The sequence below is a fragment of the Desulfuromonas versatilis genome (assembly GCF_019704135.1).
Taxonomy (GTDB): domain Bacteria; phylum Desulfobacterota; class Desulfuromonadia; order Desulfuromonadales; family NIT-T3; genus Desulfuromonas_A; species Desulfuromonas_A versatilis.
In genome coordinates, this window is the sequence record NZ_AP024355.1 from 2,220,274 (window position 1) to 2,277,371 (window position 57,098).

At 62.5% G+C, this 57,098-nt stretch carries 52 protein-coding genes and 1 tRNA gene (2 of these 53 only partly in view); 23 read left to right on the forward strand and 30 right to left on the reverse strand.

Features of this window, described 5'->3' with window-relative positions:
- Window positions 1-14, reverse strand: partial view of an HD domain-containing protein gene (locus DESUT3_RS09940; RefSeq protein WP_225911667.1) — the start only. The gene continues 601 nt to the left of window position 1, outside the view; 14 of the gene's 615 nt are visible here — the first part of the coding sequence; it begins with the start codon at window positions 12-14; its stop codon lies off the left edge, out of view.
- 104 nt (window positions 15-118) lie between these two features.
- Window positions 119-976, reverse strand: a complete 858-nt coding sequence (locus DESUT3_RS09945; protein ID WP_221252324.1) for a helix-turn-helix transcriptional regulator — start codon at window positions 974-976, stop codon at window positions 119-121.
- A 1,140-nt stretch (window positions 977-2,116) separates the two neighbouring features.
- Between DESUT3_RS09945 and rnk (DESUT3_RS09950) the strand changes: the two genes are divergently transcribed.
- From rnk (DESUT3_RS09950) to DESUT3_RS09980, 7 genes are all read left to right on the forward strand, one after another.
- Entirely contained in the window at window positions 2,117-2,533 is a 417-nt protein-coding gene (gene rnk / locus DESUT3_RS09950) for a nucleoside diphosphate kinase regulator (protein WP_221252325.1), read from the forward strand.
- 48 nt (window positions 2,534-2,581) lie between these two features.
- Window positions 2,582-2,845, forward strand: a complete 264-nt coding sequence (locus DESUT3_RS09955; RefSeq protein WP_221252326.1) for a DUF1127 domain-containing protein — start codon at window positions 2,582-2,584, stop codon at window positions 2,843-2,845.
- 22 nt (window positions 2,846-2,867) lie between these two features.
- Entirely contained in the window at window positions 2,868-3,425 is a 558-nt protein-coding gene (locus DESUT3_RS09960; RefSeq protein WP_221252327.1) for a DUF2179 domain-containing protein, read from the forward strand.
- A 152-nt stretch (window positions 3,426-3,577) separates the two neighbouring features.
- Window positions 3,578-3,994, forward strand: a complete 417-nt coding sequence (rnk, locus tag DESUT3_RS09965) for a nucleoside diphosphate kinase regulator (RefSeq protein WP_221252328.1) — start codon at window positions 3,578-3,580, stop codon at window positions 3,992-3,994.
- A 109-nt stretch (window positions 3,995-4,103) separates the two neighbouring features.
- Window positions 4,104-5,015 (forward strand): rod shape-determining protein, encoded by a 912-nt coding sequence (locus DESUT3_RS09970; protein ID WP_221252329.1) that lies wholly within the window; start codon window positions 4,104-4,106, stop codon window positions 5,013-5,015.
- A gap of 64 nt (window positions 5,016-5,079) precedes the next feature.
- Window positions 5,080-5,913 (forward strand): uroporphyrinogen-III synthase, encoded by an 834-nt coding sequence (locus tag DESUT3_RS09975; protein WP_221252330.1) that lies wholly within the window; start codon window positions 5,080-5,082, stop codon window positions 5,911-5,913.
- A gap of 208 nt (window positions 5,914-6,121) precedes the next feature.
- Window positions 6,122-6,859: an SDR family oxidoreductase gene (locus tag DESUT3_RS09980; protein ID WP_221252331.1), complete on the forward strand. Its 738-nt coding sequence runs from the start codon at window positions 6,122-6,124 to the stop codon at window positions 6,857-6,859.
- Between the two features lie 109 nt (window positions 6,860-6,968).
- Here the strand turns inward: DESUT3_RS09980 and DESUT3_RS09985 are convergent, their stop codons facing one another.
- From DESUT3_RS09985 to DESUT3_RS21315, 5 genes are all read right to left on the reverse strand, one after another.
- Window positions 6,969-10,076 carry an efflux RND transporter permease subunit gene (locus DESUT3_RS09985; protein WP_221252332.1) on the reverse strand — a complete coding sequence of 1,036 codons (3,108 nt, stop codon included), beginning with the start codon at window positions 10,074-10,076 and terminating at the stop codon, window positions 6,969-6,971.
- A gap of 9 nt (window positions 10,077-10,085) precedes the next feature.
- Window positions 10,086-11,474 (reverse strand): efflux RND transporter periplasmic adaptor subunit, encoded by a 1,389-nt coding sequence (locus DESUT3_RS09990; protein WP_221252333.1) that lies wholly within the window; start codon window positions 11,472-11,474, stop codon window positions 10,086-10,088.
- Window positions 11,475-11,780: a hypothetical protein gene (locus DESUT3_RS09995; protein ID WP_221252334.1), complete on the reverse strand. Its 306-nt coding sequence runs from the start codon at window positions 11,778-11,780 to the stop codon at window positions 11,475-11,477.
- Window positions 11,781-11,802: 22 nt separating this feature from the next.
- The gene (locus DESUT3_RS10000) at window positions 11,803-13,002 is read right to left on the reverse strand and encodes a TolC family protein (RefSeq protein ID WP_225911668.1); all 1,200 of its coding nucleotides are present in this window, start codon (window positions 13,000-13,002) and stop codon (window positions 11,803-11,805) included.
- Window positions 13,003-13,886: 884 nt separating this feature from the next.
- The gene (locus DESUT3_RS21315) at window positions 13,887-14,312 is read right to left on the reverse strand and encodes a hypothetical protein (protein ID WP_404827044.1); all 426 of its coding nucleotides are present in this window, start codon (window positions 14,310-14,312) and stop codon (window positions 13,887-13,889) included.
- On the opposite strand from DESUT3_RS21315, the gene DESUT3_RS21135 reads away from it, so the two are divergent.
- From DESUT3_RS21135 to gltX, 14 genes are all read left to right on the forward strand, one after another.
- Window positions 14,196-14,624: a hypothetical protein gene (locus DESUT3_RS21135; RefSeq protein WP_264082197.1), complete on the forward strand. Its 429-nt coding sequence runs from the start codon at window positions 14,196-14,198 to the stop codon at window positions 14,622-14,624. The two genes, DESUT3_RS21315 and DESUT3_RS21135, sit on opposite strands and share 117 nt — an antisense overlap.
- Before the next feature lie 78 nt (window positions 14,625-14,702).
- Window positions 14,703-16,058 carry an FAD-dependent oxidoreductase gene (locus DESUT3_RS10010; protein ID WP_221252337.1) on the forward strand — a complete coding sequence of 452 codons (1,356 nt, stop codon included), beginning with the start codon at window positions 14,703-14,705 and terminating at the stop codon, window positions 16,056-16,058.
- A 38-nt stretch (window positions 16,059-16,096) separates the two neighbouring features.
- The gene (locus DESUT3_RS10015) at window positions 16,097-16,273 is read left to right on the forward strand and encodes a PLDc N-terminal domain-containing protein (protein WP_221252338.1); all 177 of its coding nucleotides are present in this window, start codon (window positions 16,097-16,099) and stop codon (window positions 16,271-16,273) included.
- Between the two features lie 412 nt (window positions 16,274-16,685).
- A complete protein-coding gene (locus tag DESUT3_RS10020; RefSeq protein ID WP_221252339.1) occupies window positions 16,686-17,405 on the forward strand; it encodes a FadR/GntR family transcriptional regulator in 720 nt (239 codons plus the stop codon).
- A 267-nt stretch (window positions 17,406-17,672) separates the two neighbouring features.
- Window positions 17,673-19,004: a GntP family permease gene (locus DESUT3_RS10025; RefSeq protein ID WP_221252340.1), complete on the forward strand. Its 1,332-nt coding sequence runs from the start codon at window positions 17,673-17,675 to the stop codon at window positions 19,002-19,004.
- 111 nt (window positions 19,005-19,115) lie between these two features.
- Window positions 19,116-19,766, forward strand: coding sequence for a tetratricopeptide repeat protein (locus DESUT3_RS10030; protein ID WP_221252341.1), 651 nt, complete (start codon window positions 19,116-19,118; stop codon window positions 19,764-19,766).
- 23 nt (window positions 19,767-19,789) lie between these two features.
- Window positions 19,790-21,154 carry a glycerate kinase type-2 family protein gene (locus DESUT3_RS10035; protein WP_221252342.1) on the forward strand — a complete coding sequence of 455 codons (1,365 nt, stop codon included), beginning with the start codon at window positions 19,790-19,792 and terminating at the stop codon, window positions 21,152-21,154.
- Between the two features lie 117 nt (window positions 21,155-21,271).
- Window positions 21,272-22,726 carry a pyruvate kinase gene (gene pyk, locus DESUT3_RS10040; protein WP_221252343.1) on the forward strand — a complete coding sequence of 485 codons (1,455 nt, stop codon included), beginning with the start codon at window positions 21,272-21,274 and terminating at the stop codon, window positions 22,724-22,726.
- Window positions 22,727-22,949: 223 nt separating this feature from the next.
- Complete coding sequence (locus tag DESUT3_RS10045) at window positions 22,950-23,255, forward strand: MTH1187 family thiamine-binding protein (protein WP_221252344.1); 306 nt, start codon at window positions 22,950-22,952, stop codon at window positions 23,253-23,255.
- A 19-nt stretch (window positions 23,256-23,274) separates the two neighbouring features.
- Window positions 23,275-23,625: a YajD family HNH nuclease gene (locus tag DESUT3_RS10050; protein WP_221252345.1), complete on the forward strand. Its 351-nt coding sequence runs from the start codon at window positions 23,275-23,277 to the stop codon at window positions 23,623-23,625.
- A 79-nt stretch (window positions 23,626-23,704) separates the two neighbouring features.
- A tRNA-Cys gene (locus DESUT3_RS10055) sits at window positions 23,705-23,778 on the forward strand.
- A 55-nt stretch (window positions 23,779-23,833) separates the two neighbouring features.
- A complete protein-coding gene (locus DESUT3_RS10060; RefSeq protein ID WP_221252346.1) occupies window positions 23,834-24,658 on the forward strand; it encodes a sulfite exporter TauE/SafE family protein in 825 nt (274 codons plus the stop codon).
- Window positions 24,659-24,693: 35 nt separating this feature from the next.
- Window positions 24,694-25,494, forward strand: a complete 801-nt coding sequence (gene amrB / locus DESUT3_RS10065; protein ID WP_221252347.1) for an AmmeMemoRadiSam system protein B — start codon at window positions 24,694-24,696, stop codon at window positions 25,492-25,494.
- 156 nt (window positions 25,495-25,650) lie between these two features.
- On the forward strand, window positions 25,651-27,051 hold the full coding sequence (gene gltX / locus DESUT3_RS10070; RefSeq protein ID WP_221252348.1) for a glutamate--tRNA ligase: 1,401 nt from the start codon (window positions 25,651-25,653) through the stop codon (window positions 27,049-27,051).
- A 15-nt stretch (window positions 27,052-27,066) separates the two neighbouring features.
- On the opposite strand, the gene DESUT3_RS10075 is transcribed toward gltX, so the two are convergent.
- A complete protein-coding gene (locus tag DESUT3_RS10075) occupies window positions 27,067-28,272 on the reverse strand; it encodes an NTP/NDP exchange transporter (RefSeq protein ID WP_221252349.1) in 1,206 nt (401 codons plus the stop codon).
- A gap of 218 nt (window positions 28,273-28,490) precedes the next feature.
- Here DESUT3_RS10075 and DESUT3_RS10080 point away from each other — a divergent pair, with 218 nt between their 5' ends.
- Complete coding sequence (locus tag DESUT3_RS10080) at window positions 28,491-29,402, forward strand: serine hydrolase (protein ID WP_221252350.1); 912 nt, start codon at window positions 28,491-28,493, stop codon at window positions 29,400-29,402.
- Here the strand turns inward: DESUT3_RS10080 and DESUT3_RS10085 are convergent.
- Together DESUT3_RS10085 and DESUT3_RS10090 are read right to left on the reverse strand one after the other, a co-directional pair.
- Window positions 29,362-30,639 (reverse strand): serine hydrolase, encoded by a 1,278-nt coding sequence (locus DESUT3_RS10085; RefSeq protein WP_221252351.1) that lies wholly within the window; start codon window positions 30,637-30,639, stop codon window positions 29,362-29,364. The genes DESUT3_RS10080 and DESUT3_RS10085 overlap by 41 nt on opposite strands.
- A complete protein-coding gene (locus tag DESUT3_RS10090) occupies window positions 30,636-33,626 on the reverse strand; it encodes a PEP/pyruvate-binding domain-containing protein (protein ID WP_221252352.1) in 2,991 nt (996 codons plus the stop codon). Before DESUT3_RS10090 ends, DESUT3_RS10085 begins: the two co-directional genes overlap by 4 nt.
- 222 nt (window positions 33,627-33,848) lie before the next feature.
- Here DESUT3_RS10090 and DESUT3_RS10095 point away from each other — a divergent pair, with 222 nt between their 5' ends.
- Complete coding sequence (locus DESUT3_RS10095) at window positions 33,849-34,010, forward strand: hypothetical protein (RefSeq protein WP_221252353.1); 162 nt, start codon at window positions 33,849-33,851, stop codon at window positions 34,008-34,010.
- Between the two features lie 77 nt (window positions 34,011-34,087).
- Here DESUT3_RS10095 and DESUT3_RS10100 read toward each other — a convergent pair whose 3' ends face one another.
- From DESUT3_RS10100 to DESUT3_RS10195, 20 genes are all read right to left on the reverse strand, one after another.
- A complete protein-coding gene (locus DESUT3_RS10100; protein WP_221252354.1) occupies window positions 34,088-35,650 on the reverse strand; it encodes an AMP-binding protein in 1,563 nt (520 codons plus the stop codon).
- A gap of 127 nt (window positions 35,651-35,777) precedes the next feature.
- Window positions 35,778-36,677, reverse strand: coding sequence for a hydroxymethylglutaryl-CoA lyase (locus DESUT3_RS10105; protein ID WP_221252355.1), 900 nt, complete (start codon window positions 36,675-36,677; stop codon window positions 35,778-35,780).
- A gap of 1 nt (window position 36,678) precedes the next feature.
- Window positions 36,679-38,685, reverse strand: coding sequence for an acetyl/propionyl/methylcrotonyl-CoA carboxylase subunit alpha (locus DESUT3_RS10110; RefSeq protein ID WP_221252356.1), 2,007 nt, complete (start codon window positions 38,683-38,685; stop codon window positions 36,679-36,681).
- A 6-nt stretch (window positions 38,686-38,691) separates the two neighbouring features.
- Window positions 38,692-39,486 carry an enoyl-CoA hydratase-related protein gene (locus tag DESUT3_RS10115; protein WP_221252357.1) on the reverse strand — a complete coding sequence of 265 codons (795 nt, stop codon included), beginning with the start codon at window positions 39,484-39,486 and terminating at the stop codon, window positions 38,692-38,694.
- A 4-nt stretch (window positions 39,487-39,490) separates the two neighbouring features.
- Window positions 39,491-41,098: a carboxyl transferase domain-containing protein gene (locus DESUT3_RS10120; protein WP_221252358.1), complete on the reverse strand. Its 1,608-nt coding sequence runs from the start codon at window positions 41,096-41,098 to the stop codon at window positions 39,491-39,493.
- 48 nt (window positions 41,099-41,146) lie between these two features.
- Window positions 41,147-41,578, reverse strand: a complete 432-nt coding sequence (locus tag DESUT3_RS10125; RefSeq protein ID WP_221252359.1) for a PaaI family thioesterase — start codon at window positions 41,576-41,578, stop codon at window positions 41,147-41,149.
- Window positions 41,579-41,599: 21 nt separating this feature from the next.
- Entirely contained in the window at window positions 41,600-42,775 is a 1,176-nt protein-coding gene (locus DESUT3_RS10130) for an isovaleryl-CoA dehydrogenase (protein WP_221252360.1), read from the reverse strand.
- A 322-nt stretch (window positions 42,776-43,097) separates the two neighbouring features.
- Entirely contained in the window at window positions 43,098-43,634 is a 537-nt protein-coding gene (locus tag DESUT3_RS10135) for a DUF6125 family protein (protein ID WP_221252361.1), read from the reverse strand.
- Window positions 43,635-43,809: 175 nt separating this feature from the next.
- A complete protein-coding gene (locus tag DESUT3_RS10140) occupies window positions 43,810-44,958 on the reverse strand; it encodes an acyl-CoA dehydrogenase (RefSeq protein WP_221252362.1) in 1,149 nt (382 codons plus the stop codon).
- A gap of 27 nt (window positions 44,959-44,985) precedes the next feature.
- Window positions 44,986-46,125, reverse strand: coding sequence for an acyl-CoA dehydrogenase (locus DESUT3_RS10145; protein WP_221252363.1), 1,140 nt, complete (start codon window positions 46,123-46,125; stop codon window positions 44,986-44,988).
- A gap of 81 nt (window positions 46,126-46,206) precedes the next feature.
- Window positions 46,207-46,989 (reverse strand): enoyl-CoA hydratase-related protein, encoded by a 783-nt coding sequence (locus DESUT3_RS10150; RefSeq protein WP_221252364.1) that lies wholly within the window; start codon window positions 46,987-46,989, stop codon window positions 46,207-46,209.
- A gap of 167 nt (window positions 46,990-47,156) precedes the next feature.
- On the reverse strand, window positions 47,157-48,008 hold the full coding sequence (locus tag DESUT3_RS10155) for a 3-hydroxybutyryl-CoA dehydrogenase (RefSeq protein WP_221252365.1): 852 nt from the start codon (window positions 48,006-48,008) through the stop codon (window positions 47,157-47,159).
- 259 nt (window positions 48,009-48,267) lie between these two features.
- On the reverse strand, window positions 48,268-49,194 hold the full coding sequence (locus DESUT3_RS10160) for an electron transfer flavoprotein subunit alpha/FixB family protein (RefSeq protein ID WP_221252366.1): 927 nt from the start codon (window positions 49,192-49,194) through the stop codon (window positions 48,268-48,270).
- An 89-nt stretch (window positions 49,195-49,283) separates the two neighbouring features.
- A complete protein-coding gene (locus DESUT3_RS10165; RefSeq protein ID WP_221252367.1) occupies window positions 49,284-50,057 on the reverse strand; it encodes an electron transfer flavoprotein subunit beta/FixA family protein in 774 nt (257 codons plus the stop codon).
- Window positions 50,058-50,133: 76 nt separating this feature from the next.
- Complete coding sequence (locus tag DESUT3_RS10170) at window positions 50,134-52,122, reverse strand: (Fe-S)-binding protein (RefSeq protein ID WP_221252368.1); 1,989 nt, start codon at window positions 52,120-52,122, stop codon at window positions 50,134-50,136.
- 460 nt (window positions 52,123-52,582) lie between these two features.
- Window positions 52,583-53,404 (reverse strand): ABC transporter ATP-binding protein, encoded by an 822-nt coding sequence (locus DESUT3_RS10175; RefSeq protein ID WP_221252369.1) that lies wholly within the window; start codon window positions 53,402-53,404, stop codon window positions 52,583-52,585.
- A 117-nt stretch (window positions 53,405-53,521) separates the two neighbouring features.
- Window positions 53,522-54,766 (reverse strand): ABC transporter substrate-binding protein, encoded by a 1,245-nt coding sequence (locus tag DESUT3_RS10180; protein ID WP_221252370.1) that lies wholly within the window; start codon window positions 54,764-54,766, stop codon window positions 53,522-53,524.
- Window positions 54,767-54,964: 198 nt separating this feature from the next.
- Complete coding sequence (locus tag DESUT3_RS10185) at window positions 54,965-56,029, reverse strand: branched-chain amino acid ABC transporter permease (protein WP_221252371.1); 1,065 nt, start codon at window positions 56,027-56,029, stop codon at window positions 54,965-54,967.
- Window positions 56,030-56,032: 3 nt separating this feature from the next.
- Window positions 56,033-56,926, reverse strand: a complete 894-nt coding sequence (locus tag DESUT3_RS10190) for a branched-chain amino acid ABC transporter permease (RefSeq protein ID WP_221252372.1) — start codon at window positions 56,924-56,926, stop codon at window positions 56,033-56,035.
- A gap of 18 nt (window positions 56,927-56,944) precedes the next feature.
- Window positions 56,945-57,098, reverse strand: the 3' portion of a protein-coding gene (locus tag DESUT3_RS10195) for a long-chain fatty acid--CoA ligase (protein ID WP_221252373.1). Its footprint extends 1,823 nt past the window's final position; only the last 154 of its 1,977 coding nucleotides appear in the window; its start codon lies off the right edge, out of view — the gene reads right to left on this strand; it ends in the stop codon at window positions 56,945-56,947.

Below are 57,098 nucleotides of genomic sequence, written 5' to 3' on the forward strand. Positions count from 1 at the left end.
ATATCAATGTTCATCTACCATATCTCCTGCAGGAAAGCGTCGCCCCCCAATTTTTCGGTTTTGTCCAATCCCGTGAGTGACTCATTCTTTCGCCGAAAGTTTAATTGTATTGATTTTTTTACTCTTCCACTCTGCCGTTGAGGTAAGAAACCAGGTTTATCTTCCGGTTGGTAAGACCAAGTTTATTCCGGATGCTTTCCCGGTGGCGATTAACCGTAGCGGGTGAGATGGCCCGGAGGTTGGCAATCTCCTTGGAGGACAATCCGTGTTTGATCATATTGGAAATCAATAATTCGACCGGACTGAGTTTGTTGAGTACGTCTTGGTTCCCTTCGACAAAAGGAGAGATGATGTCGGCAAAGTTTTTCTTGAGGAGATCTAAATATTTCAACTGCCTAGGGTCCATTTCAGCTTGTAGGGCATAAAAAATTGGCGTGATGATCTTTTCGATCTTGGCCTGTATTGAGAGGCCGATCATTTTTTTCTCTCTCTGGCTTTGGGCCAGGGAATCATGAAGAGCCGCGTTAGCATCCTGCAGAGCTTGCCGTTCCACTTGCAACTGACGTTGGGTCTTGATCCGTTCAACGGCTTTGGCAATGTGATCACTGACGGCATCAATCAATAGTCGCTCTTCCTTAAGGAATGGCCCCTCATCGAGCTGTTGCATTTTCTTAAGGTAGTGAACTTCCACCAGACCCTCTTGCCGACCAGCGATAACAATGGCGGCTTTCTGATTCCATTGGGTCGACTTGAAATTGCTCGACTGAAATGTTCGCTCTTTGTAGACAATTCTGGCAGAGGCTATTTCCGGGAACTGCCAAGAGCCGGGTAGCAGATCAACGACTCCTTGCAAAATCTTTTCGATCGAATCCTCATTCTGCTCGATCAACTTGACCAGGCTGTAGAGACAGTCAAGTTCCTTAATGCGCTCCCGCAGTTGCCTTTCCAGCCAACTGTCTTTTTGATCGCTGTCCATTCCCTTCTCCTGTCGTACAGACGGGAACTCAGTGCCCCGAGAATCTCCTTCTTCGCACGATTCACAAGAGCACTTCCCGACGTTAGCCATTTTTTCCCCCAGTTCCCCATTTTGTGATTGCCCAATTTTCATAGGCATTCCATGGGTAACTTAATCGTATTTACGTGGCTAGAGTGTAACGATAGAGTTGAAAAAAGGCAAGACTGCAGGACGGTTATGACGAGTGCTGCTGAAGGCAGCATGGGGCCGGTAGGAAGAGGCAAAGAGCGTGGAAAACTTAATCAAAAGATCAATCCATATAAACAAGCTGATTCTTTACTTTGGGTCGTTTTTCAACCATGACTCCGTGCCTAGGCATGAATGTCTAAAAATCGCAAAAGAATCGTCTCTTTTGCACCGTAAGCTTGTTTTTGATAGAGATTTATTGTCCTACGAAAAGCATATAATTCTAGCGAAGCAGGTGTACGGACTTATGTTGAAAAAATTCGGAAATCAACAAATTGTAAATGACATTCTATTTTGCGGTTCCACAGAGCGATCCTGGGAAGAAACGGGATTTCTACTTAGTAACTTATATGAAGTAGATATAAACAGTAAGGAGATTTATGCTTTTTGCTACTTATACGAGATAAATAAGATGAAATATATAGACAGCCCTTTAACTGAAGCGAACTCTATAGCTCCTTAAAGTAAATCTATAAAAGAGTAAAGAATCAGTGGGGAGACGATGAATGCGAAGGTGGCCAGATTCTCTACGGTTGAGAACAAGAAGGTTTTTAGACGGAATTGATCCATTCCCTTGTGGTGACATTCTTCACATGAAAAACATAAATTGTCTCTTCGCTTATATTAAAAAAGAGGACATTCACAATGGAAAAATCATTCTATACGACCAGGAAACGAGCCTAAAGACTCAATTTAATTCGGCGGGTGAAATGTTCGATGCCGGTTGGGTTATCGATATGCGAAGAAATGGCGATCTACGATTTATATATCTTGATGAATCAAGTATTGGAAAGAAAAAATCTAAAGAAAATTCTTAGGCAACGCCATTGATTAAATCAAACAAGAAAAACTGTTGAAAAAAAATGTCTTGATCTGCCGTCAATTAAACGTGTTTTTTGGGATGGACAGACAGTTATGCCAGAAAGAATTGTTTACATCACAGATTACGACTACAAACGCTTGGGATTGCTTTTGGAAAGCATGAACAGTGTTCCGCAAAACAGGCGGAACGACTTGAGTTGCCTGGAAAACGAGCTGGAATCATGCAGGGTAGTTGCTCCCAACGAGATTCCAGCCAATGTTGTCACCCTTAACTCACGAATAAGGTATTTCAATCTCAACAGCAAAGAAGAGAGAATTGTGACATTAGTTTTTCCCAGCAACGCAGATCTTTCAAAAGGACGGGTTTCGATCATCTCCCCCCTCGGGGCGGCGATCCTTGGCTACGCGGAGGGAGATGTCGTCGTGTGGAAGACATTTTCCGGGAGGAAAACCATCCGGATTGAGGAGGTTATCTACCAACCTGAAGCGGCTGGGGACTTTCATCTGTAACGACTCCAGCATTGAATGCTTATTTCGTTTCGTGGGGAGACGATCAAGATGAAGGCGAATAAAAAAGGAGAAAGAGAGATGATGCTGTTCAGACTCGTGGGCAAGATCGTAACCAAAATTCTATTTTGGAGAGAGGTCGCGATCCAGCGAGAGGCGCTAGGCAGCTTGAGTGATGAGTTATTGAAAGACATTGGAATTACCCGGGCAGAGGCTGTTCGTGAAGCGAGTCGGCCTTTCTGGGATACCGCTCCAGCGGAAGATGGATTGTACCGAAGAGGACCGTCTGCGGTCCTGAAACAGCGAACCAATTAATTGCTTGGCCTAGGAGAGCATCATGCTCACATCGTCAGTCGTTGAACCAGGGTTCCTGTCCATGTTGGCCGTACCCCTTCTGGTCTTCATCGCCCGCATCCTCGATGTTAGCATCGGCACTCTGCGCATAACCTTCATTTCCCGGGGGCTGAAAGCCTTGGCGGCTCCTTTGGGTTTTGTCGAGTCGCTGATTTGGGTCCTTGCCATCTCTCAGGTCATGCAGCATCTGCACAATTGGGGGACTTATCTCGCCTTTGCCCTTGGCTTTGGAGCGGGCAACTACGTGGGGCTCCTGCTGGAGGAACGTCTCGCCGTGGGCAACCTCATTATCCGTACCATCGCCCACGACGAGGCACCAGGGTTGGCAGCCGCCCTGTGGAAAGCGGGTTTTGGAGTTACCAGCGTGGATGCTCGCGGGCAGACCGGACCGGTCAAAGTCATTTTTACCGTAGCGAAAAGGCGCAATCTTAAAAATGTCATCAATCTCATCAGGCAGTTTAACCCGGACGCCTTGTACACCATCGAGGACGTCCGCTTTTTCAACGGGGCGTTGCGCCAGCTCTCCCAGCAAAGAAAATGATGGACGTCCGGTAACGGATGGTGCGACCAGGCCAGCCGCGTTGAGAGGCGATGCCGCCCGCCCAAACTTGTTGGTTGAGGACGAGTCATTCTAAGCCCATTCCCCAATAGCACTTTGTTGAGAAATCCATGGAACTCGAAAGGAAAAACACTATGAACGCAAGAACGATTTACATCACAGAAACGGACCATCAGAAACTGGAAGAATATATTGACGCGGCAAAAAGATCCGGCCGGAACGGCCGAGATAAATTAACCGAGCTGGAAGAGGAACTGGAAAATTGCAGCATCGTGAGCCCCCGGGAGATCCCGCCCGACGTTGTAACCCTCAACTCCCGGTTCAGATTCCGCGATTTAGCCAATGGCGAGGAGAAGATTGTGACCCTGGTGTTCCCGGGCAGCGCAGATCTGTCCGAAGGTCGAATTTCGGTGACCTCCCCTGTCGGAACGGCCATTCTCGGCTATGCAGTCGGGGACGTCATCGAATGGAAGGTGCTTGCGGGTAAAAAAACCATCCGAATCGAAGAAGTCATCTACCAACCGGAGGCTGCCGGCGATTATCACCGGTAAAGGGAAAATACCTGCCTCATCCAAGGGTCGTTATGTCCCGGAAGGGCGCCCCGAACCTCCATGAGTTCTATTGTTCGCGGGTCGCATAGGTGAAACAGAGGTCTCTACGATGGCAAAATATCGGGTTCAAATTCCATGGCGCTGCGAAGTGGCCATTGACCTGGGCACGGCGTATGTCCGGGTGGCTACGGGAAAATTCGCGGTTGCGACCATACCGACGGCCCTGTCCCCCGTTTTGCCTCTGCGCCACGGCGTGGTTACTGATCAGCAAGCGGTCGCGGATCTGCTCGGGCCGCTCCTGAGAAGGGCGAATAGACTCGGGCTTCTGAGACCCCGGGTCGTTGTCGGCGCCCCCACCGATGCCACCTGCGAAGAACGCGAAGCGCTCGCCACGGCTTTGTACAAGGCAGGGGCCGCTTTCGTCACCATTGTCTCCGAGCCCCTCGCGGTCGCCATTGGTGCCGGGCTCGACATCCTTTCCCCTTACGCCCAAATGGTTGTGGATGTGGGCGACGGCGTAACCGATTGCGCCATCGTCCGGGCGGGCGAAATTTTGGAATCGCACGCCACCAGGGTTGCCTGCGGCAGCCTGCGGGAGCGAGTACAGGGCTGCTTCCATCAGAGTTGGGGGCTCTGCCTCACCGCGGCCGAGGTGGAGAGGATGATTGCCACGGTGGGGGCAGGCAAGCTTCTTCGGACCGATACCCACATCCTGGTCAAGACTGCGAGCCGTGACGTTGGTTCCCCGGTGGCCCTGACGGTTCGTCCGGCAACACTTCAGTCCATGATCGAACCATTGGTTAGCGAAATTATCGACACCGCCACCAATCTTCTGCAGAAAGTGCCGCCCGCCCTGGGGTGCGAAATCATCGAGAGCGGTATTCTGCTCACCGGTGGCGGCGCCTTGCTGCCCGGACTTCGAGAACGCTTGACCGAGGCGGCCTCCATCAAGGTTACGACTCCGGCCAAACCTCTTGAAGTTGTCATCGGAGGGCTCCGAGGAATGCTGATGCACGCTTGAATTAGGTCCATCCGGTGCGAGTTTTCTCACTTCAGCATCATTTCAATGAAAAGACGAATTGCGCATGAACGAGCAGTCAAACCTGTCGGCGGAGGTTGGCCCTTGTCACGACCTTCCCTTGTTCGGCAAAACCTTCCTGGTCACCCGCGCCATTGAACAGGCAGGGGAAATAGTAACTATCTTGAAATCCCACGGAGGCCTTGTGCTGGGATGCCCGACAATCCGAATCGTCCAAGCAAAATGCTATGCTGAGCCGGATTCGGCTCTCGCCAATATTGGGTCCTTCGACTGGGTGATCTTCACTTCGCAAAATACGGTCGTTCATTTCTTTAACCGTCTCGCAGCGCTCGGCTGCGATACCCGGGCCCTCTGTACTTGCCGGTTTTGTGCTGTGGGCCCGGTGACCGCCGAAATGTTACACGCCCGAGGAGTTGCTGTGCACATGGTGCCAGATAAATACACGGCAGAGGGTATTGTCGAGGCATTTTCGGGTTTGAGGGAAAGAAGGGGCCGGGTGCTTCTTCCCAGGGGAGACCGGGCACGTAGTGTGATCAGCGAAGGGTTGACCCGCCAAGGCTACGAGGTCATTGCCCCGATCCTTTATTACAACGTGACGCCCGATGGCATTCCCGACCAGGCAATGACAGCCCTGTCCAAACAGCAGGTAGATTGTATTGCCTTTACAGCTCCCTCGGCGGTTATCAATTTAGCCAAAATTCTCGGAAAGACTCAATTCTACGGGTTTCTAAAGGGAGTGACCGTCGCTGCAATCGGTCCAATCACCTCCCAAGCCTGTGACAAAATTGCACTGAAACCCTCCATCGAGGCACCGAAATATACCCTGGCCAGCCTGGCTGATGAGATCGTAAATCATTACCGTCGCGAACGAGCTTCATAGTCAAGGGACTTCCTGGTTGACCATGGGAAAGAGGTAAGCACAAGTCCATTGTTCCCCTTGCCTGATAGGGGATTCCGGCACTGGCCTCAGCGCCGGGGAGTGCAGGCAGTTGCCGGAGTTGCTTATCCGTTCAGGACACGATCGAAGATAAGCTGTCGATCCAAGGGAAACCATGACGCAACGGCGTCAAGACAGGAACGGAGTCAAAATGAACATCGAAGGAAAAGTGGTTCTGGTGACGGGCGCCAATGGAGGCATCGGCCAAGCTTTGGTCCGGGCCCTGCTGGCGCGGGGCGCCACAAAAATCTACGCTGCCGCACGGACAACCAAGGCGGCCTGCTGCGCTGCGGGACAAGACGACAACAAGGTTGTCGCGGTCAAGTTGGACATTACCAGGGCCTCTGAAGTGGAAGCTGCGGCTAAACAGTGCACGGATGTCGACATTCTTATCAATAACGCCGGAGTCAACCGCTGCGTGTCGCTGCTGAGTCCCGCCGGGATGGAGGCCGCCCGGGAGGAGATGGAAGTCAACTTCTTCGGTACCCTGGCCATGTGCCAGGCCTTTGCACCGGTTCTGGAATCCCGGGGCGGCGGTGCCATCGTCAACATCTGCTCCATCATCGGCCTGGTCAACATGCCGCTCAATGGCACCTATTGTGCCTCAAAAGCTGCCGCCCACTCCCTGCTGCAGGGCTTGCGCGGCGAATTGGCGGCCCGGCAGGTCCGGGTTTTCGCGGTGTACCCCGGCCCCGTCGAAACCCGGATGACGTCCGGGCAGAAAATCCCCAAAACCTCCCCGGCGCAGCTGGCCAATGCCATCCTGACAGGCCTTGAGAATGGCGATGAGGATATTTTCCCCGATCCCCTGTCACAAAATGTCCATGCCTTATTGACCAAGGACGCCAAGCAGGCCGAAAAACATTTTGCGTTTTTTGTTCCCGGCTAAAACTTGGATCCGCTTTTTTTCTGCCTTCCTTTCACAAGAATTTTAACAAGGTTTTGTACCGCTCCGGGCCGACCGGCCTTCGCAAAAAAAAATACCTCACTGTGCAGGTTCAGCCCGCCTCCTGCCCCACCGCAACGGCGGCCTCCTGTCCCGCGACCGGCTCCTCGGCCCCTCCAACCATGGCATAGAGCACCGGCAGAACCAGCAGGGTGAGCAGGGTCGAGGAGACGACGCCACCGATGACCACCGTCGCCAGCGGCCGCTGCACTTCGGCGCCGATGCCGGTGTTCAGCGCCATGGGGATGAAGCCGAAGCTGGCGACCATCGCGGTCATCAGCACCGGGCGCAGCCGCTGCTCGGCCGCCGTCTTGATGGCCTCCAGCAGCGCAACGTTCCGGGCGAGGAGGTCGCGCACCGCGGCGACCAGGACCATGTCGCCCAAAACGGCCACCCCGGAGAGGGCGACGAAGCCGACCCCGGCCGAGATGCTGAAAGGCATCCCCCGCAGCCACAGGGCGACGATGCCGCCCACCGCCGCGAAGGGGACGCCGGTGAAGACGCGGGCGGCGTCGAGCGCCCGCCCGTAGGTGAAGTAGAGCAGGGTGAAGATCAGCGCCAGGGCGAGCGGGACGACGAGGAAGAGCCGCTTCTGGGCGCGCTCCAGGTTCTCGAACTGCCCCCCGTAACGCACGTAGTAGCCGCTGGGCAGCTTCACCTCGCGGTCGATGGCGCTTTGCACCTCGGCCACGAAGCTCCCCACGTCGCGGCCGCGCACGTTGGCCTGCACGACGATGCGGCGCTTGCCCCACTCGCGGTTGATGGTCGAGGGTCCCTCGGTCACCTGGATCCGGGTCAGTTGGGAGAGGGGAATGGCCTCCCCGCCGGGGGCGGTGACCAGGATGCGCTCGAGGTCCTCGGGCTCGGCGCGGTAGCGCTCGGCGATGCGCACCGCGATGGGAAAGCGCCGCTCCCCCTGCTGGAGTTCCCCCACCTTGCGCCCTCCCAGGGCCTCCACGACCTCGAGGACTTCGCTGGCCGGGATGCCGTGGCGGGCGCTGGCCGCCCGGTCGACCGCGACCTGCACCAGGGGCAGGCCGGTCACCTGCTCGATGCTGACGTCGGCGGCCCCAGGGATTTTATTGACGACAGACTCGATCGCCCGGGCCTGCTCCTTGAGGGTGTCGAAGTCATCCCCGAAGAGCTTGATCCCCACATCCGAGCGGATGCCGGCGAGCATCTCGTTGACCCGCATCTCGATGGGCTGGGTGAAGATCTTCTTCATCCCCGGCAGGGCACTGAGTGCCTGTTCCATGGCCGCCACCAGTTCGCCCTGCGTCTTGGCCTGCGTCCACTGCGCGCGCGGCTTGAGGGTGAGGAAGATGTCCGAAAGCTCAAGCCCCATGGGGTCGGTAGCGACCTCGGCGCTGCCGGTGCGGGTCCAGATCCGCTCGATCTCGTCGGGGAACTTCTCCAGCAGCGCCCGCTCGATGTGGGTGCCGTAGCGCACCGACTCGTCGAGGGAGACGCTGGCGAGTCGCACGGTGTTGATGACGATGGTCCCCTCCATCAACCGCGGGACGAACTCCGAACCGAGGCGCGCGGCGAGAAATCCGGCCCCGAACAGGCAACAAAGGGCGATGGCGAGCACCGCGGCGCGCCGGCGCAGGGCGAAATGCAGCACCGGCCGGTAGAGCCTCTTGAGCCCGCGGACCAGCAGGGGCTCCCGGTCATGCCGGCGTCTCTTGAGGCCGAAGGAGGCGAGCACCGGCATCAGGGTCATCGACAGGGCCATGGAACCGAGCAGGGCGAAGATGACGGTCAGCGCCATGGGGCGAAAGAGCTTCCCCTCCACCCCCTGCAAGGCGAGAATCGGCAGGTAGACGATCATGATGATGAGTTCGCCAAAAAGGGTCGGCTTGCGCACCTCGACAGCGGCCTCGCGCACCACCTCGAGGACGCTTCGGCCGGTTTCGTCCTCGGCGAGGCGGCGCTCGGAGTTCTCGATCATGATCACCGAGCTGTCGACAATCAGGCCGAAGTCGATGGCCCCCAGGCTCATCAGGGTGCCGGCGATGCCGAAGCGCAGCATCATGTCGAAGGCGAAGAGCATGGAAAGCGGAATGGCCAGGGCGACGATAAGCCCCGCCCGCAGGTTGCCCAGGAAGATGAAGAGGACAGCGATGACCAGCAACGCCCCCTCCATGAGATTCTTCTCGACGGTGCGCAGCACCTGATCGACCAGCGTGGTGCGGTCGTAGGCGGTCGCCACCTCGACCCCCTCGGGCAGGGTCTTTTTGACCTCGGCAAGCCGGGCCTTGAGGCGGGTGGTGACATCGTGGCTGTTCTCCCCCATGAGCATGAAGCCGAGGCCGAGCACCGCCTCCCCCTTTCCGTCGGCGGTCACGGCGCCGCGGCGGATCTCTTTGCCCTCCACCACCCGGGCGAGGTCGGAGACGAGTACCGGAACCCCGTTTTTAACCGTGACCACGATGTCCTCGATCTCCTCGGGGCCGGTGACGATGCCCACCCCCTGGACCAGGCTCGACTCGCCGGCCCTGTCCAGCGTCCCGCCACCGACGTTCAGGTTCCCCTGCTCGACGGCCTCGATGAGCTGATCCAGCGTCATGCCGCGGTTGGCGAGTTCCTGCGGATCGACCACGATCTCGATGCGCCGTTCGTCGCCCCCCCAGGTGTTCACTTCCGCCACCCCGGAGACCGAGCGCATCTGCGGCTTCATCACCCAGTCGTGCAGGGTGCGCAGCTCGGCCAGAGTCTTGTCCTTGGCGGTGATCAGGTAGTGGAAGACTTCGCCCAGGCCGGTGGCCACCGGCCCGAGCTCGGGCTTGCCGATGCCGGCGGGCAGATCGACGGTCTGCACCCGCTCCATGACCACCTGGCGGGAGAGGTAGATGTCGGTGCCGTCCTCGAAGATGACGGTGATCTGGGAGAGGCCGAACTTGGAGATGGAGCGGACTTCTTTCAATTTCGGCAGCCCGGAGATCGCCTGCTCCAGCGGCGCCGAGATCTGCCGCTCGATCTCCAGCGGCGAGAAAGCCGGTGCCACCGTGTTTACCTGGACCTGGACCGGCGTGGTATCCGGGTAGGCATCCATCGGCAGGCGCAAAAAGGCGAAGACCCCGAGGACGGCGATGAAGGTCCAGACGACGATCACCGCCAGGCGGTGTTTGAGGGACCAGTCGATGATCCAGTTCAGCATGACAAACTCCTAGTTCTGTTCCACTTCGCAGCAGCCGGCCCCGATGGCATCCCCCAGCGTTTCGGTCTTGAGAAAAAAGCTTCCGGCGACCACAATCTCTTCTCCGGGCTGCACCCCCGAGGCGAGCTGCACGGTTTCACCGCTGACCGAGCGCGGTCCCATCTCGACCCGTCGGGCCTCGAACTCGTTTTCGGCGAGGCGCACGAAGACGAGATTGACCGATTTGGCCCGCTGGACGGCGTCTCGGGGAACCTCTGACAGGGCCTGGGCTCCGCCCACGGTGATGCGGGCCTCGCCGTACATGTTCGCCCGCAGCAGCCCTTCGGGATTATCGAGGCGCACCCGGGCCTGAGCGGTACGGGTGCGCGGGTCGACCAGGGGTGCGATGTAGCTGATCGTCCCGCGGAACTGCTGCCCCTGCAGGGCGCCCAAAGTGATGACCACGGGCATCCCGGTTGTCACCCGCCCGAGATCCTTCTCCGGCAGGGCCAGTTCGGCCCACATGGTAGAGGTATCGACGATCTCGAAGAGCGAGGGCTGGGTCTCCACGTATTCATCGAGGGAGGCGCTGCGCCGGGTGACGATCCCGGCGAAGGGGGCCTTCAGGGTATAGCGGCCGCCACTGCCGGCCGCGCCCATGATCTTCAGCGAGCCCTTGAGCGCATTCAGGTCGGCCAGGGCCTCACGGTAGGCCTGTTCGGCGGCGAGGACCTCTTTTCTGGCCGAGATCCCCCTTTTCTCCAGTTCAGCCTCGCGGCGGAAGTTCTCTTCCGTCACCCGGACTCGGGCTTGCGCCGCAGCGAGCTGCGACTGGTCGGCGGTCACCGCCGTGCTCTCGATCTCGGCGAGCGGATCGCCCGCCGCCACCCGGGTGCCGATATCGGCATGGAGGCGTTTGACCACGCCGGGGGAGCGGGCGTTGACCTGCGCAACCCGCGTCGGATCGTAGGCGATTACGACAGGCACGGTCAGCTCGGCGCGACCTTCAGCAGGCAGCGCCTGGGTGGTTTCGATCCCCGCCAGCCTCGCCGCCTCCTTGGTCTTCAGAATGACCAGAGTGCCGTCGGCGGGAGCCTCGTCGATGCTGACATCCACCGCGGGCTTTCCTCCTCGTTCGGGGTGACACTGGGGGCAGATCGATTCGGGAAAGCCGTGCTCGGCGCACCAGTCTCCCTTGGCCTGGAAGACGACTGCCAGCTTCGGGTTGCACTTGGTGCACAGCGCTTCGAGGACCCCGTGTTCCCGGCACATCCCTTCCTCCTGGCTCGAGGGCGGTGAGGCGGGCCGTGCCGATGCAGCTTCCGGGGCAGGAATCGAAGCCTCTGCCGAGCGGCTCTCGCCGCAGCCGGCGGCTGCGACGAGAGCCATCAGGGCCAACAGACAGAGGAGCCGGCGCATTTACGCCCCCTGCTTGGGCGGACGGACGATCTTGAGGTCCGGGTTACACTTGAGATCCTGGGACTTGGGCAGGCCGTGCAACTCGCACCAGTCGCCGGTGGCCTTGAAGACCGGGATCAACGACTTGTCGCAGCGGGTGCACTGGGATTCGGCAACCTTGTGCTCAGCACACCAGTCCTCGTAGGAACCTGGCTTGGCCCCTTCGGCGGCGTGGAGATCGTCGCTGGCACGGACGGGAAGAGGCCCAAAAGTGGAGGCGGCAACGAAAGCGAACAGGACAGCGGACAGCAGGATGGAACGATGCATGATGTTTCTCCTTGGATGTGTTTTACTTGGAAAAGGTTCCAATAGCCGAAGCCAGCCCGATGCCGGTTTCGGAAGCCTTCAGGAGGTGATCGAGATATTCCCTCCGGGTCTCGAGGGCCTCGCGGCGCACCTGCAGCAGGGTGGCCAGAGCGATCTTGCCACTGCGGTAACTCTCGGTTGCCATGGCCTGGTTTTCGCTCTGCAGGGGCAGCGCGACCTCCTCCATTTCGCGGACGGCCTCTACCGCCGCCTGGTAGGCGAGGCGGGCCCCTTCGATCTGACTCGAAATCACCGCTTCCTTGGTTTCGGCGACGATTCTGGCGCGCCGGCTCCTGGCCATGGCCTCCCGGACAGGCGCCTCGCGGCGCGGGTTCAGGAAGGGCAGTCCGACCGCCACCCCCGCCAGGGCCACCTTCTCGTCCCCCTCCTGGTGGTAGCTCAGCCGCAAGGCCAGATCGGGGCGCTGTTCGGCCTTGGCCAGGGCGATGTCCGCATCCGCGGCTTCCACCTCGGCCCGCGCCGCGAGAAGGTCGGGGCGTGAGGCCATGGCCGGGTCGAGGTGAAAGCGGTCGAAGAAACTTCGATCTTCAAGGTCGCCCTCGATCTGAAAATCGCCCCCGGCGGGTAAGGCGAGGCTTTGTTCCAGGGCGGCTCGCGCCTGGGCCAAACGTCCCTGCGCCGATGCGATCTCGCTGGCGGCCCTGGCCGTCTCGGTTCTGGCGAGATTTACCTCGAACAGGGGCGCATCCCCGGCGCGATAACGATCCGTGGCGATGCGCAGCAGTTCCTCGGCGAGCGCTTTCCGTTCGCGGGCCAGTTCCAACCCCTTGCGGGCATGGAGAACCCGGTAATAGGCGCCGACCGCCGCGCTCACCGCCTGACGCCGCGCCTCGCCGGTCAACCATTTCTCCCGCTGAAGCTCCGCCTCGGCGACGGCAATGCGTTTGTCGCGCCGGCCCCACAATTCCACGGGAATCTCGAGCCCCACGCCAAAGTCGACGTCGTCTTCCTCGGCACTGCGGGGACCGGCCTCCAACTCCAGCTGGGGATTTTCGAGGGTGCGCACCTTGGCGCCGGCCAGCCTGGCCTCCCCTTCCTCGATTTGGGTGGAGGAAAGGCGAACTTCCAAGGCGGCCGAAGCGGCCAGCTCCAGGACCCGGGCCTGAGTCAAGGCCGTCTCGGCCGCAGCATTTGGCGCCGGGAGCGAGAAAATCAGGAGCAAGACAGAAAACCAGAAACGCTTCATCTCCGATCAATCTCCAGTTCTTTCGGGAAGCCGCCCGGGTAGGGTCGACATCCGAAGGCTAGTCTTTTAAGAGGACCCAGGGCCTGGCGGGCGCCGCACGAAAGGTCCCCAGCCGCTAGGGGGGCCACGTCATCGACGCAGGACTGGCCCGAGGCGTCGAAAAAGGGACCTTGGGTCCTTGGAATATGGATTTAACGCTGCAAGAAAAAGGAATCAGTGACGGGCGAAAACCCGTCGGTCGCCCAGGAAAGGCGAAGGAGAGGTATCAATTTCTCAGGACAACGGTGCGCAGAAAAGCAAGGGTTGGCTGTTGCGGGGGAGGCGGTTGCGGGCGGAATCCCGGGACCACTTCCAGCAGAGGAAAAAGGGAGAAACCCGAGGGGGAATGGACCGGAGGGGTAGCGGGAGTCGAAAAACCCGCCTCATCTGAAAACCGCGAAACGGGGTGAACATTCTGCGTGAACGCGGGAAGGTCGAAGCACTCCGCACCTGGTGCGATCTCAAGACCTGGAGAGTCATGGCTGTCAGCATGACCATGCTCTGACCCCTCTTCCTTGCAGGGATCGGTCTTCTCGCAGCGCCCCTGGGGGTTGTATTCCAGGCGCGGCCCTCCCTCGGAGCCGAAGCACCAGGAGAAACCCTGAGCCATTCCGCCCCCCACGAAGAGATGGACGAAGCAAACGGCCAGTAGAATCAGATGATGTAATGGGGATCTGGTCATGATTTTCATACCTGGGTTCAAAGTTTAATCCGGGTGCCCCTGAAAAAGCAACACTGAGACTCTTTTTTTTCGATGGGTGTTGCTGGGGGTCCTGAAAACAAAGACCCTGCCGGTCACCCCAAAACACACCGGGAAAACGCTAAGGCCGTTGGTCGTCTTGGAGCTTCATTTCTTGGAGCTGGTTGCCTGGGAAACCACAGACCGCGTCACGGGAAACCACCCACCCTGATGCAGTAGACATTGAGCGCCCTTGAGGAGGCGAAATCCCGGGTAGTTTCCGGTGAGCCGGTCGATCTGGTCGAGCTGCTGCTCCAGGCGTTTGCGGTCCAGGCCCCTGGCCACGGTGACTGCGCGGCTGTGCTCGGTGATCGCCAGGTAACTGGAGCCGAGGCAGCGGGCCGCTCAACCGTTCAGCCGCGGCGAGCTTGGTGCGCGTTTGTGCCCTTGCGTGGCGTTCCAGCTCCTGGGGGGGCTTCTCCTCCATCTTCTCCCCAAAACCCTTCAGGTCCCGGACCTGGTGCTTGCGGGCAGCCCCAGCCAGATCTTCCAGGTTCTCGACGCCCAGTTCCCGATGCAGGGTCGCGACCCGCTTCGGGCCGAGCCGGGCGATCTCCAGCAGTTCAGCCAGCTCGCCCTGGACTTGCTTCTGCAGCTCCTCAAGCATGGCGACCTTGTTGCAGGTCGGGGCGATGTTCGCATTGTGGATGGGCCTATTGAGGAGCCTTCCCGGCGAGGGCGTTTCCTGAAGGACTGCTCTGGAAAGGATACTGAAAAACCCCTGTTCCCCAGCCGTGCAGGCGGGTTCTCTTTGTCTGCAATTGTGAATTGTCCGATGTTCGATAAGCTGGGGGTGATAAGGCATTCAGCGGGCAATTGACCAACCGGACTAGGCCGGATCCAAGATCGAAGAACAGAAGCCGATCGGAACGGCTCCGGTGTGCGGACGAGAAGAAACATGGCACGGGAAAAACTGGTCGTCATCGGCGGCGACGCAGCAGGCATGAGCGCCGCCTCCAAGGTGCGGCGCGAGGATTCGGGGCGCGAAATCCTGGTGTTTGAGCGCAGTCCCCACACCTCCTATTCGGCCTGCGGCATGCCCTACTACATCGGCGGAGTGGTCGAGGACGTGGAGCCGTTGATCGCCCGCTCGCCTCAAAAGTTCCGGGAAAAATACCGGATCGACGCCCGCATCCGCCACGAGGTCACCGAGATCGACCCGAAAAAGGCCCGGGTGCGGGTCGCAGACCTCGAGGGGAAAGCGGAACGCTGGGAAAGCTACGATCAGCTGTTGATCGCCACCGGTGCCAGTCCGTTTTGCCCCAGCCTGCCCGGCGCCGACGCGGAGGGGATTTTCGGTCTCTCGACCCTGGAGAGCGGGTTGCGGGTACGCCGGGCCCTCGAGCGGCTCTCCCCGCGCCGGGTGGTGGTCGTCGGCGGGGGCTATATCGGCCTGGAGATGGCCGAGGCGTTTATCCGTCTGGGGCTGGAGGTGGCGCTGGTTCAGCATGGGCCGCAGGTCATGGGGACCCTCGATCCGGACATGGGCAAACTGCTTTCCGATGCGCTTCGCGAGATCGGCGTTGCGCTGTTTCTGGAGGAGGCTGCGACCGGGTTTGAAACCCGCGAGGGGAAGGTGCGTGGGGTGGTGACGGAGCAGCGCACCCTTCCTGCTGAACTGGTATTGCTGGGCATGGGCACCCGGCCCAACAGCGCCCTGGCCGAAGCGGCCGGCATTGCCCTGGGGGCCCGCAAAGCCATCCCCGTCAACCCGAGGCAGCAGACCCAACTGGAAAACATCTGGGCCGCCGGGGATTGTGCCGAATCCTTTCACCGGGTTTCCCGACGCCCCGTGCACATCGCGCTGGGGACCGTGGCCAACAAGCAGGGGACGGTGGCCGGCATCAATCTCGCCGGCGGCTACGCGACCTTTCCCGGGGTCGTCGGGACCGCGGTCAGCAAAATCTGTCAATATGAAGTGGCCCGCACCGGGCTGCAGGAAACGGAGATCCGGGAGATTGGTCTCGAGGCGGTCAGCGCGACCATCACCAGTAAAACCCGGGCCGGATACTACCCCGGCGGCGGTCCGGTCACGGTAAAGCTCTGGGCCGAAAAGGGGAGTGGGCGGCTGCTCGGCGGCCAGATCGTCGGTATCGAAGGCGCCGCCAAGCGCATCGACGTTCTGGCCACCGCGCTCCATGCGGAATTGACCATCGAGCAGCTCATCTACCTCGATCTCTCCTACGCGCCCCCGTACTCCCCGGTTTGGGATCCGGTGCAGACGGCGGCCCGGCAGGTATTGAACAAACTTTGACGCCCCAAGGCCCGGTCGATATATCCAAGGAGACAGCGATGGGATTCATCTTCGGACTGATCATTTTCGCGGCTGATCTGTACGCCATTTTCCAAACCCTGCAGAGCCCGGCGCCCAGCACGACCAAGCTGCTCTGGACCCTGGTCATTTTGCTGCTCCCGGTGCTTGGGCTGGTTCTCTGGTTTTTTCTGGGGCCCAAGGTGGCAAAGGTCTGAACTTGCCCGTGCCCTCATTTGGATCAACGCTTCGCTCCAGAAAAGCCCGGGCACCGTCGGCAATTTCCCTCGCCCCTCGGTGGGGGAGGGGGGAGAATACTGCCGGTAATCGCATTCGTCTGCTGTGTCTGAGCTATCTTCACTTTAACGGACACACCAGCTACCCTAATGGGATCAGGAGGAGTGTTCATGAGCAGTCATCGCAAATACGATCCAGATTTCAAGCGTGAGGCCGTTCGTCTGGCGGACACGTATGGGGGGCGGGCCACCGCAACTCTGGCCTGGGAGCGATCGGCCTCCTGTCATCGTAAAATGCTCCGTCAAACTGTTTTATGTTTTCTTGACAGTCCTGGCGTTTCCACCTAGGATTTATGAACTGGTAGGACCAGTAACCCTCTAGCCATGAGGTGGTATGAGCGCGAAACTTCTTGATCCTATTCGCAGATCGCGTATATCCGAGCAGGTGGCCAACCAGATCGAGGAGCTGATTCGGGCCCAGAAGTTGAACCTGGGCGACAAGCTTCCCTCAGAACGCCAGTTGATGGAGATGCTCGGCGTCGGCCGCGGCGCGGTGCGCGAGGCGTTGCGGATTCTCGAAATCAAGGGGTATGTGGAGTCACGACCTGGAATCGGCTCGTTCGTGAAGGATTTCGAAGGGGACATCCGGCTCCCTTTTTCGCTGTGGTTGGCGGACCGCAACGAAATCCTCGCCAATTTTTTCGAGGTCCGGCTGTTTCTTGAACCCAATGCGGCAGCCCTGGCCGCAAAACGCATCACCCCGGAGCAGTTGCGGGAGCTGGCCGAAACCCACCAGGCGTTTTGCCGGAAGGTGGCCGACGGCGATCTGACGGGTTCCATCAAGGTGGATGCCGAGTTTCACAAGCTGATTGCCCAGGCCACCCAAAACAAGCTGCTGGCCATGACCATGGAGACCCTCAACAAGTCGGTCATCGAGGGGTGGAAAGCAAGTCTTCGGGCCCCGGGGCGGGCAGACAAAACCATCCGGGAGCACGCCTCGCTGCTGCAGGCCATCGAAAACAAAGACCCTCATGAGGCCGCTCGGCTGACGCGGGAACACCTGGAGAACGCCGTTGCCGACCTGAAGAAATCGGGTCTGGACATCCAAGAATAGGCGGTCATTTCTCAACCGTTCCCTCCCCCTGGCGGGGAGGGACACCGAGGGGTCCAGCAATGCTGGGGGGATTCCCGGCATTTACTGGATTCAGGTGCAATACTAGTACAGAGCTTTTTTTCTACTGGTAGTACCAGTAGCCCATAGGCCGACCGAATGGGTGCTGGGCCCTTTCGAGCGTTACCGGAGTGCCGGTGCCGTAAAAAATGAGGGTCCTGGGCCCATATCGACAACCCGCGCATCAACGCTCAAAAAAAGGAGGCAACAATGGTCAGCGGAGGAATGGCGGTTATCTTTCTGGCTCTTTGTGTCGGGCTTATCATCTACCTGACGTCCAAGTTCAAAGCCAACGCGTTTGTGGTGCTTATCTTCGTCGCTTTCATTTTCGGCCTGCTGGTGCAGATGCCATTGCCTGAAATCGTCAAAAATATCCGCGACGGTTTCGGCGGTACCCTTGGTTACATCGGCATTGTCATCGTCGCCGGGACCATCATCGGGACCATTCTCGAAAATACCGGGGCCGCGCTGGCCATGACCCAGGGGATTCTCCGGGTGGTCGGAAAACAGCGCTCCCCGCTGGCCATGAGCATCGCCGGCTACGTGGTGTCGATTCCCGTGTTCTGCGACTCGGGCTACGTCATCATGACCCCGTTGAACAAGGCGCTGGCCAAGCAAAGCGGCAAATCCATGGCCACCATGGCCATCGCCCTGGCCACCGGACTCTATGCCACCCATTGCCTGGTGCCGCCCACCCCGGGGCCGATCGCCGCGGCCGGGGTGCTGGGGGCCGACCTGGGGCGGGTCATCGGCTTCGGCCTGCTGGTCTCCATACCGGGGATGATTGCCGGCTATCTGTGGGCGGTGTTTTTCGCCAAGCGCTACGACATTCAGCCCGAGGGGACTGAATCCTACGAGACCCTGGTGGAGCGCTACGGCAACCTGCCCGGGGGCTTTCATTCCTGCCTCCCCATTCTGATCCCGATCCTGCTGATTCTGCTCAAGTCGATCGCCAGCTATCCCACTCACCCCTTCGGCGAGGGGATGTTGAGCGAAGTGCTGCAGTTCATCGGCGATCCGGTCACGGCCCTGATGCTGGGTATCCCCATCGCCTTGACCCTGATCAAGCCCCACCAGTTCAAGCAGGCCGTCGAGGGGTGGATGAGCGAAGGGGTGCAGCACGCCGCCCTGATCCTCGCCATCACCGGCGCCGGCGGGGCCTTCGGCAAAATTCTGAAGAGTTCGCCGCTCTCCGATTACCTCGGCGCCAGTCTGTCCACGATGCACCTGGGCATTTTCCTCCCTTTCATCATCGCCGCCGCCATCAAGACGGCGCAGGGTTCGTCCACCGTCTCCATTATCACCACCGCTTCGATCATGGCGCCGCTGCTCGGCAGTCTCGGGCTCGACCCGACCTTTACCGTGCTGGCCATCGGCGCCGGGGCGATGACGGTTTCCCATGCCAATGACTCCTATTTCTGGGTGGTTTCCCAGTTTTCGGGGATGGACACTCCCACGGCCTACAAGACCTTTACCTCCGCCACGGCCATTCTGGGGTTCACCACCATCATTTCCGTCGCCCTGATTTCGGCAATTTTTTAACTTCCCCTGCCAAGCACTGAAGGGAGCGGGGAACCGGGGTAAAATAAGAGGGGGAGGGGGTTGGACCTCCTCCCCCTCGGGACCGGACATCCAGTACGGACGGGAGCACCAATGATTTTCGGCAAGTTGCGAATCAAACTGCTGGAGCGTAGCGCCTTCAATGCCTTCGCCCTGTCGCAGTTCGACAAGGCCGCGGCGGCCTTTGAAAAACTCATCGCCCTGGCCCCCGGCCGCCGCGGGGGGCGTTTCAATCTCGGCCTGGCGCTGCTGGCCGGCAACCAATGGGACGCCGCCCTTGGGTATTTCCGGCAGGAGGCCGACCTCTTCGGGGAGACATTCCCTCTGGTCAAGGCGATGGCCGAGGCCGCTTATCTTAAAGGCGAACGCGCCGCTGCCCGGGAGCACTACGAACGAGCCCTGGGGCAGGCCGATTCGCCCAGTGAGCGCAATTTCTGCTCACTGCGTTTGGCCATCTGCGGAAGCCCGGAGCGCTTTGCTCAGGCCCGCCATGCCAGAGGGTTGATCGACCAGGGGGACGCGCATATGCTGCGCAGGGAGTACGATGCGGCGGAGGAACTGTTCAGAGAGGCCACCAGGCTGGATCCGACGAGTTTTCAGGCCATGAACAACCTGGGCGCCATCCGTTTGGCAAAAAAGGATTATGCGAGCGCCCAGGAGTATTTTCAGATGGCGGACAAGATCGCCGAGTTGCCCATGGTTAAGAAAAACCTGGCCTACCTGGCCAAGCAGCGGGGGCTGTGATGGCATACCCCGAACCGGAAGAGATGAGAAGACAACTGAGCGAAATTTTTCAGGCCGGCCTCGAGCGGGTGGACCCCTACCGGATGATCACCCGGCACCTGAGGGTCGAGGGGGACCGGCTGGTGGTGGCCATGGAGGGCTACCATCTCGAGGTGCCGCTTGGGGATTACCGGCGGATCCTGCTCCTTGGGGCGGGGAAAGCCTCGGGGCCGATGGCCCGGGCGGTGGAGGAGATTCTCGGCGACCGGATCGAGAGCGGCCTGGTCTGTGTCAAGTACGGTCACACCGTCGACCTGCGGCGGGCGGAGATGGTGGAAGCGGGGCACCCGGTGCCGGATCGGAACGGGGTGGACGCGGCCCGGCGCATTGCGGCACTGGCCCGCGCCGCCGATGCCCAGACCCTGGTCATCAACTGCATCTCCGGCGGCGGCTCGGCCCTGCTCCCCTTTCCGATGGACGGGGCGACCTCCGGCGGCCTGGTCGAGCTTTCCCTGGACGACAAGCAGTGCACCACCAGCGCCCTGTTGCGTTGCGGGGCGGATATCCAGGAGATCAACTGCGTGCGCAAACACATCTCGGGGATCAAGGGGGGGCGACTGCTGCAGATGCTGCAGCCGGCCCGCAGCCTCAACCTGATCCTTTCCGACGTGGTTGGCGACGATTTGGGGAGCATCGCCTCGGGCATGACCACCTTCGACGCCACCAGTTACGCCCAGGCTCTGGAGATCGTCGATCGCTACCGGTTGCGAACCGAAATTCCTGCCCAGGTGCTGCGGGCCCTGGAACTGGGGGCCCAGGGCCGGATTCCTGAGACGGTAAAGGCCGGTGCCTCCTGCCTGGAGCGGGTCGACAACGTGATGATCGGCACCAACCGCCAGGCCCTGCTCGCTGCCGCCGCCAAAGCGGCGTCCCTCGGGTTCGAGGTTCGCGCCCTGACTTCGCAACTGGCCGGCGAGGCCCGTCACGCGGCCAAGGTGATAGCCGACATCGCCAAAGATGTGGTGGTCAGTGACATGTTGGCCGCAAAACCCGCCTGCCTGCTGCTGGGCGGGGAGACGGTGGTGACCCTGCGCGGAAACGGCAAGGGGGGGCGCAACCAGGAGATGGCCTTGGCCTTTCTCGACGAATTGAAAACCTGGGGAGAAGGGCGGCGGAGGGTCTTTTTTCTGGCCGCCTCCACCGACGGCAACGACGGCCCCACCGATGCGGCAGGGGCCTTCGCCGATGAGGAGGTCCTGCGGCAAACCTGGGCGCTGGAGGGCGATTGCCTGGCCAACGCCTTGAACAACAACGATTCCTACCATTTTTTCGAGAAGACGGGGGGCTTGTTCAAAACCGGGCCGACCAACACCAACGTCTGCGATCTGCAGATCGCGATCATTATCTAGGAGGCTGTCGGACAATCCATGGGCCGGCTGCAACTTCGGCTGCTTGGTCCGTAAAGTCCGACGCCCTCCCAGAGCCTGGGGAGGACTGGTTTCCAGGAACCGACAGGAGCCGACACCATGTTTCGTCGTACCAAGATCGTCGCCACCGTGGGGCCCGCCTGCGAGAGCAAGGAGATGCTCAATGCCCTGCTGGAAGCCGGCGTCGACGTATTCCGTCTCAACTTCTCCCATGGCGATCACGGGGCCAAAGCCGCGATCATCGACCACATTCGCACCCTCTCGAAACTGCACCAGCGGGCGGTGGCCATCCTCGGCGACCTGCAGGGGCCCAAGATCCGTACCGGAGTGATGCAGGGCGGGGCCCTGCAACTGGTGGCGGGCGAGGAGATCACCCTGACCACCCGCGAGGTGCTGGGAGAGGCGCGCCTCGTCCCCACCCAGTACAGGGAACTTCCGGGGGACGTGACAGCCGGCAACCGGATTTTGCTCGACGACGGGCTGATGGAACTCGAAGTGATTTCCTCCGGGGGAACCGAGGTGCGCTGCCGGGTGGTCAGCGGCGGGGTTCTCAAGGACAAAAAAGGGATGAACCTCCCCGGCGTCGCCGTCTCCGCGCCGGCGTTGACGCCCAAGGACGAAGAGGATCTCGCCTTTTGCATCGAACAGGGGCTCGATTACGTCGCGCTCTCCTTTATCCGCCAGGCCTCTGACGTGCTCGCTCTGCGGGACATGCTGGTGCGGAACAAGGCGGGGCTGCAGATCATCGCCAAGATCGAGAAACCCGAGGCGGTGGACAATTTTCCTGCCATTCTCGAGGCGGCAGACGGCATCATGGTGGCCCGTGGCGACCTGGGCGTGGAAATCAGGCCGGAGAAGGTGCCGCTGATCCAGAAGCGGATCATCCGCAAGTGCAACGAAGCAGGCAAACCGGTGATCACCGCTACCCAGATGCTGGAGAGCATGGTGACCAATCCGCGTCCCACCCGTGCCGAGACCTCGGACGTGGCCAACGCCATCCTGGATGGCACCGACGCGGTGATGCTCTCGGCGGAAACGGCCTCCGGCAAATTTCCCCTTGAGGCGGTGTCGGTCATGGTGCAGGTCGCCCTCGACGTGGAAGGCGATCCTCAGCTCAAAGAAAAGGTCTTTCAGCCCGTTTCCGAGATCGGCGGGGTTCCCCATGTCACCGAAGCCATCGGCCAGGGGGCTTGCCGCATGGCCGAGGCGGTGGGCGCCAAGGCGATCCTCGCCTTTACCCAGACCGGCAGCACCGCGGCGCTGGTCTCCAAGTACCGGCCGAGCATGCCGATTTACGCGGTCACCCCGTCGCAGGCGGTACGCCGCCGCTTGGCCCTCTACGCCGGGGTGCGCTCCATCCGGGTCGATATCGAGGGGGATACCGAAGCGCAGATCCGCTCGGTGGAGGACGCGGTGCTCTCCTCCAAGGTGCTGGAGCAAGGCGAACTTGTGGTCATCACCATGGGAAGCCCGTTGTCCGATCCCGGCACCACCAACCTGTTGAAGGTTCACCGCCTCGGCGCCCTGGGGTATTATCCCAAAGACCTCAACTGATCCCTGACTGGCGAGGGGGCATACCCTGGGAGATGCAAGGCAGGTTTGGTCTCGGGCGGCCCACAGCTCGCCGGCGGCGGGCACCGTTTTGACCGGGGGAAACGTTTCCGGGGTTCTGCGCAGCCGGGTTGCCCGTACCGGCGTTGTTGCACCGGGGCGGGGAGGGGAGCGAATCCCACGAAGGATGGGACAAGGTTGACAAAGTCTACCGAGGAGGAGTTTCATGGCCGTCGTTGAAGTCAGCATTACCCCTTTGGGGACCGCCGGAATCGGGATTTCGAAGTTCGTGGCCGGCTGCGTGGAGATCATTCGCGCCTCGGGGCTCAAGCATCAGCTCACCCCCATGGGGACTATCATCGAAGGGGATCTGGATGAGATCTTCGCCGTGTTGCGACGAATGCACGAATCCCCCTTCAACGCCGGGGCGCAGCGGGTCTCCACGTCGATCAAGATCGACGACCGTCGCGACCGCCCCGAGCATACCATGGCCGGCAAAGTGGCCTCGGTACAGAGTAAGCTGGACCGGTGACCGGGTTGACGAGGTGAGCATGGGAAGATCATTCAAACCCCGCGGCAAACGGGGGCCGACACCGCCCGCGGTAAAAAGTCAGGAAGAGGCGGATACACTGGTGAGGAAGCTGCGCGGAGAAATGGCCGACGGTGAAAATTACCGGGAAAAATCCCTCAAGCTTCATGGCTGGATCTGCGCCAAGTGCGGCCGGGAATTCGAGGCAAGCACCCTGCACCTGCTCACCGTCCACCACAAGGACGGCAACCACCACAACAATCCGCCCGACGGCAGCAACTGGGAGAACCTCTGCATCTACTGCCACGACGACGAGCATTCGCGCAGCCTGCTCGGCGACTATCTTTCCGGGGCTGGCAAGGGCAGGGGATGAAACCGGGATTTTTACCCTTGACACCCCATTGCCGATTTGGTATCAATACCGAGCTTTTAGCGGCACCCAACGCCGTAAAGGCCCCGTCGCCAAGTGGTAAGGCAGAGGTCTGCAAAACCTCCATCACCAGTTCGAATCTGGTCGGGGCCTCCAATCGCTGAACAAAGCCAGCCGCCTGCGGCTGGCTTTTCTTTTTCCTGTGGGCACCATGCATCTGCTGACCCTGCCGATCATCACGCTGCTCGTGCTGCTGGGCTCCCTGGCCGGGTTTCTGGCGGGGTTGCTCGGCATCGGCGGCGGTATCATCCTGGTGCCGCTGTTTCTGTGGGTGTTCAGCACCGCGGGGTTTCATCCCGAGGTGATCGTGCACCTGGCCTTCGGCACCAGCCTCGCCATCATCCTGCCTACCGCGATCAGCAGCACCCTGGGGCACCGCAAGCGGGGCAACGTCGATTGGCACCAGGTGCTCTACCTCAGCATCGGCGCCGCCCTGGGGGCGGTCGCAGGGGCCTCGGCCGCAGCCGGTCTCTCGGGAGAGTGGCTGAAGGTGGCTTTCGGGGCGATGCAGATCCTGGTCGCCCTCAAGATGTATTTCCTGCATCCTCATCTGCCGCCCGAGCGCGGCAACCAGGTCCCCGTTTATGCCCTGCTGCTGGTCGGGCTGACCGGAGGGGCGTTTTCAGCGTTTTTCGGAGTGGGAGGCGGGGTCATCGCGGTTCCGCTGATGGTCATCGTGCTGCAGCTGCCGATTCACCTGGCGGTGGGCAACTCAAGCGCCCTGATCGTGGTTTCGGCCTTCACTGGCGCGCTCTCCTACACCCTGCACGGCCTGGGCAATGCCCAACTGCCTCCCTACTCCTTGGGTTACGTCAATGTCCTGGTCGCCTTTCTGGTGGCCCCTTTCACCATCCTCCTGGCCCGGCTTGGGGTTCGGGTTGCCGGCCGGGTATCCAATGATAGACTGAGATATATCTTCGCCGCGGTTCTGCTGATCATCGGCTTGCGGATGATCGTCAAGAACCTGTATTTCTGACCCGGGTCCGCGAGCTTTGCCCCAAGGAGGCCTGCATGCGGCGCAATCCCGCCGTCGCCGGGCAGTTTTATCCCGGCACCGCCGAAGAACTCCGCCACTCCCTCGGCCGACTGATTCCGGTTTCCCGGGAGCCGCACAAAGCTTTCGGAATCGTCTCTCCCCACGCCGGATACCTTTACTCCGGAGCGATCGCCGGGGAAACCTTCGCCCGCGTCGAGGTGCCGCGGCGGGTGGTGATTCTCGGACCCAACCACCAGGGACTCGGCCATCGGGCAGGGGTCTATGCCGGGGGCAGTTGGCTGACGCCCCTGGGCGAAGCGCGGATCGACGAACCCCTGGCCGAAGAAATCCTCCAGGGCTGCCCGGCCCTTGCCGCCGACGAGACCTGCCATCGCTTCGAGCATTCCCTCGAAGTGCAGGTCCCCTTCATCCAGACCCGGGCTCCAGGGGCCTCCATCGTCCCCATCTGCCTGCGGGGGGCCGCCCTGGATGAGCTGCTCGAATTGGGGCGGCACCTGGGAAAAACCCTGGCGCGTCACGACGATGTGCTGATGGTCGCCAGCTCGGACATGACCCATTACGAATCCGGGGAGCGCGCGCGGAAAAAGGACATGCTGGCCCTGGAGAAGGTGTTGGATCTCGACCCCCAGGGGCTCTACCTGGTGGTCCGGGAGAAGGGGATCACCATGTGCGGGGTGGTGCCGGTGGTGGTCATGCTGGCTGCCGCCCTGGAGATGGGGGCGCAGAAGGCCACCCTGGTCCGTTACGGCAATTCGGGCGAGGTCACCGGGGACCAGTCCGAGGTGGTGGGGTACGCGGGAGTCATCGTGGAGTAGGGGGGGAGGCCGTGGGCAGTGGGCAGTGGTGAGAATTAAACCCTTGCGAACTTGTCGAGGCTAAAGTATATAAATTGGGCCACCGAAAAGGTGGCCTTTTCTTTCATGCTGACCACTGATCACCGACCACTGTCCACTGCTTTCAAGGAGTCCCCCATGTCCGACCTTCGTGTCCGCTTCGCTCCCAGCCCGACGGGCCACCTGCATATCGGTGGGGCCCGCACCGCGCTGTTCAACTACCTGCTGGCCAAAAAGGAAAAAGGCACCTACGTGCTGCGCATCGAGGACACCGACGTGGCCCGCTCCACCCAGGAGTCGGTGGATGCCATTCTGCAGGCCATGGAGTGGCTGGGGCTTTCCTGCGACGAAGGACCCTTTTACCAGAGCCAGCGTTTCGACCTGTACCGCGAGAAGGTTCAGGAACTGCTCGACAAGGGCAAGGCCTACCGCTGCTACTGCAGCGCCGAGGAGTTGGAGGCCAAGCGCGATGCGGCCCTGAAAAGCGGCGGCAAGCCCAAGTACGACGGCACCTGCCGCAATCGCGCCGACCAGCCGGCGGGGTTGCCCTTCGTGGTGCGTTTCAAATCCCCGCAGGACGGGGTCACCAGTTTCGACGACCGGATCAAGGGGACCATCAGCTTCAACAACGAGGAGCTGGACGACGTCATCATTCAGCGCAGCGACGGCACGCCGACCTACAACTTCGTGGTCGTGGTCGACGACGCCACCATGGGGATCAACCTGGTCATCCGCGGCGACGACCATGTCAACAACACCCCGCGGCAGATCCTCATGTACCAGGGGCTCGGCTACCCGGTGCCCGAATTCGCCCACGTGCCGATGATCCTCGGCGCCGACAAGGCACGGCTCTCCAAGCGGCACGGGGCCACCTCGGTGATGGCCTACCGCGAGATGGGCTACCTCCCCGAGGCGATGGTCAACTACCTGGTGCGTCTCGGCTGGTCCTTCGGGGACCAGGAGATTTTCTCCATGGAGGAGCTGATCGAGAAGTTCAGCCTGGAAAATGTCGGCAGGGCGGCCGGGGTGTTCAACCCCGAGAAGCTGCTCTGGCTCAACCAGCACTACATCAAGACCGGCGATCCCGTGCGGCTCGGCGAGCTGCTGAAGGAATACCTGCAGATGCAGGGGGTCGACACTGCCGGTGGCCCCGAACTCGCCGCGGTGGTCAAAACCCTGCAGGAGCGGGCCCGGACCATGGTGGAGATGGCCCAGGGGGCGGCCTTCTACTTCCGGAAGGAGCTGGATTTCGACCCCGAGGCGGTGGCCAAGTTCCTCAGCGCCGACAAGCAGCCGGTGTTCGAGGCCCTGCTCGGCCAGCTCGAATCCTGCACCGAGTGGAACCACGGCGGTATCGAAACCGCCTTCGCCGCCGTCATGGAGGCCACCGGCCTCAAGCTCGGCAAGATCGGCCCCTCGGTCCGCGTCGCCCTGGTCGGCGGGACCACCAGCCCGAGCATCTATGAAGTGCTGGAAGTGCTCGGCAAACAGGAGTCGCTGCGCCGGCTGCGCAATGCCCTGGCGATGCTGAAGGGTTAGGATCGTTGATATTTTTTACCAAAGGCCTCGATTCCTGGGAATCGGGGCTTTTTTTTCGAGGTTCGTATAGTCCCGGCGGATGAACAGGATGAGCAGTACCCAGAGAAGGCAGATGCCGAAGGTGAACCAGCTCAACTGCGGCACGCTAAGGGAAAAGGGCAGCCATTGGGTGAACGCCAGGATCACAAAGGCGCCGAAAATCTTGAACAGCCGATAGCCGAACATGTCGATCCAGGCCTTGGCCTGGTAGATCAGCAGCGAGTCGATGGGGATGTAGAGCAGTTCCTTGGAGGCCCGGTTGATGGAATAGGAGAGGCCGCGGTCACTGATCTTGGTGGCTGCGCCGAAAAGCAGGGTGGGGTGGAAGAAAAAGCCCAGGGAACAGAAACCCAGGATCAGCGGCTGCACCAGGAGCCCGGTAATTACACCAAAAAACCGATGAACCAGGGGAGTCAGAGCCAGGTTGACCGCGATGGAGACGCCGCCGAGGACGCTGAAGAAGGCGGAAAGGTAGGCGGTGCGGGGCTCCAGGTCGGGATAGACGGCCTCGACGGTTTTGAGAAACTGGTATTCAACGATCGGGTCGACCAACTGGGCGAGGAGCAGGATGGCGGCGATGAGCAGCAGGTACCTGCTGCTTCTGATGGCCTTCCAGCCCCCCTCGAACCGCGTTGGGCGTCCCTTGGCCTGTATTTCGCCGTACAGTCCGAGGCGGGCCATCAACCAGCTCAGCCCCAGGATGACCTGGATGGTGCCGGCCGCCACCAGCAGCAGGTCTGGGGTCTGCAGCGGGGTCAGCTTGAGGATCAGGGCCGCCGCACCCCCGCCGAGCACCCCGCCGAGCAGCCCCCCGGTGCCGATGAAGCCGTACCAGCTTTTGCCCTCCCGGGTGCTGTAGATGGAATTGGTCAGGCTCCAGAATTGCTCGACCAGGACCACGCCGAGAATGTCGACGAAAATGTAAAAGGTCACGGCCACGGCCGGGCCGGGTTGGATGAACAGCCAGCGGAACAGGACCAGGGTGGCGCAGAAGGCGAGGCAGCTGCCGAACACCACGTTGACCCGGGCATAACGGTTTACCAGGCGGTGGTACCAGCCGATCAGCGCTGCCATGGTCAGGGCGGTACCGATCCAGACATAGGGGAGCTGTTCGGCCCCCAGGTACTGGATGAACAGGGAGCGGCTGGCCGGTTTCAGCTGGTACAGGGCGGTGATGATCAAAAGGAAATTCAGAAAGAGAAAACAGGCCCTTAACCGCAGGACTCCGGTTCCCGTGGTGTCTGCTGGCCGCCTGTCCGGCTGAATTTCAGGCCCTGGGGATTGCATTTTTCTTCGCAGTTTCAGTATAATGCGAACTCCTGTGCCTTTTTTGGCGCGGTCTGAACGCAAGCGTTTCCATTCTGATTTAAATCTTACTTTTTCCTTTTTGGTGCTGCCCGATGAAAGTTTCGCTCTTTCGCCTGCCCCTGTTTGTCCTCCTCGCCAGCCTGCTGCTGCTTAACCTCGATTTCCCGGCCCAGGCCCGAAAGCCCTATCCCCAACTGGGCACCTGCGGCAACCCCACCCTCCAGGACGGACTGGAAAGCTGCATCAGTTCGCTCAAGCTCGACAGGGCCGTGCGCGACGGCTCGCTGTGCGTGGCTGTGGTGGATATCACCGACCCGGAAGCACCGCAGTTTGCCGCAGTCAACGGCGACAGGATGATGTACGCGGCCAGCCTGCCGAAGATCGCCATCCTGCTCGGAGCCTTCGAGCGAATCGCCGCCGGCGAGTTGACCCTCACCGGGGAGATCCGCGACAAACTCACCCGGATGATCCGCAATTCCTCCAACAGCGCGGCCACGGAAATGCTCAACCTGGTCGGCAAGGATTACCTGGCGCGGTTGCTGCAGTCCCCCCGTTACCGCCTCTATGACCCACGACTGAACGGCGGTCTCTGGGTCGGCAAGGATTACGGCAAGGCCGCAGCCTGGAAACGCGATCCCCTGGCCAACCTCTCCCACGGCGCCACCGCCTTCCAGGTGGCCCGCTTCTATTACCTGCTGGAGACCGGACAACTGGTCTCCCCCGAGATGAGCCGGGAGATGAAGCAGATTCTCGGCGATCCGGCCATCCACCACAAGTTCGTCAAGGGGCTCGAGCAGGCCCGCCCCGGTGCGAAAATCTTCCGCAAGTCAGGCACCTGGCAAAATTTCCACGCCGACAGCGGCATCGTCGAGCGCGACGGGCGCCGCTACATCGCGGTGGCCCTGGCCGACGATCCGGCGGGGGGCAAGTGGCTGAGCGAGCTCATCGTGGGCCTCGACGACCTCATCTGCCAGGCTCCGACGGGCGGTGGTCCGCCTCGATGAGGCGCTGCAGGCGGGTGCCGAAGCTCTGGTGGACCACCGCCGAGTTTTTGCGCAGCACGTCCGACATCATCACCACCAGGTAGAACAGGCGAGGTTCCCGGGCCGGGTATTCGACGATGGCCACCGAATTGAGCAGGTTCTCGACGTTGCCGTGGTACTTTTTGCAGACAAAGCCCGGCTCGGGGCGGCAGCGGTACAGCGACCCGGATTTGAAGTAGACCGCCGCCTCGTGCAGGGCCGGCGAGGAGGCGTAGCGGATGCGCCGCTCGGTCATGTACAGCAGCCGCTTGATTTCCCGGCTGGAAAACTCGTCGACCAGCCGTCCCGTCTCCAACTTCAGCAGGTACTCCAGCAGCATCCGCGGCGTGGCGTGACTGCTGGTGCCGGGAACCAGCTGTTTTCCCTTCCAGGTAAAGAATCCCCCCTGTCTCAACTCCTTCGGATCCAGGCCGTTTCGCGGCACCGGCTCATGCAGGGCCCTGCCCAGCAGCGCCGAAAGTTCCCGCTTGGGGGTCTCGCGCCAGAAGCGCTCGGCGACCGGCTGCGCGACGGGGTAATCCCGGCCGAAGTGAACCAGCATCAGCAGCTCCCTGAGCACCATGCTCGCCGCGGCATTGGAGCTGGCCGAGAGCATCCAGTCGAGGTAGCTGTACAGGCTGGCCCGGTCCCCCTCGCGCAGAGGGCGATAGCTGATGGCCCCTTCGCCGGGCCTCCAGAAGGGGACCTTGTGATGGTCGGTGGCGATGAAATGGTCCGCGGTTGCCGCCGAGTCGCGCAGCACCCGCAACCGTTGTTGCGGGTCGTCGGGATAGATGTCCGCCAGGGCCTGGAAAACGCCGAGGACGATCAACAGCTTGCCGACGCTCCCCGGGTTATGGGCGGCGTGCCCCCGGTGTTCGGCGAAACGGGGGTGCGCCGGGTCGCTCAGGTCGAGCACCGCAAGCGCATAGCGGTCCGCTTCCTCCCCCAGCAGGGCCACGATGCGGGACGAAAACTCCGGGTCGACCGGGGGGAGGGCGAAACCGGGCTTGTCGGACAGGCGCAGGTCGACCTCCGCGGTGGACAGCAGCGCGCCCTTGGGCAGCCACCGCCCCCGGAGCTTGCCGGCCTGCACCAGGCGGTCCGCCTCCAGGCGGGCGATCCCGGTATGAGCGTAACCGTCCAGAGGGTAGGGCCAGGCCGGGCCTGCGAAGCAGAGCAGCGCCAGGCTGCAGATGAACAACAGCGCCCTTTTCATGGTGAGCCTTTTTCGGCAATCCCGTTCATTTCGACCTGCACGCCGCCGGCTCTTTGCAGCCCGGCGTCGAACCCGGCGAGCAGGATGTTGCCGCGAGCCCTGGGGTTTTCCAGGAAGGGGCGGATCTGGAACAGCACGAAGCGCCCCCCGGCAAACCCGAATTCGATGTCCGCCGGCGCGGGTTTGCCGGCCGCATCCACCAGACCGGGGAACCTTGCCGGAAGTTCCTTTCCCATGTGGGCGAGGATGCCGATCTCCTGCGCATCGAGCAGGCTCTCGCTGCCGCTGGCCGGTATTCTGGCCACCCCGCCCTGGGGGAGCAGGGCGTTCCTGGTGGGTTGGGCTGCCTGGGCCAGCAATCTCGCACTGCCGGTCTGCGGATCGATCAGCAGTTCCTCCGCCCGCTGTCCGGCCACGGCGCCCCCCACCCCTTCGTTGACCGCCACCGAGAACCGGTCCCGGCGACCGCTGGCGACATCGAGAGTGACGAGCACCCCTGACTTTTCCGCCGCCACGCTTTTCATCAGCAGCACCGAAACGTAGACATGCTCGGGGTTCTCCATGACATCCTGGCGCCAGCGGTAGGCCCGCTCGGTAAAGGGCGAGGCCCAGACCTGGCGGATGGCCTGGAGAATGTTTTCGTCGCCGACCACGTTGGGGACGGTCAGGTTCAGGCCCGCCCCGGAAAACCCGGGCAGATCCTCCACATTGGTATCGCTGCGGACGAAAACCCCGTAGCTCCCCTCCGCGCCGAAATGGCGGGCCAGGGCCTCGCGCAAGCCGCTGCGAAACTCCGGCCCCGGGTCCGCGGAACCTATCCAGGCTCTGAGCCGGCTGAGAAACGCCTCCCGCATGGCCTCCCGTTCGGGCCCCTGCGGAAGCTGGCGCAGCAGGCGATGCTGCTGGCTGAGCCAGGAGAATGCCGTCATCTGAGCATCAGGGAAGGGCTGTTCGAGCAGTTCGCGGAAACTGCCGAAGGGGATGACCAGCCCATCGGGGACCAGGTCGGGGAAGAGGGTCTTGAGTTCGCCGAGATTGGCTGCCTTGGGACCAGCGATCCTGCCCGCATCGGAGGCCCGCAGCCATTCCAGGGGGATGATCCCCCGGGTGAACAGGTCGAGCCTGCCCGGATCCGGATCGATCATGGCAGCTGGGCGGCCCTGGCGGTCGCCGAAAAGCCCCTCCCATTGGGGGCCGTCCAGTTCCAGGCGCACCACCCCGGCAGGGCTGACGGCGAGCACCGCCTGAGCGCCCTCATGCGCCTTCAGGGTATCCAGCAGGCGTCCATCCAGGGCGACGTTGGGGATGCCGAAATTGCGGGCGAGCATCTGCAGGTGCGATAGCCGGTTGCCTCCGCCTTCGCTGATGATGCCACCTACTGGGGAAAGTTCGGTCACGGTTTCCGGAATCACGTAGATGCCTCGGGGATCAACCCTGAATTCTGGGTCCTGGGGATGCAAAAACAGCAGCGGCCCCCGGGCCAGCCCCGGATTGAGACCGCTCACCCCCGCCGCGACCGGATTGCCGAACAGTTCGTGGCGGATCCCGACCATTCGGTTGGCTTCGGCCAGCAGGGTGTCGAGAACGGCGACAAAAGCCGTAAGCGGACTGCCCCTGAGGCGATCGGGGATGTACAGGCTGAAACGCGGATCCAGCCGCTCCAGGTGGGCCAGGGTTTCGGAAAAGACGAAGTGGAGCTGCCCTTCGGCCCAGCGGGAGGTCCGTCCAAGGTACTCCAGCTCAACCTTGTAGTCGGATGCATTCACCCTGGCCGTGTCGAGGCGGACGAAGGACTCCTCCAGGGCCTCGCGTTGGCGGCCGGCAAGCAGGCCCATCCCGTACAGGGCATCGGCGGTGGCCCGGAGCCCGTCGAGATGTTGCCTGCGGGAGTCCCGGGACAGGGTGTCAAGGCGGCGGTTGGCCAGCTCGAATACCAGCTGTTCCAGGTCGAGGCTCAGATGCAGCAGCCGCAGCGACAGGGACTGGTGTCCCGCATCCAGGAACCGGTGGCGCAGTTCCCCCAGGGCCCGGGCGGCCGCTGCAAAACGCTCATGGGGGGGATTTTCGGGGCTCAGTTCCACGGACCAGCGGCGCAGAATGCGGACAAGATCCGGGTTTTTAACCGAGCGGGCCAGCTCCTCGGTCTGCAGGTCGAGGCGCCGGGGGCGATAGACCTGGTCGATGAGATCCGCCAGCTTTTCGTAGCCGGGGTCCGGGGGACCGGCCGGCCGGGCGGCGGCGAAGCTGCGGACCGCTGCGGCATCGCCAGGGTCGGGGCGTACGTGGAGTTTGATGCGCAGGGGGGTGAATTCCGGGTCCTGCTCGGCGAGCCGGGTGGAGAGTTGCCGCATCTCGGTCAGGGGGGCCTCCCGGCGTCCATGGGGGATGAACCTGGTCGCTTCGCGAAGCACCAGGAAGTTGTCGCGGGCCCATTCCCTTTGCCCGAGCAGGGACAGGAGGATTCCCCGGCCTGAGGCTTCTTCGTTCTCGGCCTGCAGGGCGCCTCGGTAATAGCGGGCCCGGCGAAAGATCCAGCCGTTATCGGCATCGATCAGGAACTGCTCGAGCAGGATCTGCTTCAGGTGGTTTTCCCAACCCGGATGGCGGGTAAAGCTCTTGGCATCGATGTCCGCGAGCACGTTGCCGATCAGCCAGCCATGGGCCCTCAGGCGCTTTGTCTGGTCGCTCCACTCCCCGTGCTGCACCCCGCCGCCCCGATCGCCGCAGGGATAGGGCCGGGGAGGGTGGACCGTGCCGTCGCTGCAGAACCAGCGGATTCGCTTGAACGGGCCGCGGGGCAGGCCCTTCATGTCGGAAACCCATTGTCTTAAAATGAAGGTATCGGGTAAGGGGCCCGTCGCGTGTACCGAGATCTCCTCACGGACGAAGGGCAGGTCCGGACCCGTCTGGCAGAGCGTGACCGCGGGAACCAGCAGGCTGCCGAGCAGGGCTGGGAAGAGTGGAGAAAAAAATCTGTAAATCGCCATATTGGCAGGCAATCCTTGACAAGGGGAGTGATCGAGTCATAGTTGCCATTGTAGCATATCCAAACTGCCTGAACACGATGGGGAAAGCGACCTCCCCGGTGGACGCCGGGTAGCATTTCCAGGAGGAGGGCTGTTAGAATTCAAAAACGGGGACGCGCCATTGCGGGGATGTCAAGCGGGGCGCGAAATCTGGGATGGCAGATTTTTTTTGTGAGGGGAAAAATGAAGGAACTGAGATCCTGTGTTCGAACCGTTACCTGCATCGAGGGGCATTGCTTCAGCCAGGCCTACGATGCCTGCAAATATCTGATGGAACTTGCCTGCGAACGTCGCAGGATCAGCATTCGCAAACACACCGATGCCAGCCAGTGCTTTTTCCCCTGAACGCGTGCGCCCGGCAGCCTCTCAGGGGTAGCCGAGTCCGATAGGGGCAGCCTTTTCCCAACCGCTCCGGCGATTTCTCAATCGATCATATTTATCACCGCCGGGATCTTATACCTGGCGATCCTGCCTTCGCAGAACCTGCGGATATCCTCCGCCGAACAGCCTCCGTCCTTGGCGAGTTTGACGTCGGCGGCGACGATTTCGCCCAGTTTCGGGTCGGGCTTGCCGTAAACCCTGACCTCGGCGATCCCGGGATGGGTCTGGAGGAACTGCTCCACTTCCGCGGGGTAGATATTCTGGCCGCCGCGGATAATCATCTTTTTCAGCCGCCCGGTGATCCGGTAATAGCCATTTGCGTCCATGACGGCCAGATCTCCCGTGTGCAGCCACCCCTCGGCGTCGATGGTGCGGGCCGTTTCCTCGGGCATCTTGTAGTACCCGTGCATGACCATGTCGCCGCGGGCGCAGATCTCCCCGGACTGTCCCGGCGGGCAGGCGTTGCCGGTTGCGGGATCGATGATCCTCACCTCGACCCCCGGCAATGGACGCCCCACGGTGGAGACCCGCAGTTGCACCGGGTCGTCGGTTTCGGTCTGGGTGATGATCGGCGCGGCCTCGGTCTGGCCATAGCCGATGGTGACCTCGCGGGCGTGCATGTCCTTGATGACCCGGTTCATGGCCTCGATGGGGCAGGGGGCTCCGGCCATTATCCCGGTGCGCATCGAGCCCATCTCGTAACGGGAGAATTCGGGGTGGTCCAGGGCGGCGATGAACATCGTGGGCACGCCGAACAGGGAGGTGCAACGCTCGGCCGAGACGGCCCTGAGCAGGGCCTCGGTGCTGTAGGTCTCGAGGGGGATCATGGCGGCGCCGTGGGTCACGCAGCCCAGGATGCCGAGCACGCAGCCGAAGCAGTGGAAGAAGGGGACCGGGATGCAGAGGCGGTCCCGCTCGCTGAATTTGAGGCGCCGGGCGACCCGAAAGGCGTTGTTGATGATCTGATAGTGGGTCAGCATGACCCCCTTGGGGATGCCGGCCGCCGCCGAGGTGAACTGGATGTTGGCCACGTCGTCGGGGGAGGCGTTGCGCTGCGCCTCGGCCAGGCTGCGATCGGTGACCTTCTCGCCAAGCCGCTGCAGGTCCTGGTAGGAAAGGGCGCCGCAGGGGGCCGGTTCGCCGAGGAAGATCACCCTTTTCAGTTTCGGCAACTTGGCGCTGGCCAGGTTGGTGGCCGCGGCCTGGGGGAACTCGGGGATGACCTGGGTGAGCACCTGGGAGTAGTCGGTATCCTTGACCCCGCGGCTCATGAGCAGCAGGCTGGCGTCGGACTGGCGCAGGGCGTACTCGAGTTCGGCGGCCTGGCAGTTGGTGTCAACGGTGACCAGAACCGCCCCGATGCGCCCGGCGGCGAACATCAGCACCACCCATTCGGGGATGTTGGTCGCCCACAGGGCCAGGTGATCCCCCTTGTTGACCCCCAGGGCCAGCAGCCCCTTGGCGACCCGGCTGCACTGCTCGTCGAGCTCCCGGTAGCTGAGCCGCAGGCCGCGCTCGGGGTAGACCAGGGCCTCGCGCTCGGGAAAGCGCCGCGCGGTGTCTTCGAGCAGGGTGCCGAGGGTGAAATGCAGTTTCTGGGTCATGGTCATGGTCTCCTGGCTGTCAAAGAAGATTTTGACCACGAAGGACACGAAGAACACGAAGGTTTTTGAAAAAAAAAGAAAATGACTTTGGTTTTTCTTCGTGTGCTTCGTGAACTTCGTGGTGTGATTACTTGTGGGCCATGGCCAAGGCCACCTTGGAGCGGGACGGGCGGCCGAGCAGGCCCGAGATGTAATCCCCCGCCGCGATCAGGGCCCCAAGATCCACGCCGGTTTCGATCCCCAGCCCGTTGAGCATGTAGAGCAGGTCCTCGCTGGCCAGGTTGCCCGAGGCCCCCTTGGCGTAGGGGCAGCCGCCGAGACCGGCCACCGAGCTGTCGACCACGGCGACCCCTTTCTCCAGGGCGGCCAGCACGTTGGCCAGGGCCTGGCCGTAGGTGTCGTGGAAATGGACCGCCAGCCGCTCGACGGGGACTTCTCGGGCCACCGCCTCCAGGAGGGCCTGGGCCTTGGCCGGGGTGCCCACGCCGATGGTGTCGCCCAGGGAGACCTCGTAGCAGCCGAGCTCCAGCAGGCGGGCGGCGACCCCGACCACGGCCTGCGGGGCGATCTCCCCCTGGTAGGGGCAGCCGAGCACGCAGGAGACGTAGCCGCGCACCCGCATCCCGTAGCCCTGCGCCTTGGCGATGACCGCGGCGAAACGCTCCAGGCTCTCGGCGATGGAGCAGTTGATGTTTTTCCGGGAAAAGCTCTCCGAGGCGGCGCCGAACACGGCGATCTCTTCGGCCCCGGCCTCCCGGGCGGCCTCCAGCCCCTGGAGGTTGGGGACCAGCACCGGGAAGGCGACCCCGGGGCGGCGGCGTAAACCTCGCAGGACCTGGTCGGTGTCGGCCATCTGCGGAACCCATTTCGACGAGACGAAGCTGCCGGCCTCGATGGTCTGCAGGCCCGCGTCCGCCAGGCGCTCGACGAGGGCAATCCTGGCTGCCACCGGCAGGGGCCGGGGCTCGTTCTGCAGACCGTCGCGGGGGCCGACCTCCACCATTCTCACCTTCGGGGGGAGATTCATCTCAACCGGCCTCCGCCGCCTCGAAGGCGATCAACTCCTCGCCTTCGCTGACCAGGTCGCCGACCCGGAAATTGACGCGGGCCACGGTGCCGTCGGCCGGGGCGGCGATGGTGTGCTCCATTTTCATCGCTTCGAGGGTGATCAGCGGCGTGCCGCGCTTGACCTCCTTGCCCGCTTCCACCGAGACGGCGATGACCTTGCCGGGCATGGGCGCGGTCAGGCGTCCGCCGCCGCGGTGCTGTTCTTCGCCGCCGGCGGCCGGGTCGTGGAGCATCAGGCAGTGGCTGCGGCCGCCGTGCATGATGGTCAGCTGCCGACCGCGGCGGACCACCGTGGCGCGGGTCTGGCGCCCGTCGAGGCGCGCCAGCAGGTCGCCGGAGGCGCAATACTCGCCGCAGGCGGCCAGGATCCGGCCCGGCAGCTCGAGCAGGTAGCAGTCGTCGCGGAAATGGGCGGTCACCTCGAGAAGGCGCTCCTCGTCGAGCAGGGTCAGCACGTGGTAGTTGTCCGAGTTGAGCCGCCAGCCGTTGGCCTGGTGCCAGGGCGACCAAGGGTCGGGGGAATCCCGGGAGACTTCTTCGGCTTCGCGGCGCCGGTGCAGCAGGATGTCCAGGCAGGCCAGGGCGAGGATCTCGTCGGAGGCGGGCTCGGCGCCGGGGAACAGGGCCTCGTGGTGGCGCTCGATGAAATGGGTGTCGAAATCCCCCTGCTGGTAGGCCGGGTGGGCGGCCACCGCGGCGAGGAACTGCAGGTTGGTGGCGACCCCCACCACCTGGTAATCGGCCAGGGCCTTCTGCAGGCGGCGCAGGGCCGAGGGGCGATCCTGGTCCCAGACGATCAGCTTGGCGATCATCGGATCGTAATGGATCGAGACGGCGTCGCCCTGGCGCACGCCCGTGTCGACCCGCACATGGGGGTTGGGCTGGGGTGGGCGCAGATGGGCGAGCACCCCGGTGGAGGGGAGAAATTCGCGGGCCGGGTCTTCGGCGTAGACCCGGGCCTCGATGGCGTGGCCGCAGAGGGTCAAATCCTCCTGGCGGCAGGGGAGGGGGGCCCCGGCGGCGACCCGCAGCTGCCATTCCACCAGGTCCTGGCCGGTGATCATCTCGGTGACCGGGTGCTCCACCTGCAGGCGGGTGTTCATCTCCATGAAATAGAACCGGCCGTCCGCCGCGAGAAGAAACTCCACCGTGCCGGCCCCCAGGTAGCCGATGGCCCGGGCCGCGGCGACCGCGGCCTCGCCCATCCGGCCGCGCAGCTCCGGGGGCATGCCGGGAGCCGGGGCCTCCTCGAGGATCTTCTGGTGGCGGCGCTGGATCGAGCAGTCGCGCTCGAACAGGTGCAGGGCGTTGCCCTGGCTGTCGGCGAAGACCTGGATCTCCACGTGGCGGGGGCGCTCCAGGTACTTCTCGAGCAGCACCCGGTCGTCGCCGAAGGCCGAGGCGGCCTCGCGACGGGCCGAGGCCAGGGCGGCATCGAAATCGGCAGGCCCGCGCACCACCCGCATCCCCTTGCCGCCGCCGCCGGCGCTGGCCTTGATCAGCAGCGGATAACCGATGGCCCGGGCGGCCTCGCGCAGGGTCTCGGCTTGCTGGTCGTCACCGTGATAGCCCGGGACCAGGGGGATGCCCGCCTGTTCCATGAGGTTTTTTGCCGCGCTCTTCGAGCCCATGGCGCGGATCGCTGCCGCCGGGGGGCCGATGAAGGCGATGCCGGCCCGGGCGCAGGCCTCGGCGAAGCCCTCGTTTTCGGCCAGAAACCCGTAGCCTGGATGGATCGCCCGGGCGCCGCTGCTGTGTGCGGCGTCGATCAGCTTGTCGATGCACAGGTAGCTCTCCCGGGCGGGCGCCGGGCCGATGGGCCAGGCTTCGTCGGCCAGTTCGACGTGCAGGGCGCCGGCGTCGGCCTCGGAGTAGACGGCCACCGTCGCCACCCCGAGGCGGCGGGCGGTGCGGATGATCCGGCAGGCGATTTCGCCGCGGTTGGCAACGAGAATTTTATCGAACATGGCCCCTTATCCCCTCACCCAGGAGGGTTGGCGTTTTTCGAGAAAGGCCGAGAGCCCCTCGCGCCCTTCCGCCGAGGCGCGCATCTCGGCGATGCGCTCGGCGGTGTCGGCGATCAAATCGTCGTCCAGCCAGGCATGGGCCACCTCGGCCACCAGCTCCTTGACCGCGGCCATGGCCCGGGGCCCGTTCTGCAGCATGGCCCGGCTGAGCGCTTCGGCCCGCGCGGCCAGGGCCTCGCGGTCGGCCAGCACCTCGTGGACCAGCCCCAGGCGTAAGGCCTCCCGGGCGTCTAAACGCTCGGCGGTGAGAAAGTAACGGCGGGTCGCCCGGGCGCCGATGGCGGTGGCGACGTAGGGGGAGATCACCGCCGGGATCAGCCCGAGCTTGACCTCGGAGAGGCAGAAGCTGGCCTGTTCGGTGGCAAGGGCGATGTCGCAGCAGACCACCAGCCCGACCCCGCCGCCGATGGCCGCCCCCTGCACCAGGGCGACGGTCGGCTTGGAGAGGTTGGCCAGCACCTTCATCAGCTCGGCCAGGCCGTTGGCGTCGGCCAGGTTCTCCTCGAAGGTGTAGTCGGCCATGCGCCGCATCCAGTTGAGGTCGGCGCCCGAGGAGAAGCTCTTGCCGTTGGCCGCCAGCATCACCACGCGGACCTGTTCGTCGCGCTCGAAGCCCTTGAGGGCCTCCACCAGGGTGGCGATCAGGGCATCGTCGAAGGCGTTGTGCAGCTCCGGGCGGTTCAGGGTGAGGGTCGCCCTGCCCAGTTCGTCGATTTTGGTCAGTATCCTGTCGTCGTTCATGGCATCACATCCTGAAAACGCCGAAGTCGGATTTTTCGACCGGCGCGTTGAGGGCCGCGGAGAGGGCCAGCCCGAGGACCATGCGGGTGTCGGTGGGCTTGATGATCCCGTCGTCCCAGAGCCGGGCGCTCGCGTAATAGGGATGACCTTGGCTCTCGTACTGCTGGCGGATGGGGGATTTGAAGGCTTCTTCATCGGCTTTGCTCCATGATTCGCCCTTGGCTTCGATTCCGTCGCGTTTGACCTGGGCCAGCACGCTGGCCGCCTGCTCGCCTCCCATGACGGAGATGCGGGCATTGGGCCACATCCACAGAAAGCGCGGGCTGTAAGCCCGGCCGCACATGCCGTAGTTGCCGGCGCCGAAGCTGCCGCCGATCAGCACGGTGAACTTGGGCACCCTGGCGCAGGCCACGGCGGTGACCATCTTGGCACCGTCCTTGGCGATCCCGCCCGCTTCGTACTTGCTGCCGACCATGAAGCCGGAGATGTTCTGCAGAAACAGCAGGGGGATGCCGCGCTGGGCGCAGAGCTGGATGAAATGGGTCCCCTTGAGGGCCGACTCGGAGAAGAGGATGCCGTTGTTGGCGACGATCCCCACCGGGTAGCCCCAGAGGTGGGCGAAGCCGCAGACCAGGGTGGTGCCGAAGAGCATTTTGAACTCGTCGAATTCCGAACCGTCGACGATGCGCCCGATCACCTCGCGCACATCGTAGGGCTTGCGGGTGTCGGTGGGGATGACGCCGTCGAGCTCGGCCGGGTCGAGCACCGGGTCGACGGGTTGGCGCAGGGCGAGGGCGGGATGCTTGACCCGGTTGAGATTGCCGACGATGCGCCGGGCGATGGCCAGGGCGTGGGCGTCGTTTTCGGCATAGTGGTCGGTCACCCCCGAGGTGCGGCAGTGCACCTCGGCGCCCCCCAGGTCCTCGGCGCTCACCTCCTCGCCGGTGGCCGCCTTGACCAGGGGCGGGCCGCCCAGGAAGATGGTCCCCTGGTTGCGCACGATGACGCTTTCGTCGGCCATGGCGGGGACGTAGGCGCCCCCGGCGGTGCAGGAGCCCATGACCACGGCGATCTGGGGGATCCCCCTGCCGGACAGGGTCGCCTGGTTGTAGAAGATGCGGCCGAAATGGTCACGGTCGGGGAACACCTCGTCCTGCTTGGGCAAAAAGGCGCCCCCCGAGTCGACCAGGTAGATGCAGGGCAGGTGGTTCTGCTCGGCGATCTCCTGGGCGCGCAGGTGCTTTTTCACGGTGACGGGGAAGTAGGTGCCCCCCTTGACCGTGGCGTCGTTGGCGACGATCATGCATTCGCGCCCCATGACCCGGCCGATGCCGGTGATGATTCCGGCCGCGGCGATGCCGCCGCCGTACATGTCCCAGGCCGCGAGCTGGGAGAGCTCGAGAAAGGGCGAGCCCATGTCGAGCAGCTGGCGGATGCGTTCGCGGGGCAGCAGCTTGCCGCGGCCGGTGTGCTTTTCGCGGGCCTCCACGCCGCCGCCGAGCTTGATCTGCGCGACCTTCTCCTCGAGGTCGCGCACCAGCTCGGCCATGGCCCTGGAATTGGTCCGGAATTCATCGGAGTGCGGGTCTAGGGAGCTCTTCAGTATGGCCATGGCTGTCAGTCGAACCTCTTGAGGATGAGTGGTTGTCCCCTGCCGTACTCAGCGGTTGGGCAGCACCGCCAGGGTGACCGTGGCTTTGGAGACCAGGGATTCGCGTCCCCCCTCGACGGCAAAGACGCAGGACTCGGAGACGATCAGCCTGCCGCCGGCGCGCAGCACCTGGGCCCGGGCGCGCAGCTCCTCCCCCCTGGCCGTTGCCAGCAGGTTGATGGTGAAGCCGGTCGTCAGGACCATCTGCTCGGGGCCGATGACGGTAAAGGCCGCGGCCCCGGCAGTGTGGTCGGCCAGGGTGGTCTGAACCCCGGCGTGGATCACGCCGTCCTGCTGCAGATGCCGCTCGAGGACCGCCAGGCGGCTTTCCACGGCCCCGGGGCCTATGGAGACGGGCTCGATGCCGAGGTCGACGACGAAGTTGGCCCTGGTGAAGATCTCTGCCGCGCGTTCCCGGTAAGCGGGGTTGCGAATTTCCATGGGGTGAATTCCCTTCTCTTTCTAGTCCCCGCCCTTGGTCTCCTCGAACAGTTCACGGCCAATGAGCATGCGGCGGATTTCGCTGGTCCCGGCGCCGATTTCGTACAGTTTAGCATCGCGCAGCAGGCGGCCGGTAGGAAACTCGTTGATGTAGCCGTTGCCCCCCAGGCACTGGATCGCCTCCAGGGCCATCCAGGTGGCCTTCTCGGCGGCGTAGAGGATGGCGCCGGCGGCGTCCTTGCGCACGTTCCCCTTGTGGTCGCAGGCCATGGCCGTAGCGTAGACGTAGGACCTGCAGGCGCTCATGGTGGTGTACATGTCCGCCAGCTTCCCCTGCATCAGCTGGAATTCGCCGATCGGCTGGCCGAACTGCTTGCGCTCGTGGATGTAGGGGATGACCACGTCCATGCAGGCGGCCATGATCCCCAGGGGACCGCCGGCCAGAACCGCCCGTTCGTAGTCCAGGCCGCTCATCAGCACCTTGACCCCCTGGTTGACCTCGCCCAGGACGTTGGCTTCGGGTACCTCGCAGTTTTCGAAAACCAGCTCGCAGGTGCTGCAGCCGCGCATGCCGAGTTTGTCGAGCTTCTGGGCAGTGGCAAAGCCGGCAAACCCCTTCTCGACGAGAAAGGCGGTGATGCCGTGGGACCCGGCTTCGGGTTCGGTCTTGGCGTAGACCACCAGGACGTCGGCCTCGGGCCCGTTGGTGATCCACATCTTGGTTCCGTTGAGAACATAGCGGCCGTCTTTCCTATCGGCCCGCAACCGCATGCTGACCACGTCCGACCCGGAGCCGGCCTCGCTCATGGCCAGGGCGCCCACATGGTCGCCGGAAATCAGCCTCGGCAGGTATTTCTCCTTTTGCGCGGCATTGCCGTTGCGGTGGATCTGGTTGACGCAGAGGTTGGAATGCGCACCGTAGGACAGGCCCACCGACGCGGAGGCCCGGCTGATCTCCTCCATGGCGATGACATGATGCAGGTAGCCCATCCCCGCCCCGCCGTACTCCTCGTCGACGGTGATGCCGAGAATCCCCAGTTCTCCCATTTTTTTCCAGAGAGGCATGGGGAACTCGTTACTCCGGTCGATCTCCGCCGCCAGGGGGAGGATTTCCTTTTCTGCAAATGCGGAAACCGATTTGCGCAGCAGGTTGACCGTTTCGCCGAGATAGAAGGGGAGGAATGGGTATTTTTTCATGGCTTTGCTCCCTGTCGCTGGGGGTTGGACATTTGGCCGAGGGGTTTACCGACAAGCGTGCAAAGTGGATACCAAACATTGTTTTAGGTTTATTTAAATCAAACAGCCAGATCGCAACCCTTCAATAACATTGGCGAATGTTTTTTTCTGTTTCACATTGCGTCTCCCCCCGCCATCTGCAGCGTGTCAACGTCGATTTACACAGGGGAAAGACAATTTTCCAAAGTGAACAGCAAGTTTCCGAATCCGTGGAGAAAGGGTCCCCTGCGCCGGGCGGATAAAAGCGCCAGGAAGTTTGTTTAAATCAAACCTGGTGCCCTGCTCACCGCACCAGGGTAAATTCCCAGGCACACCAGAACTCGTCCGGGTGTTGATCCGGGGGGCAGGCTACACAGCGGGTCCTGATCCGCGGATCGACGGTGCGCGCAAACTCGCTGTATTCAACGATACCGACACTTTTGCAGGGAAAATCGGTCAGCCCCTTGCGTTTTCGGGCCGACTGCACCCGGCAGTCGACCATCTGGAACAGGGCGTGCTCATCGCTGACCTCGATGGCCCGCTGCAGGTTGAGCCGGGCATAGAGGCGATGTTTCAGGCACTCGACCAGGGCGGGAATCCCGCCCCCGGGCTCCATGCCGAGGCGGGCCATGATCCGCTGGGCCTCGATGACGGTGAACTTTCTCCAGGCCTCACGGTCGGCGTCGATGGCCTTCTCCATGCCGTGTTCCCCCTCGACGGCCTGAAACCAGAGCCCGTCGTGGGCCAGCCAGTTTTTGGCGTCGTCGATGATGATCCGGATCAGCTCCTCCTTGTCGAGGCGTTGCAGCAGGCGGATTCCCTCGTCGAGTTGCTCGGTCATGACACCATCCTTGAGAAAAAGGGTTAGAAAAACAGTGATAAGTGATGAGTAATTAGTGATTTGTTTAATGCCTTAACCCTCAAGGTACAGCCAATTCGATCCTTCATTCAATGTACGGAGAGGTTTTGCTTTTCACCATATTACTCATCACTTATCACTCATTACTGCCCCACCATCAGCCCTTGGTCACGCTGGTGCCGATGACGATGCGTTGGACTTCGCTGGTCCCTTCGTAGATCTCGGTGATCTTGGCGTCGCGCATCATCCGCTCGACGGGAAAATCGCGGGTGTAGCCGTAGCCGCCGTGAACCTGGACGGCATCGGTGGCGACCTGCATGGCCGTTTCGGAGGCGAACAGCTTGGCCATGGCCGCCTCCTTGCCGAAGGAGAGGCCGGCGCTGGCCCGGAAGGCGGCCTGGTAGACGAGCAGGCGGGCCGCCTCGATCTGGGTGGCCATGTCGGCGAGCATGAACTGGATGGCCTGGAAGCTGGCCAGCGGCTGGTCGAACTGTTTGCGCTCTTTCGAATAGTTGAGAGCCGCCTCGTAAGCGCCCTGGGCGATGCCCAGCGCCTGGGCGGCGATGCCGATCCGGCCGCCGTCGAGGGTCTGCATCGCTATCTTGAAGCCCTTGCCCTCTTCGCCGAGCAGGTTTGCCTTGGGGATGCGGCAGTTCTCGAAGACCAGTTCGCGGGTGGGCGAGGAGCGGATGCCGAGCTTTTCCTCCTTTTTCCCGAAGGTGAAGCCCGGGGTATCCCTCTCGACGATGAAGGCGCTGATCCCCCGATGTTTTTCCGCATTCCTGTCGGAGCGGGCGAATACCACGTAAATTTCGGCCTCGCCGCCGTTGGTGGTGAAGATCTTGGTGCCGTTGAGCACCCAGTGGTCTCCGTCGAGCAGCGCGGTGGTTCTGGTCCCGCCGGCATCGGAGCCGGCGCTGGTTTCGGTCAGGGCGAACGCCCCCATCTTCGACCCCTCGGCCAGGGGTTTGAGGTACCTGACCTTCTGCTCCTGGGTGCCGAAGCTGTAGATCGGGTTGGCGCCCAGGGAAAGATGGGCCGAAAGGGTCACCCCCGTCGAGGCGCAGACCCGGGACAACTCCTCCACGGCGATAGCGTAGCTGAGGTAGTCGGCCCCCGCGCCGCCGTATTCCTCGGGGAAGACGATCCCGGTCAGACCGAGTTCGGCGAGCCGGTCGAACATCAGCCCCCGGTCGAAACGCTCCTGTTCGTCCCGCTCTTTGGTGGAAGGGAGCACTTCGCTTTCGGCGAAATCCCGGACCATCTGCCGCATCAGTTTGTGCTCGTCAGTCAGTTCGAAATGCATGGGCGGGCTCCTTCTCTGAATAGGGTGTTAGCGGTTGATGATTTTCGCGATGACCATGCGCTGGATCTGGTTGGTTCCTTCGTAGATCTGCGTGACCTTGGCGTCGCGAAAGTAGCGCTCTACCGGAAAGTCGCGGCAGTAGCCGTAGCCGCCGAAGATCTGCACCGCCTGGTTGGCGACCCACATGGCGCTGTCGGTGGCAAAGAGCTTGGCCATGGAGGCTTCCTTGGAGCAGGGCTTGCCCCGGTCGCGAAGATCGGCCGCCTGGTAGACCAGCAGGCGACCGGCCTCGATGCGGGTGGCCATGTCGGCCAGCTTGAACAGGATGGCCTGGAAATTGGCGATGGGCTGGTCGAACTGCCTGCGCTCAAGGGCATAGGCCAGGGCGTGTTCGTAAGCCCCCCGGGCGATGCCCACCCCCTGCGCGCCGATGCCGATGCGCCCCCCGTCGAGCAGCGACATGGCGATCTTGAATCCATCCCCCGGTTTGCCGAGCAGGTTTTCCTTGGGCACCCGGGCGTTGTCGAAGATCAGCTCCGTGGTTTTCGACCCGTTGAGGCCCATCTTCTTTTCCGCCGCTCCGATGGAGAAACCGGGCGTGTCCCGGTCGACCAGCAGGCAGCTGATACCCCGGTGGCCGATTCCCGGTTCGGTGACCACGAAGGTGACGTAGATATCCGCCTCGCCGCCGTTGGTGATGAAGATCTTGTTGCCGCTGACCAGGTAATGGTCGCCGTTGTCCTTGGCGCGGGTGCGGATCTTGGTGGCGTCCGAGCCGGCCTGGGGTTCGGTCAGCGCGAAGGCTCCCAGGTATTCGCCCCGGCAGAGTTTCTCCAGATACCTGCTTTTCTGCTGCGGGGTCCCGTAAAGGTAGATCGGCATAGTCCCCACCGACGTGTGGACGGCCAGGATCACCGCGGTGGCCGCGCAGGCCTTGGCGATCTCCTCGAGGGCCATGACGTAGGAGAGCATCGAGGTGCCGGCGCCGCCGACCTCCTCGGGGAAGAGCATTCCCATCAGGCCGAGCTGCGCCATCTTTTCCAGGTTCTGGCGGGGAAACTCCCCGGTGCGGTCCCAGTGGGCGGCCATTGGAGCCAGTTCCTTGGCCGCAAAGTCGCGAACCGTGTCGCGCAGCAGGCGCTCTTCTTCAGTCAGGCTGAAATCCATGAATCGGCTATCCTTTCGATGCCAATGTCTTCCCGGAGAGAGTGCGTTTGCGGGGTCAAGGGCGAACACACAGGTTCGCCCCTACATCCCGGTGAATTTAGCGGGGCGTTTCTCGAGGAAGGCCTGCATCCCTTCCTTCTGGTCGGCTGTGGCGAAGCAGATCCCGAACAGGTCGGCCTCGTACTGGTTGGCCTTGTCCTGATCCATATCGAGGCCGTTGTTGATCGCCTCCTTGCCCAGGCGTACCGCGTACTGGCCTTTGGATGCGATTTTGCGGGCCAGCTCGCGGGCGGTCTGCAGCAGATCGGCCAGGGGGGTGACCTTGTTGGCCAGGCCGATGCGGTAGGCCTCCTGGGCGTCGACCATGTCGCCGGTAAAGATCAGCTCCTTGGCCCGCCCCTTGCCGATCAGGCGGGGCAGGCGCTGGGTACCGCCGAAGCCGGGGATGACCCCGAGGTTGACCTCCGGCTGCCCGAAGCGCGCGTTGTCGCTGGCGATGCGGATGTCGCAGGCCAGGGCCAGCTCGCACCCGCCGCCCAGCGCGAAGCCGTTGACCGCCGCGATGACGGGCTTCGGCAGCTTTTCGATGGTGGCCATCACCCGGTGACCGAGCTTGGCGAACCTGCGGCCATCGGCCGCGTCGAGGGGCTGCATGGCCGAGATGTCGGCCCCGGCGACAAAGGCCTTCTCCCCGGCGCCGGTGATGATCACGCAGGAGACGTCCCGGTTCTCACCCAGCCCGGCCACGGCGCATTCGAGCTCGAGGAGGGTCTCCTCGTTGAGGGCGTTGAGCGCCTTGGGGCGGTTGATGGTCAGCACCGCCACACCCTCGGCGATTTCGAGCAGCAGGTTCTTGAAATCCATGGGAAAGATCTCCTCTCAAAAAAGAAAAACCAGTTTCACGCGAAGCCGCGAAGATCGCGAAGAAAGGCAAGGCATAAAATCTTTCAGAGCCGTTGCCGTCCGGGAAAACCGCTAACTTTTCAAAGGTTTAACTTCGCGTCTTCGCGTGAGCAACCAGAAGTTCGGGGTCAGTGGTACTCGAAAAACCCCTTGCCGGTTTTCTTGCCGAGCCAACCGGCTTTGACCATCTTGCGCAGCAGCGGGCAGGGGCGATACTTGCTGTCGGAAAAGCCCTGGTAGAGCACTTCCATGATCGCCAGGCAGGTATCCAGCCCGATGAAATCCGCCAGGGTGAGGGGGCCCATGGGGTGGTTCATCCCCATGCGCATGACCTCGTCGATGGCCTTGGGGGTGGCCACGCCCTCGTAGACGCAGTAAATCGCTTCGTTGATCATCGGCATCAGCACGCGGTTGGAGATGAAACCGGGAAAGTCGTTGACCTCCACCGGGTGCTTGTCCATGCGCAGGGCCAGGTCGTGGACGGTTTTAAAGGTCTCGTCCGAGGTGGCGATGCCGCGGATGACCTCCACCAGCACCATGACCGGCACCGGGTTCATGAAATGCATGCCGATGACCTTCTCCGGCCGTTCGGTGGTCGCGGCGATTTCGGTGATCGGCAGCGACGAGGTGTTGCTGGCGAGAATCGCCGCTTTGGGGGCAATCTGGTCGAGGGATTTGAAGATCTTCTCCTTGACCGACATGTTTTCGGTGACCGCTTCGATGACGAAATCCACCTCGGCGGCATCCTCCAGGGAAATCGAGGGGGTGATGCGCCCGAGAATGCGGTCTTTTTCCTCGCCGCTGAGCTTGCCCTTGGCGATGTTGCGCTCGAGCAGCTTGGTCATGAAGGTCAGGCCGCGGTCGACATACTCCTGCTTAAGGTCGTTGAGCACCACCTGGAGGCCGGCCTGGGCCGCCACCTGGGCGATTCCGCCGCCCATCTGCCCGGCACCGACCACCATGATCCTGTTGATTTGCATCGGGGAAACCTCCTCTTTTCAAAACATGCACAAACCTCTAAAAAGCAACCTGACCACGGATAGGGTCGGATAAAATCTGATAAATCAAAGGCAACGGCTTTCTTGAGGACCTCACCGCTTGGGTATTTTGAACTGGGCTTTAAATGTCCTTAAAAATCAGATTCGATCAGATTTTATCCGTGGCTAATTCCCGTTTTTAAGTAGGGGCGATCCTCGTGATCGCCCAAAATCCTGGCAGACACACAGGTCTGCACCTACCTCAGGCGCGCAAGGTGCTGGCTTTTTCCGCCAGCGCCGGCGCGAACTGCTTGACGTCGGCCACCACCAGCACGTCGGCCACCTCGCCGATGGGCGCCTCCTTGTCGGTGTTGACCGCGAGGATGAAGTCGGATTTCTTCATCCCTGCCAGGTGCTGGATCGCCCCGGATATGCCGCAGGCCACGTACAGCCTGGGCGCCACCGTCTGCCCCGTGGTGCCGACCTGGCGGCTGTGATCGACCCACTCGGCGTCCACCACCGGGCGGCTGGCGCCCAGCTCGCCCCCCAGCGCCTTGGCCAGTGCGGCGATCATCTCCACGTTCTCCTTCTTGCCGATGCCGCGCCCGGCGCTGACGATGATCTCGGCCCGACTCAGGTCGACGGCGGCTTTTTGCGCGGCTTCGTAGCCGACGAACTCCAGGCCGCCGACCGCGGCCTGGATGCTGAGCGGTTTGACCTGCGGGGTGCCGGCGGGCTCGCCGGGCAGGCTGAAGGCTCCGGCCTGCAGGGTGACCACGGCGCGTGCGGTGGCGGGCTTCAGGGTGCGGCGCAGCTTGGCGTTGCAGGCCGGAGCCAGGAAGGCGCCCTCGGCGTAGCCGAGCACCTCGGAAATTTGCGCGCACTTCAGCGCCAGGGCCAGCCGCGGGGCAAGGTCCCAGCCGTAGGAGGAGTGGGCGAGCACGATCAGCTCGGGCTGCTCCTGCTCGATGACCTGCAGCAGCAGCTGCTTGTGCAGCGCCGGGTTGAATTCGCCCGCGGCCTTGGCGTCGGCCAGGTAGAGCGGCCCGTCGAATTGGGGCAGGGCCGCCTCGCTGCCGACCAGGAACATCGCGGCCTGGGCGCCGATCTTCTGGGCAAAGGCCAGCAGCTCGTAGGTCGAGCCGAGCAGCTTGCCGTCGCGGTATTCGCCAACCAGTAGAGCTTTCATGGGAAACCTCCTTTAAAGTACCGTGAGGCGTAAGGGGTGAGGCGTGAGGGGAAGAGGCTTCAAGGCATTTACTCCTCACTCCTTACTCCTCACTTAAAAACCGTCGTCTTCTCTTTCAAAATTCCGATCACCTGCTCGACCAGGGAGCCGACTTCGCCTTCGAGGACCAGGCCGGCGCCTTTTTTCTCGGGGTAGGCGGCTTTTTCGACCTGGATCAGGGCATCGGCGCCGGGCAGGCTGGCGGCCTCGACGGTCAACAGCTCCTTCTTCTTGGCCTTCATGATATTGGGCAGGGTGGGGTAGCGCGGCACGTTGAGGCCGAGCTGACAGGTGAACAGGGCCGGCGTCTTGACTTTCACCACCGCCTTGATGCCCCCCTCGAGTTCGCGCTTGGCGGTGATGGTGCCCCCCTCAAAGGCGAAGTCGACGATGGTGCTGGCCGAAGGGATGCCGAGCAGCTCGGCCAGCAGCACCCCGACCTGGGCGCTGCCGCGGTCCTGGGACTGCATGCCGGTGAAGATGACGTCATACCCCTGGTCCTTGGCGTAGCCGGCCAGCAGCGAAGCGACCTGCAGGGGGTCGCGCCGCCAGCTCTCGTCGTCCTTGATCTGCACCCCGCGGTCGCAGCCCATGGCCAGGGCCTTCTTGATCGGTTCGCGCACCCGGTCGGGGCCGAGGCTGAGCACGGTCAGCTCGGCATCGCCCACCTGCTCCTTGAGCTTGACCGCCTGCTCGACAGCGTACTCGTCGTACTCGTTCATGCGCCAGGCCAGGTCCGACTCGTCGTACCAGAGCCCCTCGGCGTTGACCTTGAAGCGTGATTCCATGTCGGGAACCTGCTTGATGCAGACCAGGATTTTCATGGTTGACCTCCGATTGAATTTAATGCGGTAGGGGCAGGCCTGCGTGCCTGCCCTGGGCGGCCACACAGGGCCGCCCCTACGTCAGCGAAAGCCGTTCCACCAAAAGCTCCGCCAGATCCTTCGGCGCCAGTGTGCCTTCGAGTTCGGCCCCCTTGACGCCGTCCTCGAACATGGTCAGGCAGAAGGGGCAGTTGGAGACCAGCAGCGGGGCGCCGGTTCCCGCGGCCATTTTGGCGCGGGTTTCGCTGATGCGGGTGCCGATCTTCTCTTCGGCGATGATGCGTCCCCCGCCGGCGCCGCAGCAGAAGCTCTCCAGGCCGCTTCTCTCCATCTCGGTGATGGTTCCCCCAGCGGCCTTCAAGAGGGCGCGCGGCTCTTCGAAGATGTCCATGTAGCGGCCGATATAGCAGCTGTCATGGTAGGTGGCGGTGAAGGCTTCGGGGCGGATTTTGAATTTTCCCTCCTGCAGCAAGCGGTGCAGAAAGGTGGTGTAGTGCTCGACGGGCACCTCGAAACCCAGATCCCGATAGTCGCGCCCCAGGGTGTTGAAGCAGTGGGGGCAGGTGGCGACCACTTGCTTGACGCCGTAGCCCTTGATCAGCTCGATGTTCTCGGCGGCCAGGGTCTGGTAGAGATATTCGTTGCCGAGCTTGCGTACCGGCTCGCCGCAGCATTTTTCCTCTTTGCCGAGAATGCCGACCTTGAGGCCCGCGGCCTGGCAGAGTTGGACGAAGGCCTTGGCGACCTTGATGTTGCGCTTGTCGAAGCTGGCGTAGCAGCCGACGAAATAAAGGATGTCCACCTCGGGGTCTTCCGCGAGGGTTTTCACCCCCAGATCCGCGGCCCAATCGCCGCGCCCGGCAAACGCCATTCCCAAGGGGTTGCCGTTGACCTCGGTCTGGTCGACGGCGGTGGCCACCTCCTCGCCGGGGAATTCGCCCTCCATCAGCACCAGGTGCCGACGCATGTCGAGTATCTTGTTGACGTGCTCGATGGTGGCGGGGCAGGTCTGCTGGCAGGCGTAGCAGGTGGTGCAGGCCCACAGGACATCTTTGCTGACCGTGTCTATCAGTCCCGCCCCAGGGGGTTCGAAGGCCAGCTGCTGCATCTGGTTGATCACCTTCATCGGCGAAAGCGGTTTTTCGGTGGCCCAGGCCGGGCAGCGATCCTGGCAGCGCTTGCAGAAGGTGCAGGCGTCGGCGTCGAGCAGGTCTTTCCAGGCGAACCGCTTCAGTTCGCCTGTGCCGAAACTCTCGGCCTGCTCGTCCTCCAGGTCGAGGGTGGCGATGGTCCCTTTCGGGCGCCGCTCGGCGAAGAGGTAGTTGGCGCTGGTGGTCAGCAGGTGGCGGAAACGGGTGAAGGGGATGGCGACGATGAAGCCGCAGGTCAGCAGCAGGTGCAGCCACCATGTCCCCTGGTGGAGGGTGCGCAGGTCCGCCTCGCTCATCCCGGAAAGGGTTTTCGCCACCACCAGGCCGACCGGCGACCAGGCGGCCAGCCGGGGGTTGATTCCCACCTCGGTCACCGCCATGCGCGCCCCTTCAATGACAAAGCCGGTGACCAGGATGGCCAGCAGCAACCCAAGCATCAGCGCGTTGTCCCAGACGTTGGGCAGACCTTCGGGACGCTTCAGGTAGCGGCGCACCGCCAGCCCGCCCAGCATCAGGATGGCAGCCAGTCCGGCCAGGTCGAGAACCAGGGAGAACAGCAGGTAGAAGCCGCCGCTGAGAAACTTCCAGTCGAACAGGGGGTCGGTAAGGTCCGCCTGGATAAAGACCAGGGTGGTGCCGATGAACAGCAGGAAGAAGCCGAAGAAGAAGATGCCGTGGAAAGTGCCGGGGCCCTTGACCCGCATGACCAGTGACTGGCCGAACACCCGGCGCAAGGCTGCGAGGATCCGCTCCTGGAGGTTGTCGGTGCGCTCCAGAGGCAGCCCCTGGCGGTAGACCTTGATCCTTTGCCAAACACCCCAGGCCATTACGCCGATGGCGGCAAAGGCCAGCAGGTACATGGGCAGCAACACCCCACGACCGACGTTCCAGTAGATTTCGCGGGTCAGTTCCATTCCTATCTCCGTTGGCAGGTTACGGAAACGCGCAGTTGGGATTTCAATGGCTTGTAAAGTTCAGGAGCAAAGAGGATACCAAACGACGTTTTATTGTAATCACATCTTTGAAATAACAATTAACAACATGATATTACAATAAAAATGTGGAATATCCAGGATTTTTGCCGGACCGTGCCTCCGGCGCCCGGATGTTGCGTCCTGTTAACAGGATTTCACCAGGTGACGGAGGGGTAATACGCTGAATTTGTGATGCCGCCAGAGCCTGTCCGGTTTTGCTCCATTGGTGACAGGTTATCGTATTGTTTTCATGCCGTTTCCGCCGGGCAGATGGGTTGACTGGAAAAGGAGGGCCGAAATTTGGCTGTGCCACCACTCAAGGGCCGTTGCAACGGAAACTTCGACCAGTGGGGACCGTCCCCGGGGAGAACGGAAATCCGTGGCGGGCCGATCCGGGTGGTTACAACCAGCGTTTACGGCGCTTGTACGACTTGATGTTCTTGAAGGATTTGCGCTCCTTGTCGCCTCCGGCCAGGTAGAATTCCTTCATGTCCTCGTTGCTGAGCAGTTCTTCGCGGTTGCCGTCGAGGACGATCTTCCCCGATTCCATGACATAGCCGTAGGAGCAGGCGTGCAGGGCCATGTTGGCGTTCTGCTCAACCAGCAGCATGGTGATTCCCTGCTCCCGGTTGATGCTGCGGATGATGTTGAAGACCTCCTTGACCAGCAGCGGCGACAGGCCCATGGAGGGTTCGTCGAGCAGGATCATCTTGGGGCGGGCCATCATGGCCCGGCCGATGGCCAGCATCTGCTGCTCGCCCCCCGAAAGGTAGCCGGCCATGCCGGTGCGCTCCTTGAGGCGGGGGAAATAGTCGAAGACCATGTCGATATCCTTGCGGATTCCCCTGTCCCGGCGGGTGTAGGCGCCGAGGCGCAGGTTCTCCACGACCGTCATGTCCTCGATGATGCGGCGCCCCTCCATGACCTGAAAAATCCCCTTGCGGACGATCTCCTCCGGGGGGCGGTTGGTGATGTTTTCGCCCATGAAGGTGACGTTGCCGCGGGTCACCTTGCCGTCCTCGGTCTTGAGCAGTCCCGAAATGGCCTTGAGGGTGGTCGATTTGCCGGCGCCGTTGGGCCCGAGCAGCGTGACGATTTCGCCCTGCGGGACTTCGAGGCTGATGCCGCGCAGCACGAGGATGACCTCGTCGTAGACCACCTCGATGTTGTTGACCGTCAGGACGGCTTCCTTGGCCGCGCTCTGCGGAACAGCTTCTCCCATGATCGAAAGACCTCCCGGGTTAGCATAGTTTCGAGTCGGGTGGCGGCCCTCAGTGGCCGCCACCCAATCACGAGTTACAAGTCACGAATCACGAATCACAAGTCACGGTCTTTCCCCCTACCACCCCAGCCACTCGGCGCGCCGTGGCACGTCCTCGGTAGCCATTTTGGTCATGGTGAATTTGCCGTCCTTATAATCGCTGGTGTACACTGACACCTCGGTGGTGCCGCGATGGTCCTCGGCGGTCCAGGTCGAGGGCGTGCAGACCCCCTCGAGGCCGGCGGGGACGTGGTCCTTCATCTGGTCCATGGCCTTCTTGATGTTGGGGCCGGTGATGCCGCCGGCCTTGTCGGCCATCTCCATGGCGTCTTTCATGAAGAAGGTCGCGCAGACGCCGCGGATGTAGTGCAGGGGGCGCTCGCTTTTGCCGCTCGAGTCGGACATCCTGGAGATTGCAGCCAGGGTCTTCATGCCCGGGACCGCGGACCCCCAGGGGGGCGCGCCCACCACCCAGGCCACGCCGTTGCCGGCTTCCTTGGCGGCGTTGATGGAGTTTTCGTCCCAGCCCCAGATGTTGGAGAGGTACTGGGTCTGCACCCCGACGGTGGTGCAGGAGTTGAGCAGCGAGATGTTGGAGCCCGAGGTGTTGCCCAGGTAGGCGTAGTTGGCGCCCGACTCCTTGAGCGAGAGACACTGGGCCTTGGCGTCGGCCGGTTTGAGCGAATAGACGATGGGGTTGAGCACCTCGAAGCCGAGTTCCTCGGCGTAGGCCGCGCAGGCCTCTTTCGGAGCGTTGGGGTAGGGGTGATTGTCGCCCATGTGGACGAACTTGGGTTTGCCTTCCTTGCCCTTGGCTTTCCAGTCTTCCATGGCCCACTGCACCAGGCCGCGGCAGGCGTCGGAATAGGAGGGGCCATAGAAATAGTTGTAGGGGGCCGGCGCCTTGGTCTTGGGCGATTTTCCGGTTGGGTCGGTCAGATGTCCCGAGTAGGAGGCGGAGATATAGGGGACCTGGTCCTGGGCGATGAACTGGACCAGGGCTTCGGTGTCGGCAGTGCCCCACCCCTGGATGGCCACCGGCTTCATGGAGGCCATCCATTTCTTGTAAGTCGCCACCGCGCGGGGGGCGTTGTAGGCGTAGTCGACGGTTTCGAATTCGATCTGCTTGCCGTTGACGCCGCCGTTCTTGTTGATGTAGTTCAGCGCGTCGGCGATCCCCTGCCCGTAGGGGACGCCGACGTCGGAGGTGGGCCCGGTCAGTGCGGCCAGGTGGCCGACCGGAATCTTGTCGGCTGCCGCGGCCAGCCCCGCCGTTCCCAGAAACGCCAATGCCACTGCAGCGCCCAATAGTCTTTTTCGCATCTTTCTTCCTCCTCTTGCTGAAGGGTTGTTACCCGGGTCGAACGGGAGCGCCTCTCCCGTCCAGGTTGAGTTGATGCACTATTCTCCTCCCCCTTCAAGGGGGAGGTCGGGAGGGGGATGGGGTACCGAGGTCGAGGGTCAAGCCCATCCCCACCCTGACCCTCCCCTTGAAGGGGAGGGAACCATTTTAGAAACGCGTCAGTACGAAAACGGGTACAGCTTCCAGTACGCCTTGATCATCTTCCAGCGATGGGCCAGGCCGTCGGGTTCGAAGATCAGGAACAGGATGATCGACAGGCCGATGGCCATCTCCTTGACGTAGGCCAGGGCCTGGGTCATGTCCGGCGAGGTGGCGCCGACCAGGTTGACCACCCCCTCCATGACTTCGGGCAGCAGCACCATGAAGGCCGTGCCGAGCAGCGATCCCATCACCGAACCGAGTCCGCCGATGATGATCATCCCTAGAAACTGGATCGACAGCAGGATGGTGAAACCCTCTGCCGAGACATAACCGAGGTAGTGGCCGAACAGGGCGCCGCCGATGCCGGCGTAGAGCGACGAGATGCCGAAGGAGAGGATGCGGTACTTGTTGAGGTTGATGCCCATGATCTCCGCCGACAGGTAATGGTCGCGCACGGCGACGAAGGCGCGGCCGTCGCGCGTGCGCAGCAGATTGCTGCCGAGCAGGAAGAAGACCACCACGTAGAACAGCACCACGTAGAAGTAGCGCTGGTCCGTGTTCATGGTGTAGCCGAAGACCGTGAAGGGCGCGGCCATGGCGCCGTAGGAACCGCCGGTGAACCAGTCGGCGCGGGCGAAGAAGTCTTCGAGGATGAACTGGGAGGCCAGGGTGGCGATGGCCAGGTAGAGCCCCTTGATGCGCCCCGCGGGGATGCCGACGACCAACCCCACCAGCAGGGTCATGACCCCGGCCAGGGGGATGGAGAAGAACACCGGGATATGCAGGGAGCTGTTGAGCCAGGCCGAGGCGAAGGCGCCGAAGCCGAAAAAGGCGGCGTGGCCCAGGGAGATCTGGCCGGTAAAGCCGACCACGATGTTCAGGCCCAGCGCGGCGATGCCGTAGTAGCCGATCTGGATCAGCAGGTTGAGGTAATAGGCGTTGAGCAGCGCCGGGGCGCCCAGCAACAGGATGACCGAGCCGACGGCGAAGTAGCGGGACATGGGGGTGGGGAAGATGGTGGTGTCCGCCTGGTAGGTGGTGCGGTATTCACCGCAGCGCATCATGGTGTGTCCTGAGGCCATGGCTCAAATCCTCTCGATGTCCTTGGTGCCGAAGAAACCGTAGGGTTTGATCATCAGGATGATGACCAGGGCGTAGAAGGGGGCGATGGTGTACATGTTGCCGATGTGCAGCCACTGGGCGTCGAAGAATTCCGCCAGGTTCTCGAGGATGCCGATGGTCAGGCCGCCGACGATGGAGCCGATGATCGAGTCGAGCCCGCCGAGGATGACCGCCGGGAACACCTTGATGCCGAAAAAGGAGAGGGCCGAGGAGACCCCGTTGACCATGCCGACCACCACCCCGGCCAGGGCGGAGACCATGGCGGAGATGGCCCAGGCGGCGGCGAACACGTGTCTGACGGGAATCCCCAGGCTCTGGGCGACCTGCTGGTTGAAGGCGGTGGCGCGCATGGCCAACCCGGTGCGCGAGTGCTTGAAGAAGTAGTAGAAGCCGATCATGATCACCACGGAGATGACCAGGCTCATGATGTAAGCGGTCTGGATCTGCAGCCCGAGGACGTTGACGCTGGCGGTTTCGAACACCGTGGGGAAGGGGCGGGCGAAGCCGCCGAACAGCATCCCCATCAGCGACTGAAAGAACATGGAGAGGCCGATGGTGACCATGATCACCGAGATGATCGGCTCGCCGATCAGCGGCCGCAGCACCACCACCTGCAGCAGGATGCCGAACACCAGCATGAAGGCCAGGGTCAGCGGAAAGCCGATGTAGAAGGGGAGCTCGAACTTGACCAGCAGGGCCCAGCAGGTCCAGGCGCCGATGAGCAGGAACTCCCCCTGGGCGAAGTTGACCACGCGGGTCGACTTGTAGATGAGCACGAAGCACATGGCCACCACTCCGTAGAGGGTGCCGATGATGATGCCGTTGATCAAAAGCTGAATGAGCAGGTTCCAGTTCATGAGTTGGCCTCCTTGTGCTCAGATTTCCAGGCGGGCGGTGCGCAGCGCCTTGCCGCGGGCTTCGATCTCTCCGTCGGCGACGGGCAGATCGACCACCCGCAGCTCGGTCTGGATCCGCGATTTGCTGCCGTCCTGGAAGGTGATCACCGTGTCGACCTGGACCTTCTCCTTG

Coding starts and splice junctions, on each gene's coding strand:
- DESUT3_RS10095 (WP_221252353.1), top strand. CDS start 33,849: ATGAAGGAACTGAGATCCTGTGTTCGAACCGTTACCTGCATCGAGGGG.
- pyk (WP_221252343.1), top strand. CDS start 21,272: ATGTTTCGTCGTACCAAGATCGTCGCCACCGTGGGGCCCGCCTGCGAG.
- DESUT3_RS09970 (WP_221252329.1), top strand. CDS start 4,104: ATGGCAAAATATCGGGTTCAAATTCCATGGCGCTGCGAAGTGGCCATT.
- amrB (WP_221252347.1), top strand. CDS start 24,694: ATGCGGCGCAATCCCGCCGTCGCCGGGCAGTTTTATCCCGGCACCGCC.
- DESUT3_RS10045 (WP_221252344.1), top strand. CDS start 22,950: ATGGCCGTCGTTGAAGTCAGCATTACCCCTTTGGGGACCGCCGGAATC.
- DESUT3_RS10170 (WP_221252368.1), bottom strand. CDS start 52,122: ATGGAACTGACCCGCGAAATCTACTGGAACGTCGGTCGTGGGGTGTTG.
- DESUT3_RS10020 (WP_221252339.1), top strand. CDS start 16,686: ATGAGCGCGAAACTTCTTGATCCTATTCGCAGATCGCGTATATCCGAG.
- DESUT3_RS10115 (WP_221252357.1), bottom strand. CDS start 39,486: ATGAACGACGACAGGATACTGACCAAAATCGACGAACTGGGCAGGGCG.
- DESUT3_RS10060 (WP_221252346.1), top strand. CDS start 23,834: ATGCATCTGCTGACCCTGCCGATCATCACGCTGCTCGTGCTGCTGGGC.
- DESUT3_RS10125 (WP_221252359.1), bottom strand. CDS start 41,578: ATGGAAATTCGCAACCCCGCTTACCGGGAACGCGCGGCAGAGATCTTC.
- DESUT3_RS10165 (WP_221252367.1), bottom strand. CDS start 50,057: ATGAAAATCCTGGTCTGCATCAAGCAGGTTCCCGACATGGAATCACGC.
- DESUT3_RS10010 (WP_221252337.1), top strand. CDS start 14,703: ATGGCACGGGAAAAACTGGTCGTCATCGGCGGCGACGCAGCAGGCATG.
- DESUT3_RS10135 (WP_221252361.1), bottom strand. CDS start 43,634: ATGACCGAGCAACTCGACGAGGGAATCCGCCTGCTGCAACGCCTCGAC.
- rnk (WP_221252325.1), top strand. CDS start 2,117: ATGCCAGAAAGAATTGTTTACATCACAGATTACGACTACAAACGCTTG.
- DESUT3_RS10035 (WP_221252342.1), top strand. CDS start 19,790: ATGAGAAGACAACTGAGCGAAATTTTTCAGGCCGGCCTCGAGCGGGTG.
- DESUT3_RS10140 (WP_221252362.1), bottom strand. CDS start 44,958: ATGCATTTCGAACTGACTGACGAGCACAAACTGATGCGGCAGATGGTC.
- DESUT3_RS09995 (WP_221252334.1), bottom strand. CDS start 11,780: ATGCATCGTTCCATCCTGCTGTCCGCTGTCCTGTTCGCTTTCGTTGCC.
- DESUT3_RS10015 (WP_221252338.1), top strand. CDS start 16,097: ATGGGATTCATCTTCGGACTGATCATTTTCGCGGCTGATCTGTACGCC.
- DESUT3_RS10090 (WP_221252352.1), bottom strand. CDS start 33,626: ATGGCGATTTACAGATTTTTTTCTCCACTCTTCCCAGCCCTGCTCGGC.
- DESUT3_RS10130 (WP_221252360.1), bottom strand. CDS start 42,775: ATGAAAAAATACCCATTCCTCCCCTTCTATCTCGGCGAAACGGTCAAC.
- DESUT3_RS10050 (WP_221252345.1), top strand. CDS start 23,275: ATGGGAAGATCATTCAAACCCCGCGGCAAACGGGGGCCGACACCGCCC.
- DESUT3_RS10180 (WP_221252370.1), bottom strand. CDS start 54,766: ATGCGAAAAAGACTATTGGGCGCTGCAGTGGCATTGGCGTTTCTGGGA.
- DESUT3_RS09980 (WP_221252331.1), top strand. CDS start 6,122: ATGAACATCGAAGGAAAAGTGGTTCTGGTGACGGGCGCCAATGGAGGC.
- DESUT3_RS10100 (WP_221252354.1), bottom strand. CDS start 35,650: ATGACCCAGAAACTGCATTTCACCCTCGGCACCCTGCTCGAAGACACC.
- DESUT3_RS10160 (WP_221252366.1), bottom strand. CDS start 49,194: ATGAAAGCTCTACTGGTTGGCGAATACCGCGACGGCAAGCTGCTCGGC.
- DESUT3_RS10105 (WP_221252355.1), bottom strand. CDS start 36,677: ATGAATCTCCCCCCGAAGGTGAGAATGGTGGAGGTCGGCCCCCGCGAC.
- DESUT3_RS10185 (WP_221252371.1), bottom strand. CDS start 56,029: ATGGCCTCAGGACACACCATGATGCGCTGCGGTGAATACCGCACCACC.
- rnk (WP_221252328.1), top strand. CDS start 3,578: ATGAACGCAAGAACGATTTACATCACAGAAACGGACCATCAGAAACTG.
- DESUT3_RS09955 (WP_221252326.1), top strand. CDS start 2,582: ATGAAGGCGAATAAAAAAGGAGAAAGAGAGATGATGCTGTTCAGACTC.
- DESUT3_RS10155 (WP_221252365.1), bottom strand. CDS start 48,008: ATGCAAATCAACAGGATCATGGTGGTCGGTGCCGGGCAGATGGGCGGC.
- DESUT3_RS10145 (WP_221252363.1), bottom strand. CDS start 46,125: ATGGATTTCAGCCTGACTGAAGAAGAGCGCCTGCTGCGCGACACGGTT.
- DESUT3_RS10120 (WP_221252358.1), bottom strand. CDS start 41,098: ATGGCCATACTGAAGAGCTCCCTAGACCCGCACTCCGATGAATTCCGG.
- DESUT3_RS09975 (WP_221252330.1), top strand. CDS start 5,080: ATGAACGAGCAGTCAAACCTGTCGGCGGAGGTTGGCCCTTGTCACGAC.
- DESUT3_RS10110 (WP_221252356.1), bottom strand. CDS start 38,685: ATGTTCGATAAAATTCTCGTTGCCAACCGCGGCGAAATCGCCTGCCGG.
- DESUT3_RS10175 (WP_221252369.1), bottom strand. CDS start 53,404: ATGGGAGAAGCTGTTCCGCAGAGCGCGGCCAAGGAAGCCGTCCTGACG.
- DESUT3_RS09990 (WP_221252333.1), bottom strand. CDS start 11,474: ATGCGCCGGCTCCTCTGTCTGTTGGCCCTGATGGCTCTCGTCGCAGCC.
- gltX (WP_221252348.1), top strand. CDS start 25,651: ATGTCCGACCTTCGTGTCCGCTTCGCTCCCAGCCCGACGGGCCACCTG.
- DESUT3_RS09985 (WP_221252332.1), bottom strand. CDS start 10,076: ATGCTGAACTGGATCATCGACTGGTCCCTCAAACACCGCCTGGCGGTG.
- DESUT3_RS09945 (WP_221252324.1), bottom strand. CDS start 976: ATGGACAGCGATCAAAAAGACAGTTGGCTGGAAAGGCAACTGCGGGAG.
- DESUT3_RS10150 (WP_221252364.1), bottom strand. CDS start 46,989: ATGGATTTCAAGAACCTGCTGCTCGAAATCGCCGAGGGTGTGGCGGTG.
- DESUT3_RS10025 (WP_221252340.1), top strand. CDS start 17,673: ATGGTCAGCGGAGGAATGGCGGTTATCTTTCTGGCTCTTTGTGTCGGG.
- DESUT3_RS10080 (WP_221252350.1), top strand. CDS start 28,491: ATGAAAGTTTCGCTCTTTCGCCTGCCCCTGTTTGTCCTCCTCGCCAGC.
- DESUT3_RS10085 (WP_221252351.1), bottom strand. CDS start 30,639: ATGAAAAGGGCGCTGTTGTTCATCTGCAGCCTGGCGCTGCTCTGCTTC.
- DESUT3_RS10030 (WP_221252341.1), top strand. CDS start 19,116: ATGATTTTCGGCAAGTTGCGAATCAAACTGCTGGAGCGTAGCGCCTTC.
- DESUT3_RS09960 (WP_221252327.1), top strand. CDS start 2,868: ATGCTCACATCGTCAGTCGTTGAACCAGGGTTCCTGTCCATGTTGGCC.
- DESUT3_RS10190 (WP_221252372.1), bottom strand. CDS start 56,926: ATGAACTGGAACCTGCTCATTCAGCTTTTGATCAACGGCATCATCATC.